General features: G+C 75.0%; 47 protein-coding genes, 2 tRNA genes and 1 pseudogene (1 of these 50 cut by a window edge). 10 read left to right on the top strand and 40 right to left on the bottom strand.

What is annotated here, in order from left to right; all coding sequences use genetic code 11:
• The 17 genes from ACR80Q_RS10510 to ACR80Q_RS10590 form a co-directional block, all read right to left on the bottom strand.
• Positions 1–64: the 5' portion of a DUF2469 domain-containing protein gene (locus ACR80Q_RS10510; protein WP_435377553.1), read on the bottom strand. 260 nt of this gene lie to the left of the window's left edge; 64 of the gene's 324 nt are visible here — the first part of the coding sequence; its start codon is at positions 62–64; the stop codon falls past the left edge of the window.
• A gap of 44 nt (positions 65–108) precedes the next feature.
• Entirely contained in the window at positions 109–537 is a 429-nt protein-coding gene (locus tag ACR80Q_RS10515) for a DUF779 domain-containing protein (protein WP_435377554.1), read from the bottom strand.
• A 128-nt stretch (positions 538–665) separates the two neighbouring features.
• The gene (gene adh / locus ACR80Q_RS10520; RefSeq protein ID WP_435377555.1) at positions 666–2,189 is read right to left on the bottom strand and encodes an aldehyde dehydrogenase; all 1,524 of its coding nucleotides are present in this window, start codon (positions 2,187–2,189) and stop codon (positions 666–668) included.
• 135 nt (positions 2,190–2,324) lie between these two features.
• Positions 2,325–3,572 carry a transcriptional regulator gene (locus tag ACR80Q_RS10525; protein WP_435377556.1) on the bottom strand — a complete coding sequence of 416 codons (1,248 nt, stop codon included), beginning with the start codon at positions 3,570–3,572 and terminating at the stop codon, positions 2,325–2,327.
• Between the two features lie 37 nt (positions 3,573–3,609).
• Entirely contained in the window at positions 3,610–4,479 is an 870-nt protein-coding gene (gene rnhB, locus ACR80Q_RS10530) for a ribonuclease HII (RefSeq protein ID WP_435377557.1), read from the bottom strand.
• Positions 4,476–5,327: a signal peptidase I gene (lepB, locus tag ACR80Q_RS10535; protein WP_435377558.1), complete on the bottom strand. Its 852-nt coding sequence runs from the start codon at positions 5,325–5,327 to the stop codon at positions 4,476–4,478. Before lepB ends, rnhB begins: the two co-directional genes overlap by 4 nt.
• Positions 5,328–5,460: 133 nt before the next feature.
• On the bottom strand, positions 5,461–5,844 hold the full coding sequence (gene rplS, locus ACR80Q_RS10540; protein WP_435377559.1) for a 50S ribosomal protein L19: 384 nt from the start codon (positions 5,842–5,844) through the stop codon (positions 5,461–5,463).
• 197 nt (positions 5,845–6,041) lie between these two features.
• Positions 6,042–6,839, bottom strand: coding sequence for a tRNA (guanosine(37)-N1)-methyltransferase TrmD (trmD, locus tag ACR80Q_RS10545; RefSeq protein WP_435377560.1), 798 nt, complete (start codon positions 6,837–6,839; stop codon positions 6,042–6,044).
• Between the two features lie 5 nt (positions 6,840–6,844).
• Positions 6,845–7,399, bottom strand: coding sequence for a ribosome maturation factor RimM (gene rimM / locus ACR80Q_RS10550; protein ID WP_435377561.1), 555 nt, complete (start codon positions 7,397–7,399; stop codon positions 6,845–6,847).
• 10 nt (positions 7,400–7,409) lie between these two features.
• Complete coding sequence (locus ACR80Q_RS10555; protein ID WP_435377562.1) at positions 7,410–7,649, bottom strand: RNA-binding protein; 240 nt, start codon at positions 7,647–7,649, stop codon at positions 7,410–7,412.
• A gap of 1 nt (position 7,650) precedes the next feature.
• Entirely contained in the window at positions 7,651–8,247 is a 597-nt protein-coding gene (gene rpsP / locus ACR80Q_RS10560) for a 30S ribosomal protein S16 (protein ID WP_435377563.1), read from the bottom strand.
• Between the two features lie 126 nt (positions 8,248–8,373).
• A complete protein-coding gene (locus tag ACR80Q_RS10565) occupies positions 8,374–9,468 on the bottom strand; it encodes an amidohydrolase family protein (protein ID WP_435377564.1) in 1,095 nt (364 codons plus the stop codon).
• A gap of 41 nt (positions 9,469–9,509) precedes the next feature.
• Entirely contained in the window at positions 9,510–11,099 is a 1,590-nt protein-coding gene (gene ffh, locus ACR80Q_RS10570; RefSeq protein WP_435377565.1) for a signal recognition particle protein, read from the bottom strand.
• A 48-nt stretch (positions 11,100–11,147) separates the two neighbouring features.
• On the bottom strand, positions 11,148–13,670 hold the full coding sequence (locus ACR80Q_RS10575; RefSeq protein ID WP_435377566.1) for a [protein-PII] uridylyltransferase: 2,523 nt from the start codon (positions 13,668–13,670) through the stop codon (positions 11,148–11,150).
• Between the two features lie 129 nt (positions 13,671–13,799).
• Complete coding sequence (locus tag ACR80Q_RS10580; RefSeq protein WP_435377567.1) at positions 13,800–14,138, bottom strand: P-II family nitrogen regulator; 339 nt, start codon at positions 14,136–14,138, stop codon at positions 13,800–13,802.
• The gene (locus tag ACR80Q_RS10585; protein ID WP_435377568.1) at positions 14,135–15,469 is read right to left on the bottom strand and encodes an ammonium transporter; all 1,335 of its coding nucleotides are present in this window, start codon (positions 15,467–15,469) and stop codon (positions 14,135–14,137) included. Before ACR80Q_RS10585 ends, ACR80Q_RS10580 begins: the two co-directional genes overlap by 4 nt.
• A gap of 240 nt (positions 15,470–15,709) precedes the next feature.
• Entirely contained in the window at positions 15,710–17,197 is a 1,488-nt protein-coding gene (locus ACR80Q_RS10590) for a helix-turn-helix domain-containing protein (protein WP_435377569.1), read from the bottom strand.
• A 124-nt stretch (positions 17,198–17,321) separates the two neighbouring features.
• Here ACR80Q_RS10590 and aceA point away from each other — a divergent pair, with 124 nt between their 5' ends.
• A complete protein-coding gene (gene aceA / locus ACR80Q_RS10595) occupies positions 17,322–18,704 on the top strand; it encodes an isocitrate lyase (protein WP_435377570.1) in 1,383 nt (460 codons plus the stop codon).
• 26 nt (positions 18,705–18,730) lie between these two features.
• Positions 18,731–20,431, top strand: coding sequence for a malate synthase A (aceB, locus tag ACR80Q_RS10600; RefSeq protein WP_435377571.1), 1,701 nt, complete (start codon positions 18,731–18,733; stop codon positions 20,429–20,431).
• A gap of 75 nt (positions 20,432–20,506) precedes the next feature.
• Here the strand turns inward: aceB and ACR80Q_RS10605 are convergent, their stop codons facing one another.
• Genes ACR80Q_RS10605 through ACR80Q_RS10615 form a run of 3 tightly spaced genes read right to left on the bottom strand, consistent with a single transcriptional unit; the run spans position 20,507 to position 25,967 of the window.
• Positions 20,507–20,896: a hypothetical protein gene (locus ACR80Q_RS10605; protein ID WP_435377572.1), complete on the bottom strand. Its 390-nt coding sequence runs from the start codon at positions 20,894–20,896 to the stop codon at positions 20,507–20,509.
• Between the two features lie 11 nt (positions 20,897–20,907).
• Positions 20,908–22,164: a signal recognition particle-docking protein FtsY gene (gene ftsY, locus ACR80Q_RS10610; RefSeq protein WP_435377573.1), complete on the bottom strand. Its 1,257-nt coding sequence runs from the start codon at positions 22,162–22,164 to the stop codon at positions 20,908–20,910.
• Between the two features lie 20 nt (positions 22,165–22,184).
• Entirely contained in the window at positions 22,185–25,967 is a 3,783-nt protein-coding gene (locus tag ACR80Q_RS10615; RefSeq protein WP_435377574.1) for an SMC hinge domain-related protein, read from the bottom strand.
• 106 nt (positions 25,968–26,073) lie between these two features.
• Between ACR80Q_RS10615 and ACR80Q_RS10620 the strand changes: the two genes are divergently transcribed.
• Positions 26,074–27,579, top strand: coding sequence for a GAF domain-containing sensor histidine kinase (locus tag ACR80Q_RS10620; protein ID WP_435377575.1), 1,506 nt, complete (start codon positions 26,074–26,076; stop codon positions 27,577–27,579).
• A 29-nt stretch (positions 27,580–27,608) separates the two neighbouring features.
• Here the strand turns inward: ACR80Q_RS10620 and ACR80Q_RS10625 are convergent, their stop codons facing one another.
• The 9 genes from ACR80Q_RS10625 to ACR80Q_RS10665 all read right to left on the bottom strand — a co-directional run bounded on the left by ACR80Q_RS10625 (position 27,609) and on the right by ACR80Q_RS10665 (position 36,130).
• On the bottom strand, positions 27,609–28,238 hold the full coding sequence (locus tag ACR80Q_RS10625; RefSeq protein WP_435377576.1) for a response regulator: 630 nt from the start codon (positions 28,236–28,238) through the stop codon (positions 27,609–27,611).
• Between the two features lie 34 nt (positions 28,239–28,272).
• Positions 28,273–29,232 carry a bifunctional DNA-formamidopyrimidine glycosylase/DNA-(apurinic or apyrimidinic site) lyase gene (gene mutM / locus ACR80Q_RS10630; RefSeq protein ID WP_435377577.1) on the bottom strand — a complete coding sequence of 320 codons (960 nt, stop codon included), beginning with the start codon at positions 29,230–29,232 and terminating at the stop codon, positions 28,273–28,275.
• Positions 29,232–29,969 (bottom strand): ribonuclease III, encoded by a 738-nt coding sequence (gene rnc, locus ACR80Q_RS10635; RefSeq protein WP_435377578.1) that lies wholly within the window; start codon positions 29,967–29,969, stop codon positions 29,232–29,234. Before rnc ends, mutM begins: the two co-directional genes overlap by 1 nt.
• Positions 29,970–29,982: 13 nt before the next feature.
• Positions 29,983–30,180: a 50S ribosomal protein L32 gene (rpmF, locus tag ACR80Q_RS10640; RefSeq protein WP_435377579.1), complete on the bottom strand. Its 198-nt coding sequence runs from the start codon at positions 30,178–30,180 to the stop codon at positions 29,983–29,985.
• Between the two features lies 1 nt (position 30,181).
• A complete protein-coding gene (locus ACR80Q_RS10645; RefSeq protein ID WP_435377612.1) occupies positions 30,182–30,706 on the bottom strand; it encodes a YceD family protein in 525 nt (174 codons plus the stop codon).
• Between the two features lie 237 nt (positions 30,707–30,943).
• Positions 30,944–31,465: a pantetheine-phosphate adenylyltransferase gene (gene coaD / locus ACR80Q_RS10650; protein WP_435377580.1), complete on the bottom strand. Its 522-nt coding sequence runs from the start codon at positions 31,463–31,465 to the stop codon at positions 30,944–30,946.
• A gap of 10 nt (positions 31,466–31,475) precedes the next feature.
• Positions 31,476–32,069, bottom strand: coding sequence for an RsmD family RNA methyltransferase (locus ACR80Q_RS10655; RefSeq protein ID WP_435377581.1), 594 nt, complete (start codon positions 32,067–32,069; stop codon positions 31,476–31,478).
• Positions 32,070–32,102: 33 nt separating this feature from the next.
• Positions 32,103–34,361, bottom strand: coding sequence for an ATP-dependent DNA helicase RecG (locus tag ACR80Q_RS10660; RefSeq protein WP_435377582.1), 2,259 nt, complete (start codon positions 34,359–34,361; stop codon positions 32,103–32,105).
• Positions 34,358–36,130, bottom strand: a complete 1,773-nt coding sequence (locus tag ACR80Q_RS10665; protein WP_435377583.1) for a DAK2 domain-containing protein — start codon at positions 36,128–36,130, stop codon at positions 34,358–34,360. Before ACR80Q_RS10665 ends, ACR80Q_RS10660 begins: the two co-directional genes overlap by 4 nt.
• A 313-nt stretch (positions 36,131–36,443) precedes the next feature.
• Between ACR80Q_RS10665 and rpmB the strand changes: the two genes are divergently transcribed.
• A complete protein-coding gene (gene rpmB, locus ACR80Q_RS10670) occupies positions 36,444–36,629 on the top strand; it encodes a 50S ribosomal protein L28 (protein WP_435377584.1) in 186 nt (61 codons plus the stop codon).
• 57 nt (positions 36,630–36,686) lie between these two features.
• Here rpmB and thiL read toward each other — a convergent pair whose 3' ends face one another.
• Positions 36,687–37,808, bottom strand: a complete 1,122-nt coding sequence (gene thiL, locus ACR80Q_RS10675; protein WP_435377585.1) for a thiamine-phosphate kinase — start codon at positions 37,806–37,808, stop codon at positions 36,687–36,689.
• A 63-nt stretch (positions 37,809–37,871) separates the two neighbouring features.
• Between thiL and ACR80Q_RS10680 the strand changes: the two genes are divergently transcribed.
• The gene (locus ACR80Q_RS10680; protein WP_435377586.1) at positions 37,872–38,105 is read left to right on the top strand and encodes an Lrp/AsnC family transcriptional regulator; all 234 of its coding nucleotides are present in this window, start codon (positions 37,872–37,874) and stop codon (positions 38,103–38,105) included.
• Positions 38,084–38,566, top strand: a complete 483-nt coding sequence (locus tag ACR80Q_RS10685) for a DUF3515 family protein (RefSeq protein WP_435377587.1) — start codon at positions 38,084–38,086, stop codon at positions 38,564–38,566. Before ACR80Q_RS10680 ends, ACR80Q_RS10685 begins: the two co-directional genes overlap by 22 nt.
• A gap of 38 nt (positions 38,567–38,604) precedes the next feature.
• On the opposite strand, the gene ACR80Q_RS10690 is transcribed toward ACR80Q_RS10685, so the two are convergent.
• Positions 38,605–38,775 (bottom strand): hypothetical protein, encoded by a 171-nt coding sequence (locus ACR80Q_RS10690; RefSeq protein ID WP_435377588.1) that lies wholly within the window; start codon positions 38,773–38,775, stop codon positions 38,605–38,607.
• A 63-nt stretch (positions 38,776–38,838) separates the two neighbouring features.
• A complete protein-coding gene (locus tag ACR80Q_RS10695) occupies positions 38,839–39,990 on the bottom strand; it encodes a D-alanine--D-alanine ligase family protein (RefSeq protein WP_435377589.1) in 1,152 nt (383 codons plus the stop codon).
• A gap of 37 nt (positions 39,991–40,027) precedes the next feature.
• Here ACR80Q_RS10695 and ACR80Q_RS10700 point away from each other — a divergent pair, with 37 nt between their 5' ends.
• On the top strand, positions 40,028–41,209 hold the full coding sequence (locus ACR80Q_RS10700) for a trans-sulfuration enzyme family protein (RefSeq protein WP_435377590.1): 1,182 nt from the start codon (positions 40,028–40,030) through the stop codon (positions 41,207–41,209).
• 9 nt (positions 41,210–41,218) lie between these two features.
• On the opposite strand, the gene ACR80Q_RS10705 is transcribed toward ACR80Q_RS10700, so the two are convergent.
• Both ACR80Q_RS10705 and ACR80Q_RS10710 read right to left on the bottom strand, forming a co-directional pair.
• Positions 41,219–42,229 (bottom strand): NAD(P)H-dependent glycerol-3-phosphate dehydrogenase, encoded by a 1,011-nt coding sequence (locus tag ACR80Q_RS10705; protein ID WP_435377591.1) that lies wholly within the window; start codon positions 42,227–42,229, stop codon positions 41,219–41,221.
• Positions 42,226–42,999 carry a lysophospholipid acyltransferase family protein gene (locus ACR80Q_RS10710; protein WP_435377592.1) on the bottom strand — a complete coding sequence of 258 codons (774 nt, stop codon included), beginning with the start codon at positions 42,997–42,999 and terminating at the stop codon, positions 42,226–42,228. Before ACR80Q_RS10710 ends, ACR80Q_RS10705 begins: the two co-directional genes overlap by 4 nt.
• Positions 43,000–43,092: 93 nt before the next feature.
• Here ACR80Q_RS10710 and ACR80Q_RS10715 point away from each other — a divergent pair, with 93 nt between their 5' ends.
• The gene (locus ACR80Q_RS10715) at positions 43,093–43,869 is read left to right on the top strand and encodes an NTP transferase domain-containing protein (RefSeq protein WP_435377593.1); all 777 of its coding nucleotides are present in this window, start codon (positions 43,093–43,095) and stop codon (positions 43,867–43,869) included.
• Here the strand turns inward: ACR80Q_RS10715 and murA are convergent.
• From murA to leuC, 4 genes are all read right to left on the bottom strand, one after another.
• Positions 43,812–45,122 (bottom strand): UDP-N-acetylglucosamine 1-carboxyvinyltransferase, encoded by a 1,311-nt coding sequence (gene murA, locus ACR80Q_RS10720; RefSeq protein ID WP_435377594.1) that lies wholly within the window; start codon positions 45,120–45,122, stop codon positions 43,812–43,814. The genes ACR80Q_RS10715 and murA overlap by 58 nt on opposite strands.
• Before the next feature lie 63 nt (positions 45,123–45,185).
• On the bottom strand, positions 45,186–46,964 hold the full coding sequence (locus tag ACR80Q_RS10725) for an HU family DNA-binding protein (protein ID WP_435377595.1): 1,779 nt from the start codon (positions 46,962–46,964) through the stop codon (positions 45,186–45,188).
• A gap of 57 nt (positions 46,965–47,021) precedes the next feature.
• Positions 47,022–47,621, bottom strand: coding sequence for a 3-isopropylmalate dehydratase small subunit (gene leuD, locus ACR80Q_RS10730; RefSeq protein WP_435377596.1), 600 nt, complete (start codon positions 47,619–47,621; stop codon positions 47,022–47,024).
• Positions 47,622–47,634: 13 nt separating this feature from the next.
• On the bottom strand, positions 47,635–49,050 hold the full coding sequence (leuC, locus tag ACR80Q_RS10735) for a 3-isopropylmalate dehydratase large subunit (protein WP_435377597.1): 1,416 nt from the start codon (positions 49,048–49,050) through the stop codon (positions 47,635–47,637).
• A 107-nt stretch (positions 49,051–49,157) separates the two neighbouring features.
• Here leuC and ACR80Q_RS10740 point away from each other — a divergent pair.
• A pseudogene (locus tag ACR80Q_RS10740) lies at positions 49,158–49,871 on the top strand (IclR family transcriptional regulator); the annotation flags it as partial.
• 224 nt (positions 49,872–50,095) lie between these two features.
• Here ACR80Q_RS10740 and ACR80Q_RS10745 read toward each other — a convergent pair.
• Positions 50,096–50,168, bottom strand: a tRNA-Glu gene (locus ACR80Q_RS10745).
• 57 nt (positions 50,169–50,225) lie between these two features.
• Positions 50,226–50,297 (bottom strand) — tRNA-Gln (locus ACR80Q_RS10750).
• Between the two features lie 346 nt (positions 50,298–50,643).
• Here ACR80Q_RS10750 and ACR80Q_RS10755 point away from each other — a divergent pair.
• Positions 50,644–52,734, top strand: coding sequence for a hypothetical protein (locus ACR80Q_RS10755; protein ID WP_435377598.1), 2,091 nt, complete (start codon positions 50,644–50,646; stop codon positions 52,732–52,734).
• The last annotated feature ends 21 nt before the right edge of the window (positions 52,735–52,755 follow it).

Genomic DNA, 52,755 nt, shown 5'->3' on the forward strand with positions numbered 1-52,755 from the left:
GGTACTCGCGGTACAGCTCCAGCTCGAGGTCGGCCTCGTACTTCTCCAGGTCCTCCGCGCTCACCACCCCATCGTGGCACCGACCGGGCCGGACGCCTGCCGGCGCGCTCAGCCCATGCCCTCGACCCAGTGCTCCTCGAGCCAGTCGCTCTCGGAGTCGGTGAACAGCCGCGACCGGATGAGGAACCGGACCCCGCGCGGGGCCTCCAGGCTGAACCCGGCACCTCGCCCGGGCACGACGTCGATGGTCAGGTGGGTGTGCTTCCAGTAGGCGAACTGGGGCCGGGACATCCAGACCTCGACGGGCACCTCGAGACCGATGTCGAGGGCGCCGAGCCGGACGTCGCCGTCACCGGTCAGGAACTCCCCCTGCACGAAGCACATCGGGGAGCTGCCGTCGCAGCAGCCGCCGGACTGGTGCACCATCAGCGGCCCGTTGTCCTCGGTCAGCTCCCGCAGCAGCCCGGCCGCGGCCTCGGTGAGGTCGACGCGACGGACCTCGACGGTGGGGGTATCGGTGCCGGTGGGACTGCTCATGGGACTCCTTCGTCGCCGGTGCTCCACGGTACGGCCGCCCCCGCGGGCCCGCGAGGGACGGCGAGGCTCCCGGCGTCGACGGGGCGGCCGCCGACGCCGGGAGCGTCGTCAGGGGTGGGACGTGCGGATCAGAAGAAGCCCAGCTTGGTCGGCGAGTAGCTGACCAGCAGGTTCTTCGTCTGCTGGTAGTGGTCCAGCATCATCAGGTGGTTCTCGCGCCCGATGCCGGACTGCTTGTACCCGCCGAACGCCGCGTGGGCGGGGTAGTCGTGGTAGCAGTTCGTCCACACCCGGCCGGCCTTGATGTCGCGCCCGGCCCGGTAGGCGGTGTTGATCTCGCGCGACCAGACGCCCGCTCCCAGGCCGTACAGGGTGTCGTTGGCGATCTCGATGGCGTGGTCGTAGTCGCGGAACGACGTGACCGACACGACCGGGCCGAAGATCTCCTCCTGGAACACCCGCATGCTGTTGTTGCCGTCGAAGATCGTGGGCGTCATGTAGTAGCCGTCCGTCAGGTCGCCACCCAGGTCGGCCCGCTCCCCGCCGGTCACGATGCGGGCGCCCTCGGCCTTCCCGATCTCGATGTAGCTGAGGATCTTCTCCAGCTGGTCGTTGCTGGCCTGCGCGCCCATCATCGTGTCGGTGTCCAGGGGGTTGCCCTGCACGATGTGCTTGACCCGCTCCGTCGCGTCGGCGATGAACTTGTCGAAGATCGACGCCTGGATCAGGCCGCGGCTGGGGCAGGTGCAGATCTCGCCCTGGTTGAGGGCGAACATCGTGAAGCCCTCGAGGCACTTGTCGTAGAAGTCGTCGTCGGCGCGGGCGACGTCCTCGAAGAAGACGTTGGGGCTCTTGCCCCCCAGCTCCAGGGTGACCGGGATCAGGTTCTGGCTGGCGTACTGCATGATCAGCCGGCCTGTGGTGGTCTCACCGGTGAAGGCGACCTTGGCCACGCGGCTGCTGCTGGCCAGGGGCTTGCCGGCCTCCACGCCGAAGCCGTTGACGACGTTCAGCACGCCGGCCGGCAGCAGGTCGCCGATGAGGTTCATCAGCAGCATGATCGAGGCGGGGGTCTGCTCGGCCGGCTTGAGCACCACGGCGTTGCCGGCCGCGAGCGCGGGGGCGAGCTTCCAGGTGGCCATGAGGATCGGGAAGTTCCACGGGATGATCTGGGCGACCACGCCCAGCGGCTCCTTGAAGTGGTAGGCGACCGTGTCGTCGTTGATCTGCGACAGCGCGCCCTCCTGCCCGCGCAGCACACCGGCGAAGTAGCGGAAGTGGTCGACGACCAGCGGCATGTCGGCGGCGAGCGTCTCGCGCACGGCCTTGCCGTTGTCCCAGGTCTCGGCGACGGCGAGCATCTCGAGGTTGTCCTCGATGCGCTGGGCGATCTTGTTGAGGACGATGGACCGCTCGGCGGGCGAGGTGCGGCCCCAGGCGGGGGCGGCCTTGTGGGCGGCGTCGAGCGCCAGCTCGACGTCCTCGGCGGTGCTCTGGGCGATCTCGGTGAAGGTCCTGCCGTTCACCGGGCTCGGGTTCTCGAAGTAGCGGCCCTTGACGGGGGCGACCCACTCACCACCGATGAAGTTGTCGTACCTGCTGTCGTAGCTGACGACGCTGCCCTCGGTACCGGGCGCGGAGTAGACGGTCATGCGAGGTCTCCTTCTCGTGCGGACGGCACCCTTGCCGTCCGTCCGCACCGTAGGCACCCCACGTTGCACGGGCGTTGCACCGGCGTCCGCCCGGCCCGTGCACCGACCGGGCGCCCCCCGCCCGCGGACGGGCGGTCAGCCCTCGTCGACCAGCGCGGCCAGGTGCGCCGTGACCTGGGCCCGGCGCGGGGAGCCGTACGGCAGCTCGCGCAGCAGCCGCTGCCACACCTCCAGGTCGTCCCGGCCCTGCGTGGACGCCCAGCGCCACAGCGTGTCGGTCGACCCCGCTCGCAGGACGCTGCCGCGGAGGCTGCCCTGCAGCTCGTGCCGGGCCCGGGTGACCACCGGCGCCTCGGAGGTCGGCAGCACCGGCCCGCCGTAGAGCTCGAGCGCACGCCGGTGGCTGCCGCGGGCCAGGGCCGCGGCGACGTCGTCGGCGTCGCTGCGCACCTCGACCAGCAGCCGGTACGGCCGGGTGCCGATCGCCTCGACGCCCAGCAGCCGACGCAGCACCGCGCGCAGCCGTGACACCTCCGCCCGCACGGTCACCGGCGACAGGCGGCCCTCGCTCAACGACTCCGCCAGGACGTCACCGCCGACCCCGTTGTCGTGCCCGGCCAGGACGAGCAGGATCTCCGCGTGCCGGGGCGTGACGGCGTGGGCCCGCCCGGCGACGTGCACCAGGGGCTGGTCGACGCCGAGGACCTGCAACCACGCCGATCGCACGGGGACCGGCGCCTCCACCGGTGGTCGCGCTCCCAGGTCGGCCTCCACCACGGCCACGGCGGCCCGCACGAGCGCGAGCGCGTAGGGCGAGGCGACCTCGGGACCACCCGACAGGTCGACTGCGCCCACCACGTCGCCGGTGACCGGGTCGTGGACGGGGGCGGCCGAGCAGGACCACTGGTGCACAGGGGTGGCCCAGTGCTCGCCGGAGCTGATCTGCACCGCGGAGCCGACGGCCAGCGCCGTACCCGGGGCGTTCGTGCCGGCGTGCGCCTCGTCCCAGCGGGCCCCCGGGGTGAAGCCCAGCGACTCCATCCGCGTCCGGACGGCCCGGTCGCCGCGCACGTGCAGCAGCCGGCCGGCGGCGTCGGAGACGGCCAGCACGTGCGGGTCGTCGGAGGTGTCCAGCAGCATCCGGTCGAGCAGCGGCACGGCCGCGGTCAGCGGGCTGGCGCGCCGCAGCTCGGCCAGGGTGTCGTCGTCGACGTCGACGTCCAGCGCCGGGTGGTCCGGGTCGACCCCGGCCGCCTCGCAGCGGCGCCACGAGTCGTGCACCAGCGGACGCACCTGGGCGGCTCGGTCGGGGCGGGTCTGCCACTGCTCGTGCGCACGGCGCGTGGCAGCGACATCGGTGTCGCTGGGTGCGGCCTGGTGCACCGGTCCTCCGCTTCGCCGGGGAGGTTGCTGGTCGTCCTCACCAGTCTCGCACGGCGGTGGCCGGGGGCCCCGGCGAGTGCGAGGACTGCCCCTCACCGGGCCCGGGGTCACCCGGTTGCGGGTCGCGTCCGTCGTCGCCGTCGCCGTCGCGCCGCCCCGGCAGGCGCCAGGAGCGACGGTGCCAGCCGCACGGCCCGTGCTCCAGCAGCGCCGACAGGTGCTCCGGCGCGCTGTACCCCTTGTTGTCCTGCCAGCCCCAACGGCGGTCGCGCTCCCCCAGCTCGCTCATCATCCGGTCCCGCTCGACCTTGGCCAGGACCGACGCCGCGGCCACGGCCGCGCACCGGCGGTCGGCCTTGGGCATGAGGTCGACCGGCGGAGCGCTCGCCGCCAGGGTGACCAGCTCGTCGGGTCCGGCAGGCGCCTGCGGCTCGAACGCGTCGAACAGCGTCTCCTCGCGCGGGACGGGGAACGGTCGGTGCAGCCAGTCGTAGGTGCCGTCCAGCAGCACCCGCTCCGGCGACGCCCCCAGCTGGGCCAGCGCCCGCAGACCGGCGACCCGGAGGGCGACGAGGATCCCCCACGCGTCGATCTCGTCGTTGTCCGCGTGCCCGACGGCCCAGGCCGGGGCCCACCGGGCCAGCAGCGGGAACAGCCGCTCCCGCTCCGCGGGGCTCAGCCGCTTGGAGTCGTCCAGCCCCGCGGGCGCGCTGCGGGTGGCGGCGTCGACCACGACCACGCCGACGCTGACCGGGCCGGCCAGCGCACCCCGCCCCACCTCGTCCATGCCGCCCACCCGGACCAGGCCGTGGCTGCGCATCGCGGCCCGTGCGAGCCGGAGCGACGGCCGCCCCGCCGGCTCGGCGCCGGCAGCGGACCGACGGGCCACGGGGACGGCGGGGCTCATGAGACCCCTTCGACCCCGCCGACCTCGTCGAAGATGCCCTCGGGGGTCCGTAGCGGGGCGAACCGGTCGAACGGCCACATGACCAGGACGGCTCGGCCCACCACGTGGTCCAGGGGGACCATGCCCGCGCCCGGCTGGCCGAGCTGGTAGCGGGAGTCCTCCGAGACCGACCGGTGGTCGCCCTGCACCCACATCCGCCCCTCGGGCACCTCGACGCTGAACTCGATGGTGGACGGGACGTCACCGGTGAACAGGTAGGGCTCGTCGACCGGCACGTCGTTGACCAGGAGGCGGCCGTCGGGGTCGCAGCAGGCGACGGTGTCCCCCGGCAGGCCGATGACCCGCTTGATCAGGTGCTCACCGGAGTTGGCCGGCAGCAGGCCGACGAAGGTCAGCGCCCGCACGACGACCGATGGCTCGTCGGTGGCCACCGGCAGCCAGCCCCCCGGGTCGACGAAGACCACGACGTCCCCGCGCTCGAGGGTGCCGGGGCCGGGCTCGAGCTTGCTGACCAGCACGCGGTCCCCGACCAGCAGGGTCGACTCCATCGACTCCGACGGGATGAAGAACGGCTGGACGAGGAACGTCTTGACGAGCACGGCGATGACCAGGGCGATGACGACCGTCACGCCGATCTCGCGCAGGTCCCGCCAAAGCCGGTTCCAGGCCGAGCTTCGTCGACGCCCGGTCGAGGCCGCGACAGCGGTCCGGGCACCGTCCTCGTCGCCCGAGGCGGCCACCCGGTCCCCGTCGGGTGGCGGGGCGGGGACCCCGGCGTCGTCGGCGAGGTCCTGCCGGTCCGGTCCGCCCTGCTCGCCGGGGCTGGAGGGTCGACCCCGGTCCGGCACGCGCTCTCCTCGACTGGTGCGCACCTGGGGACGGCGCGCGAACTCCTGGCGCTCACCGTACCTGCAGCCCGGTGAGGGACCCCCCGGCCCCGGCGCCGATCAGGTCGTGCCCCCGAGGGGGCACGACCCGGTCTCACTTGGCGGTGGTGGCCTTCGCGGCGGCCTTGGGGACGTCGACGCGACGCTCGCGGATGCGGGCCTTCTTGCCGCGCAGGTCGCGCAGGTAGTAGAGCTTGGCGCGACGCACGATGCCGCGGCTGGCGACCTCGATCTTGTCGAGCACCGGGCTGTGCAGCGGGAACGTGCGCTCGACGCCGACACCGAAGCTGATCTTGCGGACCGTGAAGGTCTCGCCGATCCCGCCGCCGTGACGACGGATGACGACGCCCTGGAAGACCTGGACCCGGGAGCGGGTGCCCTCGACGACCTTCACGTGGACCTTGACGTTGTCCCCGGCGCGGAACTCGGGGATGTCGGTGCGCAGGCTTGCTGCGTCCAGGTTGTCCAGGGTGTTCATGCGTGCCTTCCCGGTCGGTGCCACAGGCCACCGGCCTTGCCGGGCGGGGCCCGGCGTCATCGAGGTGCGAGTCTGGGTGTGCGGGCCACCAGGGCCCGTTCGGCCGGTGTCCCCCTGCGGCAGGTGGACCGGCAACCGCTAGAGGATGCCACAGCCGGGGCCGCCGACGTGAATCGTCCGGCGCCCGCCCGACCCGCTCAGGCCGGTGGCACCAGGTGCTCGCCGTCCACCGACCACCCCAGGCCGGCGAGCACGGCCAGGTCGCCGCGGTCCAGACCGGTCGCCGGGGCGGCGCGCAGCAGGTCGGGGCGACGCTGCGCGGTGCGGCGCAGTGACTCGTCGCGGCGCCAGCGGGCGACCTTGGCGTGGTCACCGCTGGTGAGCACCTCGGGCACGGCCCGCTCGCGCCAGACGGCGGGTCGGGTGTACGCGGGCGCCTCGAGGAGGCCGTCGCTGTGGGACTCCTCGACGACGCTGGCGGCGTTGCCCAGCACGCCCGGCAGCAGGCGGCCGACGGCCTCGACCAGCACCAGGGCCGCCGCCTCTCCGCCGGCCAGCACGTAGTCGCCGATGCTGACCGGGGTCACCTCGTGGTGCTCCGCCGCGTCGTCCAGGACCCGTTCGTCGATGCCCTCGTAGCGACCGCAGGCCAGCACGAGCCACGGCTGGGCGGCCAGCTCGTGGGCCATCGCCTGGTCGAACCGACGCCCCGCCGGTGACAGGACCAGCAGGTGGGGTCGGGCCTCGGGAGCCAGCCGCGGTCCCCCCTCGGCGCGGACGTGCTCCAGCGCCTCCGCCCACGGCTGCGGGGTCATCAGCATGCCGGCCCCGCCGCCGAACGGTGAGTCGTCGACCGTGCGGTGCACGTCGTGGGTGAAGTCCCGCAGGTCGTGCACGGCGAGGTCGATGAGGCCACGCTCCACGGCCCGGCCGATCAGCGACAGCCGCAGCGGGGCCAGGTAGTCGGGGAAGACGGTGACGACGTCGACGCGCACGAGGCTCAGTCCTGCTCGGGCGGCAGCCCGGGGAACAACCCGCCGGGCGGGTCCACGACCACGTGGCCCGCGGCGACGTCGACGACGGGCACCAGGGCGGTGACGAACGGCACCAGGACGTCCCCGGCGCCGGTGTCGACCACGAGCAGGTCCTGGGCCGTGCCGCTCTGCAGCGCCGTGACCGTGCCCAACGCGTGGCCGTCCGGGGTCTGCGCGCGCAGCCCCACCAGGTCCTCGACCGGCCAGGCGTCGTCCTCGGGCTCGTCCGCGGCGGCGTCGACGAGCAGCGTGACGTCACGCAGGGCCTCGGCGTCCTCCCGGCTGGTGACGTCCTCGAAGCGCAGCACCCACCGGTCGGTGTGCGTGCGGGCGGCGGCCAGGACCAGGGCGCCCACGTTCGGGTCGGTCAGGAACCAGGCTCCTGGGACGAACCGGCCCCGGGCGTCGTCGGTGCGGACGGCGACGGTCAGCTCGCCCTTGAGACCGTGGGGACGACCGAGGCGGCCGACCACGAGCAGGTTCTGCTCGGGCTCGGCCGCCCCGTGAGGTGCGGTGTCCACGTGCCGGGTGTCAGCGGCCGTCGAGGTCGACGATGTCCACGCGCACCGGACCGGAGTCCGACAGCGCGTTGACGACCGTGCGCAGCGCGGTGGCGGTGCGACCCGCCCGACCGATGACGCGGCCGATGTCGTCGGGGTGGACCCGGACCTGCACGAGCGGTCCGCGACGGTTGTCGCGCTCGACGACGGTCACGTCCTCGGGGTGCTCGACGATCCCGGTCACCAGGTGCTCGACGACATCGGCCAGCACGTCAGGACTCCTCGGCCTTGGGGGCCTCGTCAGCCTTGGGCTCCTCGGCCTTGGGGGCCTCGTCAGCCTTGGGCTCCTCGGCCTTGGGGGCCTCGTCAGCCTTGGGCTCCTCAGCCTTGGGGGCCTCGTCAGCCTTGGGCTCCTCAGCCTTGGGGGCCTCGTCAGCCTTGGGCTCCTCGGCCTTGGGCTCCGCGGCGGGGGCCTCGGCCTTGGCGGCCTTCTTGCGCGGGGTGGTCGCGTCGGCGGCCAGGTCGGACTTGGCGTCGCGCATGGCGGCCTCGTAGGCCAGCTTCTTGTCCGGCTTGGGGTCCTTGACCCGCAGGGTGCCCTCGGTGCCGGGCAGGCCCTTGTGCTTCTGCCAGTCACCGGTGATCTTCAGCAGCGCAGCGACCTGCTCGGTCGGCTGGGCGCCGACGCCGAGCCAGTACAGCGCACGCTCGGAGTCGATCTCGATGAGCGAGGGCTCCTCGGTCGGGTGGTACTTGCCGATCTCCTCGATCGCCCGGCCGTCACGGCGGGTGCGGGAGTCCGCGACGACGACGCGGTAGTACGGGGCGCGGATCTTGCCGAGGCGCTTGAGACGGATCTTGACTGCCACGAGGGGTTGTTCTCCTGAGTCTGTGTGGTCGCTCGACCGGTGGCCGTGGTGGGGACCCGGGCCCGGTCGGGCAGATGGACTCGCGTCGTCTCGGTGAGAGGGGCCGGGACGGGCGGGTACAGCCGTCTAGTGTGCCACGACGACACGGCCGCCGAGGACGACCGCACGCGGTCTGCGCAGGGTGGAAGGGTCCACGACCGGGTCCTCGGCGAGCACGAGCAGGTCGGCGCGGGCGCCCTCGAGGAGACCGTCACGGCCCAGCCACGACCGTGCCGCCCAGCTGGCGGCCCCGACGGCGGTCGCCGCGGGCAGCCCGGCCTCCACGAGGGCGGCCACCTCCTCCGCGACCAGGCCGTGCGGCAGCGTCCCGCCCGCGTCGGTGCCCACGTACAGCGGGACGCCCGCCTCGTGCAGCGACCGGACCGTCTCGTGGCGCCTCGCGTGCAGCGCCCGCATGTGCGCCGACCAGGTGGGGAACTTCGCCTCGCCGGCGGCCGCGAGGTCGGGGAACGTGGCGATGTTGACCAGCGTCGGGACGACCGCCACACCCTGGCGGGCGGCGGCCTCGACCGTCGCCGCGGTGAAGCCCGTGCCGTGCTCGATGCCGTCGATCCCCGCGGCCAGCAGGTCCGGCAGGCTGTCCTCGCTGAAGCAGTGGGCCGTCACCCGCGCCCCCGCGTCGTGGGCGGCGGCGACCGCCTCCACCAGCACGTCGGCCGGCCAGCACGGGGTGAGGTCGCCGACCCCGCGGTCGATCCAGTCCCCCACGAGCTTGACCCAGCCGTCACCGCGGGCGGCCTGGTGGCGGACCTCCTCGACCAGGTCGCCCGGTTCGATCTCCACCGCGTAGTCGCGGATGTAGCGACGGGTGCGTGCGATGTGACGGCCGGCGCGGATGATGCGCGGCAGGTCGTCACGGTCGTCCATCCAGCGGGTGTCCGCCGCCGACCCGGCGTCGCGGACCAGCAGCGTGCCGTGGTCGCGGTCGGTGAGCGCCTGGGCCTCGGCCGTCGCCCGGTCCACCGCGCCGTGGGCGTCCAGCCCGATGTGGCAGTGCGCGTCGACCAGGCCGGGCAGGACCCAGCCGTCCAGGCGCCGGACGTCGCCCCCGGGTGCGGTCGGCCGGTCGAAGGTCACCCGGCCGCCCAGCACCCAGGCCTGCTCGCGCACCTTCTCGGCGTCGACGCGCACGGGCCCGGTCAGGTGCAGCACGTCGCTCATGCTCGGCCGCCGTCGGTCATCGGTGCTCGGCCGTCCGCGTGTCAGCGGCCGCCGAAGGCGTCTCGGAAGCCCTCGGGCAGCGCGCTGGGGTCGACCTGGTCGCCCCGGGCCGGTGCACCGAGACCGAACGACGAGCCCGCGGGGGCCTGGGTGGGCGCGGCGGGCAGGCCCGCGGCCTCGGCGGCGCGCTTGGCCGGGTTGCCGGAGCGGGAGCCCTTGGTGCGCTGCTGCTGCTGCTTGCCCTTGCCCTTCTTGCCGCGCTTGCCCGGGCCGATCCCGCCCATCCCCGGCATGCCGCCGGGCATCCCGGGCAGGCCCGGCATGCCGCCGCCGGACCGCATCTGCTTCATCATCTTCTGCGCCTGGGTGAACCGCTCCACCAGGCCGTTGACGTCGCTGACCTGGGTGCCGGAGCCCTTGGCGATGCGCATCCGCCGCGAGCCGTTGAGCAGCTTGAGGTCCTCGCGCTCGGCGGGGGTCATCGACCGGACGATGGCCTCGACCCGGTCCAGCTCGCGTTCGTCGAACTGCTCCAGCTGCTCCTTCATGTCCCCCATGCCGGGGAGCATCTTGAGCATGTTCTTCAGCGGGCCCATCTTGCGGACGGCCTGCATCTGGTCGAGGAAGTCGGTCAGGGTGAAGTCGTCGCCCCGCTGGAGCTTGTCCGCCATCTTGGCGGTCTGATCGGCGTCGAAGGCCTTCTCGGCCTGCTCGATCAGGGTGAGGACGTCACCCATGTCGAGGATCCGCCCGGCCATCCGGTCGGGGTGGAAGACCTCGAAGTCGGTGAGCTTCTCACCGGTGGACGCGAACAGGATCGGGCTGCCGGTGACCGTGACCACGCTCAGCGCCGCACCGCCGCGGGCGTCGCCGTCGAGCTTGGTCATGACGACGCCGGTGAGCGAGACGCCCTCGTCGAACTGCTTGGCGGTGTCGACCGCGGACTGCCCGATCATCGCGTCCAGGACGAACAGCACCTCGTCGGGCTGGACGGCGTCGCGGATGTCGGAGGCCTGCTGCATCAGGTCGGCGTCGACGCCCAGGCGACCGGCGGTGTCGACGACGACGACGTCGTGGCCGCGGCTGCGGGCGTGCTCGACGCCCCGGCGGGCGACGTCGACGGGGTCGCCGACGCCGTTGCCGGGCTCGGGGGCGAAGACCGCCACCCCGGCCCGTTCCGCGTTGACCTGCAGCTGCGTGACGGCGTTGGGCCGCTGCAGGTCCGCCGCGACCAGGACGGGGCTGTGGCCCTGCTCCTTGAGCCAGTGCCCGAGCTTGCCGGCCAGGGTCGTCTTGCCCGCGCCCTGCAGGCCCGCGAGCATGATCACGGTCGGCGGGTTCTTGGCCAGGCGCAGCCGCCGGGACTCCCCGCCGAGGATCGCCACGAGCTCCTCGTTGACGATCTTGACGACCTGCTGGCCGGGGTTCAGGGCCTTGCTGACCTCATCGCCCAGGGCGCGCTCGCGCACCGACGCGGTGAACGCGCGCACGACGGGCAGCGCCACGTCGGCGTCCAGCAGCGCCAGGCGGATCTGGCGCACGGTCGCGTCGACGTCGGCAGGGCTCAGCCGGCCCTTGCCCCGGAGGGTCTTGAACGTCGAGGTCAGTCGGTCGGAGAGAGAGGCGAACAACGCGGGTTCCTCAGCAGTCGGTGGTGTCCGGCCAGGGTAGCCGTGCCGTCAGGCCTGCCCGCCCGTGCTCGCGGCGAGCTCGGGGTCGGCGGCCTCCACGAGCGCCGCGACGACCACCCCCACCCGCGGTGGGCTCAGGGGCAGACCGGTGCCGGCCTCGACCACGTAGAGCACGTCGACGGCCTGCCCGGCGTGGGTGGCGACGTGGGCGGAGCGGATGTCGACGCCCCGTTCGAGCAGGGCCCGCCCCAGCCCGGCGAGCAGGCCGGGGCGGTCCTGGGATCGGACCTCCAGGACGGTGGCCGACTGGCTGGCGTCGGGCACGACGACCACGGCGGGGCGGTCGTTGGCCGGTCGCCGCAACCGGTGCGAGGCGTCCCGACGGGCCAGCCGCTCCAGCACGGTCGTGTCACCGGCCTCCAGCCGCTGCAGGTCCACCCGCAGGACGGCGGGCGAAGGGACCTCGCCGGACGCCTCGACCCACCAGGTGTCCACGGCCGTGCCCTGCAGGGTCCGCACCAGCGCCGAGCGCACCCCGAGCCGGTGCACGGCCAGGACCCCGGCGATGTCGGCGAACAGGCCGGGCCGGTCCGCCGTCACGACGGTCACCGCCAGCAGCCCCTCGAGCTCGCTGACGTGCACCTGGCAGCCGCCGACCTCGCGGGCCGCGTCCACCAGCGCCGCCTCGGCGTCGGTCAGCGGCGCCGGGCCGGGGGCGCTGTCGCCGCGCAGCAGCGCCCGGGCCCGGGCGACCAGGTCGTCCACCAGCCGGGCGCGCCAGGGGCTCCAGGCCGCGGGTCCCGCGGCCAGCGCGTCGGCCTCGGTGAGGGCCCGGAGCAGGGTCAGCACGTCGCCGCGGCCGCCGACCGCGGCGACCAGGGCCTCGACCGTCGTCGGGTCGTCGGGGTCACGGCGGGTGGCCAGCTCGACCAGGGTCAGGTGCTCCAGCACCAGCCGCTCGACCACGTCGCAGTCCGCGACGGAGAACCCCATGCGCTCGACCACCGCCCGGGCCAGTGGTGCCCCGGCCCGGGAGTGGTCCCTCACGCCGGGCCGCTTGCCCAGGTCGTGCAGCAGGCAGGCGAGCAGCAGCAGGTCGGGTCGGGACACGTCGCGCAGGAACCCGTGGGCCTCCACGCAGGTCTGCACCTGGTGCCGGTCGACCGTCCAGCGGTGGACGGCGTTGCGCTGCGGCCGGTTGCGCACCGGGGCCCACTCCGGCAGCCAACGCGTCACCAGGCCCTGCAGGTCCAGCGACTCCCACACCCCGGGCAGGTGCTCGCCGGAGGCCAGCAGCTCCACGAAGGCCTCCCGCGCCGAGCCCGGCCACGGCTGCGGCAGGTCGGGCGAGGCCTCGCCCAGGTGCTCGGTCGTCACCGGGCTGAGCGGCAGACCCGCCCGCGCGGCCGTCGCCGCCGCGCGCAGGGCCAGCGCCGGGTCGTCGGCCGGGTTGGTCCCGGCCCCCAGGACCAGCTCGCCGTCGTGCTCGACCAGGCCGTGGCCGAGCGCGCGCAGCCGTGGCCGTCGCGGCCCGGGACGCCACCGCCGCTGCGGCAGGGACTGGCGCGCGCGCCGGACGGTGGTGTCCACCGCGTGGGCGATCGACCGACCGGACTGGGCCACCTGCTGCAGCAGGTCGTCGGCGTCGTCGAGGTCGAGCACGGCCGACACGGCGTCCTGTTCCGCCAGCCCCAACCGGTCACCGGGCCGGCCCGTCACCATCTGCAGCGCGTCCCGGGCGTCCAGCAGGAACGTGTGCGCGGCCTCGATGTCGGCGCCGTGGGGCCGGTCGGTGAGCCACGACGCGGCCAGGGCCCGCAGCGTGGTGACGTCCCGCAGGCCGCCGCGGGACTCCTTGAGGTCTGGCTCCAGCAGGTAGGCCACGTCGCCGTGGCGCCCCGCGCGCTCGGCCAGGCCGTCCAGCACCTGCGGCAGCCGTCGCCGGGCCGAGGCGCGCCAGTCCTGGAGCAGGACGGTGCGGGCGTGGGACACCAGCGAGGCGTCCCCGGCGACCAGGGTCAGGTCGAGCAGGCCCACGGCGGCGGCCAGGTCACCGGCGGCCACCTCACGGCACTGCGCGATGGTGCGGACGGAGTGGTCCAGGCGCAGCCCCGCGTCCCACAGCGGGTACCAGAGGGCGTCGGCCAGGTCCCCCAGCCGGTCGACGGGCAGGCGGCGCCCCTCGTGCAGCAGCAGCAGGTCGACGTCGCTGGCGGGGCCCGCGTCACCGCGCGCCAGGCTGCCGACCATGGCCAGGGCCACCCCGGGCGGCCCCTGGACGTCGACCACGCCGGAGTCCTCGTCGCCGTCCCCGGACATGCCGCCCGGGTCCGGGGCCCGCTCGGCGTCGGCGCCGCGCGGCGTCGGCTCGGCCGCCTCCCCGAGACCGGTCCTGACCAGGGCCCGGTGCCACACCTGCTGCAGGCGGGACACGACCAGGTCGCTGTGCGCCCGGCGACGTCGGGGCCCGGGCAGGGTCGACCGCACCGAGGCGGCCAGCAGGTCCTTGCCGAGGTCCCGGGGCAGGTCCCCGGGCTGACCCGGTGCCCCGGTCGTGCGTGTGCCGCTCATCGCTGCTCCTCCCCCTGCTCACGTACCTGCACCCCGGCGTCGGGCCGTGGGTGCGGCCCCGGCACCAGGATGCGCCGGCGCGGGTTGCCACGCGCCGGCGCATCCTGGCTGGTCGGGGACCTCGGGAGGTCAGATCGCGTCGACCCCGCGCTCCCCCGTGCGGACCCGGACGACCTCGTCGACCGGGCTGGCCCACACCTTGCCGTCACCGATGCGACCGGTCTGGCTGGCCTTGACGATGACGTCGACGACGTCGGCGGCGGCGGCGTCGTCCACCAGGACCTCGATCCGGACCTTGGGCACCAGGTCGGAGGTGTACTCCGCGCCCCGGTAGACCTCGGTGTGGCCGCGCTGGCGGCCGTAGCCGGACGCCTCCGACACGGTCATGCCCTGGACCCCGAACGCCTCGAGGGCGTTCTTCACGTCGTCGAGCTTGTGCGGCTTGATGACTGCGGTGATGAGCTTCATGCGGAGACCTCCGACTTGGACGACGAGGACGACTTCGGGCTGAAGCCCCGGGCGCCGATGCCGCTGAACTCGTACGCGGACTCGGCGTGCTCCGTCGCGTCGATGCCCTCGGCCTCGGCCTCCTCCGTGATGCGGAAGCCCATGGTTTTCTGGATCAGGAACCCGATGACGAGCGTCATGACGAAGGAGTAGGCGAGGACGGCGAACGCACCGCCGGCCTGGCGGGGCAGCAGCTCCAGGCCACCGCCGTAGAACAGGCCCGCGGGGTAGCCGTCGTAGGCCGCGGCGACCGACGGGGCGGCGAAGAACACGATGAGCAGGGTGCCGACGAGGCCACCCACCAGGTGCACGCCGACCACGTCGAGCGAGTCGTCGAAGCCCAGCCTGTACTTCAGGCCCACGGCGAAGGCGCAGACCACGCCGGCGATGAGGCCGATGAAGATGGCGCCGACGGGCGTGACCGCACCGCAGGCGGGGGTGATGGCGACGAGGCCCGCCACGACGCCGGAGGCCGCCCCCAGCGAGGTGGACTTGCCGTCGCGCAGCCGCTCGACCACGAGCCAGCCGAGGATCGCGGCACCGGTGGCGACCAGGGTGTTGACCCACACGTAGGCGGCGATGCCGTCGGAGGTGAGGAAGCTGGCGCCGTTGAAGCCGAACCAGCCGAACCACAGCAGACCGGCGCCCAGCATGACCAGGGGCAGGTTGTTGGGCCGCATCGGCTCCTTGCCGAAGCCCTTGCGCTTGCCGAGCACGATCGTCAGCGCGAGCGCCGCGGCGCCGGCGTTGATGTGGACCGCGGTGCCGCCGGCGAGGTCGATGGCCTCGATGCCGTCGGCGATCCAGCCGCCCTCGCCGTCCTGGAACGCGAACACCCAGTGCGCGACCGGGAAGTACACGACGGTGGCCCAGATGCCGGCGAACACCATCCAGGCGGAGAACTTGGCGCGGTCGGCGATCGCGCCGGAGATCAGCGCGACGGTGATGATGGCGAAGACGGCCTGGAACGCGGCGAAGGCGATGTCCGGGTACGTGCCGACGACCATCTCCTCCCCCGCCAGCTGGTCGGCGTCGGGCATGAGGCCCGCGAAGCCGAAGTACTCCGTCGGGTCACCGACGAGGCCTCCCTGGCTGGTGCCGAAGGCCACCGAGTAGCCGTACAGCACCCACAGGACGCTGATGAGCCCGAGCGCGCCGAAGCTCATCATCATCATGTTGAGGACGCCGCGGTGGCGGTTCATGCCGCCGTAGAACATCGCGAGGCCTGGGGTCATGAGCAGCACCAGAGTGGCGCTGGTCAGGATCCAGGCGGTTGTGCCCGTGTCCACCATGTGGTTGTCACCTTCCGAGTCGCGGGACGGCGCAGGGGTCGGTCCCGTGCCGATCAGTGCGCCCAAGGTGGCGTCCGGGTGTTTCGTCGCCCGCCGTGCCCGGTTACAGGCACGTGACGAGCGGGCCCCGGATGTGAAAGGTGCGTGACACGGGAACCGATCACGCATGCCCGTCGCACGTTCGGTCACGGGTACCGGTCGGCGGCGGCCGACCGGTACCGACGCCGTCCCGGGGCCGGCTCAGCCCACGCCGTCGTGCGCCTGGAGGAACTCGTAGACCTCGGTGTCGTCGACACCGGGGAACGTGCCCGGCGGCAGCGTGGCCAGCAGGTGGCTCTGGGCGCGCGCGCTCGGCCAGGCGTAGCCGCCCCAGCGCCGTGACAGCTCCGCGGGCGGGCGACGGCAGCAGGTCGGGTCGGGGCAGCGCGAGGTGGACCGCTCGGTCGTCTCCCGCCCCCGGAACCACTTGACGTGCGCGTACGGCACGCCGACGGCGACCGAGAAGTCGTCGGTGTCGTCGGCCCCGGCCCCGGGCCGCCGGTCGACGTGGGCGGTGCACCAGTACGTCCCGGTCGGGGTGTCGGTGTACTGCCGGTACGGCGCCGAGCCGTCGGTGGCACCGAAGACCACCCGCACCGTCCAGTGCCGGCACACGGTCTGCCCCTCGATGGCCCCGGTGGCGTCGGTGGGGAACCGGACCCCGTCGTTCTCGTAGGCCTTGTGGATGACGCCGCTGCGGTGCACGCGCATGAAGTGCACCGGCAGGCCCAGGTGCCGGGTGGCCAGGTTGGTGAAGCGGTGGGCGGCGGTCTCCTGCGACACGGCGTAGGCGTCGCGCAGGTCCTCCACGTCCAGCTCACGGCGGGCCTTGGCCCCGGCGAGCAGCGGGACGGCGGTCCGTTCGGGGACCATCAGGGCCGCCGCGAAGTAGTTGGACTCGACCCGCTGCCGCAGGAAGTCGGCGTAGCCGTCGGGGTCGCTGTGGCCGAGCACGAAGTGCCCGAGGGTCTGCAGCACCACGGTGCGCGCGTCGTGGCCGAGCCCGTTGGCGTCCAGCGGCACGTACAACCGGGAGTTGCGCAGGTCGGTGACCGAGCGCACCGACCGGGGCAGGTCGTCGACGCGGTGGACGGTGAAGCCGAGGTGGGCGGCGAGCTCGGCGATCACGCGCTGCGACAGCGGTCCCGCGCCGTGGCCGACCGCGCGCAGCAGCCCGTCGGCGGCCTGCTCGATGTCGGGGTAGTAGTTGTCCCGGGCCCGCATCTGCTCCCGCAGCTCCCGGTTGGCGCGCCGGGCCTCCTCGGGCGTCGCCGCCATCTCCGTGGCCCGGCGGACCAGCTCGGAGTGCATGCCGACCAGGGCCTCGAGCACCTCCGTCGAGGTGCGGGGGCCGACCTTGACCTCGGGCAGGTGCAGCGAGGCGTACAGCGGGCTGCGCTGCACCCGCTCCCACGCGATCTCCAGCGCCGCGCGTCGGCTGGGCGGCTCGGCGCCCAGCAGGTCCTGCACCCCCACGCCCAGCGCGTCGGCGAGCGCGCGGAGCAGGTCGAGCTTCGGCTCGCGGCGACCGTTCTCCACCAGCGACAGCTGCGAGCCGGCCCGGCCGACGGCCGCACCGAGCTGCTCCAGCGTCCAGCCCTTCTCCCGGCGCAGGTGGCGGACGCGACGACCGACCGTCAACGCGTCGGAGGTGGACGAAGTGGCGGAGGTCACGTCGATGGCGCTCATCTTGTTGACGATAGCGAAGGAATCGCGATTCTTGCCCAGAAGATGTCGTGGTTCTCGCCCGGACGGGAGCGGAGAGTCCTCTCACCGGGTCCACGGTGGCCCCGGAGCACACGAGGAGATGACCATGACCACCACGTTCCCCACCCCGACCGGAGCCGGCCAGGAGCACGCGGCGGAGGTCGCCGCGGGGACCCCGGTCACCAGCCCGACCCCCACGCGCCCCCTCGACCCCACCCTCCCCAGCGCGACCGAGCTCGCCCACGAGTGGGCCACCGACCCCCGCTGGGCCGGCATCGAGCGGACGTACACCGCCGAGGACGTCGTCCGGCTGCGGGGCCGGGTCACCGAGGAGCACACCCTGGCCCGCCGCGGCGCCGAGCGGCTCTGGCAGCTGCTGGCGGAGCGGACCTACGTGCCCGCCCTGGGCGCCCTGACCGGCAACCAGGCCGTCCAGATGGTCCGCGCCGGCCTCGAGGCGATCTACCTGTCCGGCTGGCAGGTCGCGGCAGACGCCAACCTGTCGGGGCAGACCTACCCCGACCAGTCCCTGTACCCGGCCAACTCCGTCCCCGCCGTGGTCCGGCGGATCAACAACGCCCTGCTGCGCGCCGACCAGATCGGCCACCAGACCGGTGAGACCGACGGTCCCGCGGACTGGCTGGCCCCGATCGTCGCCGACGCCGAGGCCGGTTTCGGCGGCCCCCTCAACGCCTTCGAGCTGATGAAGCAGATGATCGCCTCGGGGGCGGCGGGCGTGCACTGGGAGGACCAGCTCGCCAGCGAGAAGAAGTGCGGCCACCTGGGCGGCAAGGTGCTGGTCCCCACGCAGCAGCACATCCGCACCCTGAACGCGGCCCGCCTCGCCGCGGACGTGTCCGGCACCCGCACCCTGGTCGTGGCCCGCACCGACTCCCTCGCCGCGGACCTGCTGACCAGCGACGTCGACGAGCGCGACCAGCAGTTCTGCACCGGCGAGCGCACCGCGGAGGGCTTCTACCGGGTCCGCAACGGCATGGACCCGGTGGTCTCCCGGGTGCTGGCCTACGCCCCCTACTCGGACCTGATCTGGGTCGAGACGGGCACCCCGGACCTGGAGCAGGCCCGCGTCGTCGCCGAGGCGGTCCACGCCGAGCACCCCGGCAAGATGCTGGCCTACAACTGCTCGCCCAGCTTCAACTGGAAGGCCTACCTGGACGACGAGACCATCGCGAAGTTCCAGCGCGAGCTGGCCGCGATGGGCTACCGGTTCCAGTTCATCACCCTGGCCGGCTTCCACGCCCTCAACCACTCGATGTTCGACCTGGCCCATGGCTACGCCCGGCGCGGCATGAGCGCCTACGTCGAGCTGCAGCAGGCCGAGTTCGACTCCGCCGACCGCGGCTACACCGCGGTCAAGCACCAGGCCGAGGTCGGCACGGGCTACTTCGACGCCGTGGCGACGGCCCTCAACCCCACCGGCTCCACGCTGGCGCTGACGGGGTCCACCGAGTCCGAGCAGTTCCACTGAGCCCGCAGAGCAGACGAGGGACCACCATGACGCTCACCGAGATCTCCCACGACGCCCGCTCCCCCCGGGCCACCCGCGTCGACGTGCTCGGCCCGGTCCGTCCGGGCTTCGAACGCATCCTCACCCCCGAGGCGCTGGAGTTCGTCGGCCGCCTCGACCAGGCGTTCGCCGAGCAGCGCTGCGAGCTGCTGGCGGCCCGGGCCCGTCGCCGGGAGGCGCTGGAGGCGGGCGCCGACCTGGGGTTCCGCACCGACACCCGGTGGATCCGAACCGACCCCAGCTGGAAGGTGGCCCCGCCCGCCCCGGGCCTGGTCGACCGCCGGGTCGAGATCACCGGGCCGACCGACGCCAAGATGACGATCAACGCCCTGAACTCCGGGGCGCGGGTGTGGCTGGCCGACCTCGAGGACGCGACCAGCCCGACCTGGGACAACGTCGTCGGCGGGCAGCTCAGCCTGCTCCAGGCCAGCCTGGGCGAGCTGACCTACGACTCCCCCGACGGGCGCCACTACGAGGTGACGGGCGACGCGGACGGGCGCACCCCGACCGTCGTGGTCCGCCCGCGCGGCTGGCACCTGCCGGAGAAGCACCTGCGCATCGACGGCCGGCCGCTGTCCGGGGCCCTGGTGGACCTGGGGCTGTACCTGTTCCACTGCGGCCGGCTGCAGCTGCAGGCCGGGCGCGGGCCGTACTTCTACCTGCCCAAGCTCGAGAGCCACCTCGAGGCCCGGCTGTGGAACGACGTCTTCGTCACCGCGCAGGCCCTGCTCGGCATGCCTCGCGGCACCATCCGGGCCACGGTGCTCATCGAGACGCTGCCGGCCGCGTTCGAGATGGAGGAGATCCTCTACGAGCTGCGCGAGCACGCCGCAGGGCTGAACGCGGGCCGCTGGGACTACATCTTCTCCGTCATCAAGACCTACGGCACGCGAGGCGGGGACTTCCTGCTGCCGGACCGCGCGGACGTCACCATGACCGCGCCGTTCATGCGGGCCTACACCGAGCTGCTGGTCGCGACCTGCCACAAGCGTGGCGCGCACGCGATCGGCGGGATGGCCGCCGCCGTGCCGGACCGCTCGGACCCCGAGCGCACGGCGGCGGCCGTGGCCAAGGTGCGCGCGGACAAGCAGCGGGAGGCCGCCGACGGGTTCGACGGGTCCTGGGTCGCCCACCCGGGCCTGGTTGACACCTGCCGCGAGGTCTTCGACGGCGTGCTCGGTCACCGGCCCAACCAGGTCCACCGGCACCGTCCCGAGGTGGCCGTCACCGCGGCCGACCTGCTGGACGTCGCATCCACGCCCGGTGAGGTCACGGCCGCGGGGCTGCGCCAGAACGTCTCGGTCGGCCTGCACTACCTGGCCGCCTGGCTGGGCGGGCGGGGAGCCGTGGCGCTGCACGGGCTGATGGAGGACGCGGCCACGGCCGAGATCTCGCGCTCGCAGGTGTGGCAGTGGCTCCACGAGGAGGTCACCCTGGCCGACGGCGGGACGGTGACGCCCGAGCTGGTCACGGCCCTGCTGGCCGAGGAGCTGACCGCGGCCACCGCCGCGGGCGGTGACCCCGACCGGTTCGCCGCCGCCGCCGAGCTGCTCCGGGAGGCGATGCTCGCCGAGCGGATGCCCTCGTTCCTCACCACCCGGGCCTACGCCCGGCACCTGGTCACGCTGGTGGAGCCGGTGGCCGACCCGGCCGCCGACGTGCTGGACCTGACCGGCTGCGCCGCCTGAGACGGCCCCGGCGTCGGGACGTCACCGGGGACGACCTCGGCGCCGGGACCCGGTCGGACCGGGCGGGTCGTCTGCTCAGCGCAGACGGCCCGCCCGGTGCAGCACCCGCAGGATGCGCCAGCCGACCGTGACCACCACCGCCGCGACACCGGTCGCCACCCGGACCAGGGCCCACACGGCCGGGTCGTCCACGACGAGCAGCAGGACGCCGGGCAGGACGAGCCCGCCCAGCCCGGCCAGCACGAACAGGCGGATCATCCACCGCCGCGGCGCCCCGCCGAGCAGCGGCTCGTCATCGCGCCGGGAGCCGAGGACCTCGCCGGGGACCGGCTCGCGGGCCCGACCGTCCTCGCCGGACCGACCGTCCTCGCCGGACCGACCGTCCTCGCCGGACCGACCGCCCTCGCCGGGCGGGTCGTCGTCCCCGCCGCCCCGCTGGCGCGGCAGGCCTCCTCCGCCCGGCACGGGTCCGGCCCCTAGTCCAGCAGGGCGTCCACGAACGCCTCGGCCTCGAACGGGGCCAGGTCGTCGGCGCCCTCGCCCAGCCCGATCAGCTTGACCGGGACACCGAGCTCGCGCTGCACGGCCACGACGATGCCACCCTTGGCCGTGCCGTCCAGCTTGGTCAGGACGATGCCGGTCACCTCGACCGCCTCGGCGAACACGCGGGCCTGGGTGAGGCCGTTCTGGCCCGTGGTGGCATCCAGGACGAGCAGGACCTCGTCGACCGGGCCGTGCCGCTCGAGCACCCGCTTCACCTTGCCCAGCTCGTCCATCAGGTCGCGCTTGTTCTGCAACCGGCCGGCGGTGTCGACCAGCACCACGTCGGCCTGAAGGTCCACCCCGGCCTTGACGGCGTCGAACGCCACGGCGGCGGGGTCGGCGCCCTCGACGTCGGAGCGCACGGTCGGCACCCCGACCCGCTCGCCCCAGGTGGTCAGCTGCTCGGCGGCCGCGGCGCGGAAGGTGTCGGCCGCGCCCAGCACGACGTCCTTGTCCTGCGCCACGAGCACCCGGGCCAGCTTGCCGACCGTGGTGGTCTTGCCGACGCCGTTGACCCCGACGACCAGGACGACCGCGGGCCGGTGGGGCCCGTCGCCGGGCGTCGGCGACACGGCGAGGCTGCGGTCGAAGGTCGGGTCCACGGCCCTGACCAGCTCGCTGCGCAGCAGGGCCCGGACGTCACCGCCGCCCTCGGCCGCCAGCCGGCTGCGCAGCCGCTCGACGAGCTCCAACGAGGGACCGGTGCCCAGGTCGGCCCCGATCAGGGTCTCCTCGATCTCCTCCCAGGTCGCCTCGTCGACGGTGTCCTTGCTGAGCAGGGCCAGCAGCCCCTTGCCGATGGCGTTGTTGGACCGGGCCAGCCGGGCGCGCAGACGACCGAGCCGGCCGAGGACCGGGTCGGGGGTGTCCAGCGACGGGGCGTCGGCCACCGGCACGTCGAGGACGTCGGGGCCGACCGCGTCGGGCAGCGCGATCGTCTGCACGTCACGTCGGGGGGTGTCGACGGGCTCCCCGGCGTCGTCGCCGACCCCGGGGGCGTAGTCCACGCCCGGGCGCGGGCGCTCCTCGGTCGTGGTGGTGCCGCCGGGGCGGCGGCCGCGACGCAGCAGGCCGACGACGAGCCCGATGATGACGGGGACGCCCAGCGCGCCGCCCACGACGAGCCAGGTGGTCTCGTCGGGCGACAGGGCCGACAGCGCGAGCAGGTCCGTGGTGGTGGTCTCAAGCACGGGCCCAGTCTGTCAGCGCCTCAGCCCACCTCGCGCAGCCGCTGGCTGACCACCATCGACACGCCGTCGCCCCGCATGCTGACGCCGTAGAGCGCGTCGGCGGCCTCCATGGTCCGCTTCTGGTGCGTGACGACCAGGAGCTGGCTGGACTGCCGCAGCTCCTCCATCAGCACCAGCAGACGGCCCAGGTTGGCGTCGTCGAGGGCGGCCTCGATCTCGTCCAGGACGTAGAACGGGCTGGGCCGGGCCTTGAACAGGGCCACCAGGAACGCCAGCGCCACCAGGGTCCGCTCGCCGCCCGACAGCAGGCTCATCCGCTTGACGGTCTTGCCGGCCGGGCGGGCCTCGACCTCGATCCCGGTGGTGAGGATGTCATCGGGCTCGGTCAGGACGAGCCGTCCCACGCCCCCGGGGAACAGTCGGGGGATGATCTGCTCGAACTCGCGGGCGGTGTCGGCGTAGGCGGCGCTCACCACCTGCTCGACCCGCTCGTCGACGTCGCGGATGATGCCGAGCAGGTCCTTCTTGCTGCTGGACAGGTCCTGCTGCTGCTGCAGCAGGAACCGGTGCCGCTCCTCCAGCGCCGTGTACTCCTCCATCGCCAGCGGGTTCACGGTCCCCAGCTCGGCCAGGCCCCGCTCCGCCGCCCGCAGCCGACGCTGCTGCCGGGTGCGGTCGAAGGGCTCCGTGGTGGGCTCGGGCGGCTCCTCGCCGTCCGGGAGCGGCCGGTCGTCCAGGACGGGCACCGGCACCGCGGGCCCGTACTGCTCGACCAGGGCGTCGGCGTCCAGGCCGTGCTCGTCGCGGGCCAGCTCGACCAGCTGCTCCAGGCGCAGCCGCTGCTCGGTCCGGGCCAGCTCCTCCGCGTGCGAGGCCTCGACGAGCCGCGAGTGCTCGGCGGTGAGGGCCTGCACGGTCGCCGCGGCGTCACGGGCGGCCCGCTGGACCTCCTCCCGGGCCCGGCGCGCGGCCGACTCCCCGGCCTGGACGCGTTCCAGCACCCGGGCGGCGGCCTCCACCGCGTGCGAGGCGTCGGTCAGCACGTCGCGGGCCTCGGCCGCGGCCCGGACCCGGCGGGCCTGCCGCTCGGCCTGGGCGGCCTGCTCGGCCCGGGCACGCTCGAGCGCCCGCGTCGCGGCCTCGGCCCGTTCGGCGGCGGCCCGGGCGCGTTCCTCCGCCGTGCGCGCTCCCAGCCGGGCCTCGGTCTCGGCCTGACGGGCCCGACGCGCGTGCTCCTGCAGACCGGCGACGTCGCGCGGGCCCGGGCCGGGCCGGTCCTCGTCGGGCCGGTGCTCCTCGGGCCCGCCGGCGCCCGGCTGGTCGTCGTCGGGCCGGTCCTCGGGCTCGGCGCCGCCCGGACCACCGCCGGACCCCTCGTCCGTCGCCACCTCGGCCGCCAGCTCCTCCGCCTCGGCCTGCGCCAGGGCCGCCTCCGCGGTGGCCAGCTCCGCTCCGTAGCCCGCCCGGCGGGCGGCGATCTGCTCGGCCCCGGCGCGGGCCCGGTCGGCCTCGTCGGCCGCGGCACGGACCTGCGCGGACACCGCACCCAGCTGCTCCGCCAGGGCGCTCATCCGGGCGTCGAGGGCCGACCGGTCGGCCTCGGCGACGTCGAGGGCCGCCTTGGCGGCGTCGGCCACCTCGCGGGCGGCCCGGACGGACTCGCGGGCCCGCGCCAGCACCTTCTCGGCCTCGACCAGCTCCCGCTCGGCGTCGTCGAGCACGGCCTGGCGCTCGATCAGGGACGGGGCCGCCCCGGACCCGCCGCGCAGCGCGTCCACCGTCAGCACGTCACCGATCATCGTGACGACGACCAGCGCGTCCGCCGCCCCGCCGGCGGCCTCGAGCAGCGAGCGCCCCTGGGCCAGGTCGGCCACGACGACCGTGCGGGCCAGCCGGTGCCGGGCCCAGACGGCGACCGGCCCGTCCCCGACGACCAGGTCGGCCGCCGGCCGGGCGCCGTCGGGCAGGTGGACGTCGTCCAGCTCACCCAGCCCGGGCAGGGTGCTGTCCTGGGCGTGCGGCGTGGCGCCGGGGACGACCAGGGCCACCCGGCCGCCGTCGACGTCGTGCAGCCGCTCGACCGCGGTGGTGGCGTCGGCCAGCGAGGTCATGGCGACCGCGTCCGCGTCGGGTCCCAGCGCCGCGGCGAGCGCGTGCTCGTGACCCGGTTCGACCCGCAGCAGCGAGGACAGCAGCCCGACCACGCCCTCGCCCCGCTCCAGCACCGCGGCGGTGGCGTCGACCGGGACGGTCGTGGAGGCGAGCGCGTCGCGTCGGGCCAGCAGGGCCGCCCGCTCCCGCTCGGCGACGCGTTCCCCGGACTCGACCTCCCGCAGGGCGTCGGCGGCCACGGAGTGCAGGGCCACGGCCCGCTCGTGCGCGGCCACGGCGCGGGCCACCGGGTCCTGCTCGACGGACGGCGACCCGTCGCCGCCGGACCCGTCGCTGCTGGACCCGTCGCTGCCGGACCCGTCGCCGCCGGACCCGTCGCCCGCGCCCTCGCGGCGCAGCTCCTCGAAGCGGGCCGCGGCGTCCCGGCGGCGTCCCTCGGCCTCCGCCAGGGTCCGGGCGACGCGCTCGGCCTCGGCGTCGGCGGACTCGCAGCGGCCCCGCAGGGTGGACACCGTGCCCCGCAGCCGGGCGATCGCCTCGGAGCGGCGGGCCCGCTCGGCCGCGTTCTCGCGCGCCGCGCGCTCGGCCTGCTCGTGGGCCTTCTCGGCCCGCGCCCGACGCTCGCCCGCCAGCTCCAGCGCCGTGTGGGCGCCGGCCACCTCCTCGCCCAGCGTCCCGGCCTCCGCCGCGGCCCGCCCGGCCGCGGCCGCCAGCTCGTCGAGGTCGAACCCACCCGTGTGACCCGGCTCGGCGAGCAGCCGGGCCCGTTCGTCGGCGACGCGGGCGATGGCCCGCAGCCGGTCGTTCACGGTGCGGGCACGGCCCAGCTGCTCGGCCCAGGCGTAGGCGCGGGGCCGGACCCGGGAGTCCTCCGCGGCGGCCGTCGCGGCCGCCTGCTCGGCGTGCCCCAGCCGGGCGGCGACGTCGGCGAGGCGCTGGGCCGCCGGGCCGGGCCCGTCGTGGCCACCGAGGGCGCCACGGGCCGCGGCCACGTCGTCGGCCAGCAGCCGCAGCCGGGCGTCCCGCGCGTCGGCCGCGATCCGGCGGGCCCGCCGCGCCGTCTCCGCCTGCCGGCCCAGCGGCCTCAGCTGACGCGAGATCTCGGCGGTCAGGTCGGACAGCCGGACGAGGTTGCCGTCCATCGCCGCCAGCTTGCGCAGCGCCTTCTCCTTGCGCTTGCGGTGCTTGAGGACGCCGGCCGCCTCCTCGACGAACGCGCGACGCTCCTCCGGGGTCGCCTGCAGGACGGCGTCGACGCGGCCCTGCCCCACCACCACGTGCAGCTCGCGGCCGATCCCGGCGTCGCCGAGCATCTCCTGCACGTCCAGCAGGCGGCAGGACCGCCCGTTGATGGCGTACTCGCTGCCCCCGGCCCGGAACATCGTCCGGGTCACCGACACCTCGGCGGTGCCCTCCCCGATCGCGCCGTCGGAGTTGTCGAAGGTCAGCACCACCTCCGCCCGGCCCAGCGGCGCCCGGGTGGCCGTCCCGGCGAAGATGACGTCGGCCATGCTGCCGCCGCGCAGCGTCCGGGCCCCCTGCTCACCGAGGACCCACGCGATCGCGTCCACCACGTTGGACTTGCCCGAGCCGTTCGGACCCACCACGCAGGTGATGCCCGGCTCGAGGCGCAGCGTCGTCGCCGACGCGAACGACTTGAAGCCGCGCAGGGTCAGCGAGGACAGGTACACCGGGGCGAGGGTAGTCGGCGCGTCGCGCGCCGGGGCCCTGCCGTGCCGGGGCCCGCGGTGACGAAGGTCCCGGTCCCCTCGACCCGCGCCGTCATAGGGTTCACCCGTGGTCACCGACGAGCTCGTACGTGTGGTCGCGCAGATCGCCGAGGGGCTCGAGCTCCCGGTGGTGCTCGACCGGTTGATCGAGGCCGCCCGGGAGGCCACCGGCGCCCGGTACGCCGCGATCGGGGTGCTGGGTCCGGACGGCCTGCACGAGGAGTTCCGCCACGTCGGGCTCACGCCGGAGCAGATCGCGTCGATGGGTCAGCTGCCCCGGGGCCACGGGGTGCTGGGTCTCATCACCCGCGAGCGCCGACCGGTCGTGGCCGAGGACATCAAGTCCCACCCGGCGTCGGTGGGCTTCCCGGCCGAGCACCCGCCGATGGGCTCGTTCCTGGGCGTCCCGCTCCGGGTCCGCGGGACCGTCTTCGGCAACCTGTACCTGACCGACAAGCCCGGCGGCTTCGACGACGAGGACCGGGCGACGGTGGAGGCCCTGGCCACGGCTGCGTCGGTGGCGGTGGACAACGCGCGGCTGTACCGCAGCGCCCGCAACCGTGAGCAGTGGGCCGAGGCGTCGGGGGCCGTGACCGCCGCCCTCCTCGGCGGGATCGACGAGGAGGAGGCCCTGGAGGTGGTGGTCCGCCACGCCCGCCAGGTCGCCCACGCCGACGCGGCCCTGCTGGCGCTGCCCGGTCGGGACGGGGCCCTGGTCGCCGAGGTGGTGGACGGCGGCGTCGGCGGTCACGAGCTCGTCGGGATGGGGCTGGCGGCCGTCCGCGCGCTCGGCGACACCGTGTCCTGCCCGATGGCCGACGGGGAGGGCGAGGCCGGCGTGCTGGTGCTGGTCCGTGCCGACGGGCACCGGCGCTTCGGACCGGACGACATCGCCGGGGCCGAGAGCTTCGCGGCGCAGTCGTCGCTGTCGCTGCGCCTGGCCTCGGAGCGGCACCGCGGCGAGAACCGCGTCCTGCTCGACGAGCGGGCCCGGATCGGCCGCGACCTGCACGACCTCGCGGTCCAGCAGCTGTTCGCCGTGGGCATCGAGCTCGGCCGGCTCAAGGTGATGCTGCCCGGCGGCGGCGGCATGGTCGGCCACGTCGACCTCGCCCTGGACGGACTGGACGCCGCGGTCGGGCACATCCGGGCCACGCTGCGACCGTTGCGCCCGGCGCCGGCCGCGACCCCCGGGCAGCAGGTCGCCCGCACCGTGGACGAGGCCGCCGTCGTGCTCGGCTTCCGACCCACCTTGCACGACCGCACCGACCCGGTCGACTCCCTGGGCTGGGACCCGTCACTGGTCCACGACCTGGTCGCCGTGCTGGGCGAGGCGCTCGCCAACGTCGCGCGGCACTCCCGGGCCTCGACGGTGTCGGTGGACCTGGACGTCGACGACGGCCGGCTGCGGCTCGTCGTCCGCGACGACGGGGTCGGGGTCCCCGCCGCCCCGGCCCGCACCAGCGGGCTGGAGAACCTGCGCGAACGGGCCCGCCAGCACCACGGCACCTGCACCGTGCTCCCCCGACCGTCCGGCGGGACCCGGGTCGAGTGGTCGGTGCCGCTGTCCTGAGGGGCGGCCACGCCCGGCCGCCCCGGCCGTCAGCTGCGGCGGGCGTGGGAGGCGACCCAGGCCGCGGCCTGGGTGCGGCGCTTGAAGCCCAGCTTCGCCATGACCGCGGTGACGTGGTTCTTGACGGTCTTCTCGCTCACGCCGAGCCGTTCCCCGCTCTCGCGGTTGCTGAGACCGTCCCCGATGCACTCCAGCACCAGCCGCTCCGTGGGGGTCAGCACCGACAGCGGGTCGTCGGTCTGGGCCCGCCGGCGCTCGAGCACCCGCTGGTCCAGCAGCACCCGGCCGGCCGCGACCGACAGCACCGTCTCGGCGATCTGGGCCCCCCGCACGGTCTTGAGCACGAACGCGGAGGCGCCCACCGCCAGCGCCTCGGCGGCGTAGTCGTCGTCGTCGAAGCTGGTCAGCACCACGAACCGGGTGCCCGGGCTCACCTGCACCAGCCCACGCATCAGGTCGATACCGGTGCCGTCCGGCAGGTGCAGGTCGACCAGGGCCACGTCGGGCCGGACCGCCGCCCCGCGCCGGAGCCCCTCGGCCACGCCGGCGGCCTCGGCCACGACCTGCAGCAACGGGTCCGCGTCGCAGACGTCCACGACACCGCGACGGACCACCTCGTGGTCGTCCACGACCATGACGCGGACAGGCGGTGTCGGCATGCGCGACAGGGTAGCGACCGCGCCCGGCGACGACTCAGACCCGGGCGCGGCGTGGCCGGGGCTGGCAGGACGGGCACCGGAACGAGGACCGGTTGGTCCAGGCCTCCCGGACGACCGCGGTACCGCAGCGAGGGCAGGGCCGCCCCTCCTGCCCGTAGGCCGACAACGCGCGGTCGTAGTAGCCGGACTCGCCGTTGACGTCGACGTAGAGCGCGTCGAACGACGTCCCGCCCGAGGCCATCGACGCGGCCATGACGTCGCGGACGTGGCCCAGCAGCTCCAGCGCCCTGGCCCGGGGCAGCGTCTCGGTCGGCCGGGCCCAGTGCAGCCGCGCCCGCCACAGCGCCTCGTCGGCGTAGATGTTCCCGATGCCCGAGGCCAGGGTCTGGTCGAGGAGGGCCCGCTTGAGCCCGGTCCGGCGCGCCCGGAGCCTCACGACCCAGGCCGCCTCGTCGAAGTCCGGGTCGAGCGGGTCCCGACCGATGTGGACGGCCAGCGCCGGGACCGTGTCGCCCGGGACGTCCACGGTGGGCACCAGCTCGTCGACCTCGAGCCGGCCGAACATCCGCATGTCGACGAAGCGGAGGTCGCGCCCGTCCTCGAGGCGCGCCACGACGCGGGTGTGCGGGTGGACCGGCTCCCCCCGGTCGAGGACCCTGACCTGCCCGGACATGCCCAGGTGCACCACCAGGGCGTCCCGGCGGGAGGCGTCGTCCTGCTCCTCACCGCCCCGGGCGTGGCCCGGGAGGTCCTGGGCGCCGCGGTCGGCGTGGGCCCCGCGGTCGGCGTGCTCCAGCGGCAGCCAGAGGAACTTGCCGCGGCGGCGCGGCGTCCGCAGCCGTGCACCGGTCAGCATCCCGGCGAAGCCCGTGGGGCCCTCCGGCTGGTGCCGGAGCAACCGCGGGTGCACGACCCGGACGGACTCCACCTGCGCGCCCACGACCAGGTCGGCCAGCCCGCGACGGACGCTCTCGACCTCGGGCAGCTCGGGCACTAGCCGTCCGTGGTCTGCGGCACGGGGACCGCGCGCAGGGTCCGCACCAGGTCGGCGGCGGCGGCCTGCTCGGCCAGCTTCTTGCTGCGCCCGGTCCCCCGGCCGACGACGGCGTCCTGCCCGTCGGCCGACCCGGGCGCCAGCTCGACGACGGCGGTGAACTCGGGGTCGTGGGGCGGGCCGGAGTGGCTCAGCTGGTAGCTGGGCGGGGTGAGGCCGCGCTCGGCGGCCATCACCTGCAGGACCGTCTTGTGGTCGTGGTCGACGCCCTCACCGGGCGCAGCGGCCAGCAGGTCGGCGGTGATGCGCAGGACCAGGTCCCGGGCCGCGACGGGGCCACGCTCGATGTGGACGGCCCCGATGAGGGCCTCGACGGTGTCCGCCAGCAGCGAGTCCCGGTCCCGCCCGCCGGTCAGTTCCTCGCCGCGGCCCAGCAGCATGGCGTCACCGACGCCGAGCGTCCGCGCGATCGAGGCGAGCGCGGGCTTGCTGACCACCGCGATGCGCATCCGCGACAGCAGCCCCTCGTCGGCCTCGGGGTGGCGGGAGTACAGCTCCTCGGTGACCGCCAGCTGCAGCACCGCGTCGCCCAGGAACTCCAGGCGCTCGTTGGTCGGCACCTGCCCGTTCTCGTAGGCGTACGAGCGGTGCACCAGGGCGTGCTCGAGACCCTCGGGGGACAACGAGACCCCGAGCGCCTCCGCCAGGGCGGCGCGCTCGGGGTGGGTCGGACTCACGCCCGACGTGGGCTCAGGCCTGCTCGTTGTCGTTGCGCAGCGCCTCGGTGTACCGACGCTGGTCGTACGCACCGCAGGTGGGGCACGCCATGTGGGGGCGACGCACCGCGCGGCACTGCGGGCAGGTGGTCAGGGTCAGCGGGGCAGCCTTCCAGTTGGCCCGACGGGACCGGGTGTTGCTGCGGGACATCTTCCGCTTCGGGACGGCCATCTCAGTTCGTCTCTTCCTGTGTGCGGTCGGGGTCGGCGGGGGTCGCCGTCCCGTCGTTCTGGTCGGGCAGCGTGAGGGCCTGGAGGACGGACCAGCGCGGGTCCGACTCCTCGTGGCTGTGGTCCGGGTCGTCGAGCAGCCTGGCCCCGCACCGGGAGCACAGCCCCGGGCAGTCGGGGTCGCAGACGGGCTGGAAGGGCAGCGAGGGCACGACCGCGTCGCGGACGGCGGGCTCGAGGTCGAGCAGGTCACCGTCCAGCAGGGGCAGCTCAGCGTCGTCCTCGCCCTCGGCGGGCGGCTCGTGCAGGAACAGCTCCTGCACGTCGACCCCGACGGCCTCGGTCACCGGGTCCAGGCAGCGCACGCACTCGCCCGTGGCGGTGGCGGACACCGTCCCGGAGACCAGGACGCCCTCCATGACGGCCTCCAGGCGCAGGTCGAGCTCCATCGGCGACTCGGGGGTCACGGCGATGACGCCGTTGCCCAGGTCCACCGGCGCAGGGACGGTCCGCTGGACCCGGAGCATCGTCCCCGGCCGTCGGCCGAGCTCGTGCGCGTCGAGGACCAGCGGCTTGCGCGGGTCGAGCCGCGCCGGCCGCACCGTCGGAGTCACTGCGGAACCTTCCTGGGTGGGCGTACGTGCATCCGTCGACCCGTCGGGCGACGCTCGACCGCTGCCGGGACGAGGTCACCGCAGGGCCAGCCGCCAAAGGTACCGCCAGCAGCGGCACCTCCCAAACCGGGACGGCCGACGGCGCCGTCCTCAGCGCGCCAGCCGGGCCGCCATGGGCGCCAGGACCGCCGGGGGCACGAGGTCGGAGACGTCGCCGCCGTTGCGGGCGACCTCCTTCACCAGCGAGGACGAGACGTGCTCGAAGCGGGGCTCCCCCGGCAGGAACACCGTCTCCAGTCCGCTGAGGTGACGGTTCATCAGGGCCATCGGTCGCTCGTAGGCCAGGTCCGTGCCGCTGCGCAGTCCCTTCACCACCGCCTGCGCCCCGACGTCCCGGCAGTAGTCCACCAGCAGCCCGCCGGCCACCACGTCCACCCGGACGTCCCTGGTGCGGGGGTCCGCCGCGAGCACCTCCCGCAGCAGGTCGGCCCGTTCGTCGGTCTCGAACAACCCTGCCTTCCCGGGGTTGTGCACCACGGCGGCGACCACCTGGTCGAACAGGGCGGCGCTGCGGACGATGACGTCGACGTGGCCCAGGGTCACGGGGTCGTAGCTGCCCGGGCAGACGGCCACCCGGGGGGCGCGCGGGGGCTCGGAGGAGGTGTCGCTCACGGCCGTCACGCTACGCGCGCTCCGCGAACCAGACCCGGGTCTCGCCGTACGTCCGCGGCTCGAGCGGGCTGAGCCCGGCCGGCCAGGTCGGTGCGGGGCTGCGGGAGGAGCGCTCCACGACCACCACGGCGTCATCGGCGCAGCGGGCCTCGACGGCGGCGAGCACCGCGTCCAGCGTCCCCGCCGGGACGTCGTAGGGCGGGTCGAGCAGGACGAGGTCGAACGCGTCGGCCCGGTCCGGCCCCCCGCCCCCGTCGTGCCTGTCCGGCCCCCCGCGCCCACCGGGTCCGTCCAGCCAGCGCTGCACCTTCTCGTGCACCACCTGCAGGGGCAGGTCCAGGGTGGCGGCGTTGTCGGCGGCGGTCCGGGCGGCCGCACGGTCCGCGTCGACCCCGACCGCGGAGACCGCACCCCGGCTCAGCGCCTCCAGCGCCAGCGCGCCCGAGCCGCAGTACAGGTCCAGCACCCGGGCCTCGCGCACCGCACCCCAGGCGTCGAGGCGGCCGAAGACGGCCTCGCGGGTGCGGTCGCTGGTGGGGCGGGTGGTGGTCCCGCGGGGTACGGCCAACCGGCGCCCGCGGGCCGTCCCGGCCACGATCCTCATGCGCCCGTCCCCGTCGTCCGACCCCTCACGCGCTCATCCTCGCGCCAGGTACGCCTCGCGGCCGCCGGCCAGGGCGACCTCGACGGCCTCGGCCAGCTCCGGGTGGGCGGTGAGGTCCGGGTCGTCGGACAGCACGGCCTCGGCCTCGGCACGGGCCGCGGTGATCACGTCCAGGTCGTCCACCACGCGAAGCAGCCGCAGCGAGGACCGGGCCCCGGACTGCGCCGCGCCGAGCACGTCACCCTCGCGCCGGGTCCGCAGGTCGAACCGTGCCAGCTCGAAGCCGTCGACGGTCGAGGCGACGGCGTCGAGGCGCTCCCTCGCCTCCGAGGGGCCTCGCAGCGACGTGACCAGCAGGCACAGCCCGGCGTGCCCACCGCGTCCGATCCGGCCGCGCAGCTGGTGCAGCTGGGACACCCCGAACCGGTCGGCGTCCATCACCACCATCACGGTCGCGTTGGGCACGTCGACCCCCACCTCGACCACGGTGGTCGCGACCAGCACGTCCACCTCGCCCGCCACCACGGCGCGCATCACGGCGTCCTTGTCCTCGGGCGCCATCCGGCCGTGGAGCATCTCGACCCGGCAGCCGGCCAGGGCCGGCTCCAGGCGCAGCTGGTCGAGGACGTCGAGGACCGCGGCCGCCGCCGGGCGCTGGTCCTCCCCCGCGAACTCGTCCTCCATCTCGGCGAGCACCGCGTCCTCGTCGGTGCCGTCGGCGCCGATGCGCCCGCAGACCACGAAGGCCTGCCGGCCCGCGTCGACCTCCTCGCGGACCCGCCGCCAGACCCGCTGCGCCCACGCGGGCCTCTCGGCCAGGGCGACCACGTGGGTCGTGATCGGTCGGCGTCCCGCCGGGAGCTCGTCGAGCACGCAGGTGTCGAGGTCGCCGAACACCGTCATCGCGACGGTCCGCGGGATCGGCGTGGCGGTCATCACCAGGACGTGGACGCCGACACCGCGGGCTCGCAGCGCGTCGCGCTGCTCGACACCGAAGCGGTGCTGCTCGTCGACCACGACCAGACCCAGGTCGTGGAACTCGACCCGGTCCGACAGCAGGGCGTGGGTCCCCACGACGATCCCCGCCTCCCCGCTGAGGATGTCGAGCATCGCCTTGCGGCGCACGGCGGTCGGCGCCGACCCGGTCAGCAGGGTCACCGACGTGCCGTCGGGGTCGCCGTCCAGCGTCCCGCCCCGCCCCAGCGGGCCCAGCACCGCCAGCAGGGAGCGGTGGTGCTGGGCGGCGAGGACCTCGGTGGGGGCGAGCATCACGGCCTGCCCGCCGGCCTCGACCACCGCGAGCATCGCCCGCAGCGCGACCAGGGTCTTGCCCGAGCCGACCTCGCCCTGCAGGAGCCGTTGCATCGGGGTGCCGGAGGCCAGGTCGGCGGACAGCTGCCGGCCGACCTCCTGCTGGCCGGCGGTGAGCGTGAACGGCAGGGCGGCGTCGAAGCGCTCGAGCAGGCCGCCCGGGCGCGGGGCGTACGTGGTGGCCGGCACCGTCCTGATCCGGTTGCGGGTGCGGACCAGACCGGTCTGCAGCACGAACGCCTCGGCGAAGCGCAGCGTCTGCTCCGCCTCGTCGCGGTCGTCCTCGTCGGCGGGTCGGTGCAGCCGACGCAGCGCCTCCAGCCGGGGCAGCAGGTCGTGCCGGGTCCGGACCTGCTCGGGCACCGGGTCGGGGACCTCGTCCGGGGACAGCGTGTCGAGCACCTGCTCCAGGGCCGCGGCGACGTGCCAGGTCTGCGCCCTGGCCGTCGCGGGGTACACGGGCTGGAGCCGTCCCGCCCACTCGTCGACGTAGCCCTCGGCGACGACCCGTTCGAACTCGCCGTCGAGCTCGGTGTGGCCGGGCGAGCCGTGCAGCTGCATGTCGGGCTGCAGCAGCTGCAGCCGGCCGCCCCGGCGGCTGACCTTGCCGGAGAAGAACCCGCCGCGTCCCTTCACCAGCTGCTTCTCGCGGAACTGCTGGTTGAAGAACACCAGGTCCAGGCGGCCGTGGCCGTCGGTGACGACCACCTCGGTGATGAACCCCTTGCGCTGCCGCATCCGTCGGGTGGTGGTGCTGACGACCTGGGCCTGGACGGTGACGTGCTCGCCCTCGCGGAGGCCGTCGAAGGACGTCATGTCGCCGCGGGCGGTCCAGCGGCGCGGGTAGTGCTCGAGCAGGTCCGCGACCGTACGCAGCCCCAGGCTCTCCAGCCGCTCGGCGGTCTTGGGTCCCAGCTCGCGGTCCAGCGGGGTGTCCAGCCGTGACGGCGGCCGGGGGGCAGCCGGACGGTCGGGGCTCATTCGCACCCCAGCAGCAGCAGGTACCGCGGCTGCCCGCCGCCCACCACGTCGACCTGGGGACCGGCGCCACCGGGCTGCAGCCGTCGCTGCAGCCGCTCCAGCAGGTCGTGACCGGCGTCCCGGCCCGGGAGGACCGTGACGAGCTCCGCCTCCGCCCCACCGAGGGCGGCCACCACCTTCTCGGCGACGTCGACGGCGTCGGACCCGACCGCCACCACGTCCCGCCCCAGGGTGCCCACCAGGTCACCGGTCCGGCACGGGCCGACCGGGGTCGTGCAGTCCCGCGCGGCGACCGCCACCGCGCCGTGCCGGCAGCCGTCGACCGCTGCGGCCGCCGAACGCATCGCCGCGAGCGCGTCCCCGCCGCTCGGGGCACCGGGACCGAGCACCGCGAGCGCGGCGAGCACCTGGACCTGCGAGCGCGACCGGGCCACGACCGCCGTCACGCCCTGCTCCTCGGCGGCGAGCACGGCCTGGTGCGCCACGGCGGCGGTCTCCGCGTCGTTGGGCAGCACCAGCACCCGCTCGGCGGCAGCGCCCGCGGCGAGCACCGCGTCCAGCACGTCCCCGGTGCTCGCGCGCTCCCCGGGGGCGCTGGCCACCACCAGAACCCCCGCCTCCCGGCACAGGGCCACCGTCCCCGCCCCACCGGCGCAGGCCACCACGGCGAGCGCCGCCCGCTCACCCCCGGCGTCCGCCCCGGCGGAGCCGTGACGCGCGGCGGCCGCGAAGTGCGTGATCCGGATGGCGTGCGGAGAGCCCGCGGCCATGCCTGCCTCCACCGCCGCCCCGGGGTCGTCGGTGTGCACGTGCACGTGCCACAGCGAGTCGCCCCCGACGACCAGGACGCTGTCGCCCAGGCGCAGCAACGCCTCCCGCAACCGCTCCACCGGCCCGGCGGTCCCCTCCCCGGGCCCGTCCACCCCCAGCAGGTACATGACCTCGTAGGCCGGGCCGCCCGGTCGGAGGTCGGTGCCCGCCACCCCGCGCAGCGTCAGGTCCCCCTCCACGGGGTCGTCGCCGGCCGTGGGGGACGACCGGCGCACCCCGCCGGTCCCGTCGTCCCCGTCGGTCCTGTCGTCCCCGTCGGTCCTGTCGTCCCCGTCGGTCCTGTCGGCGACCTCGCCCGCGAGGACGACGTCGCGCAGCGCACCCAGGGCCAGCACCAGGCCGGCGCCGCCGGCGTCCACCACACCGGCCGCGGCCAGGGCGGGCAGCTGCAGGGGCGTCCGGTCGAGCGCCCGCTCGGCGGCGCCCACCACGGCGTCGAGGAGGGCGGGCAGGCCGGCGCCGGTCGCGACGACCCGCTCGGCCTCCTCCGCGGCGGCCCGCGACACGCTGAGCACGGTGCCCTCGACGGGGTCCGTGACCGCCGCCCAGGCGAGGTCGTCCCCCCGGCACAGCGCCTTCGCCACCACGTCGGCCCCGATGCCCCCGAGCACCCCGTGGCCGGGCGCACCCAGCACGTCCGCCCAGCCCCGGGCGAGCTGGCTGGCGATCACGCCGGAGTTGCCCCGGGCGTTGACCAGCAGGGCCCGGGCCAGGTCGCCGCCGCCGTCACCCAGGGCACCGCTGACCGTGAGGTGCAGGTTGGTGCCGGTGTCGCCGTCGGGGACCGGGAACACGTTGAGCGCGTCCAGCTCCGCCCTGGCCCCCTGCAGCCGGCGGGCCGCCAGGCGCGCCCAGCGGCGCAGCGCGGCGGCGTCGAGCGAGGTGAGGGGACCGCCGCCGGGCGCGCGGACCGCCTGGGTCGATGCGTCCCCGGTCATGCCCGGAGGATACGAGCCCCCCGGGACACCTGCGGCCGGTCGCGCGGCACGTCGTGCGGCCGGTCGTACGGGACGTCGTGCGGCACGTCGTCGGCCGGTCGTGCGGCCCGTCGCGCGGCCCGTCGACCCGTGGGCCCACCCGACCGGTCCGCCCGGGGGCGTCGGAGGTCAGGGGGCACCGGCCGGATCGGGTACCCTGTCGTGGTTGCTCACCGGGAGTCCCGGGGACGCACCTGGCGGGTCCGCACCCGGACACGCCGCCCGAACGGGCCCCGCTCGTGGGCCCAGACATCGACTTCCTAGGAGATACCCCGTGGCTGCCAACTGCGACGTCTGCGGCAAGGGCCCCGGCTTCGGCAACAGCATCTCCCACTCGCACCGCCGCACCAAGCGGCGCTGGAACCCCAACATCCAGCGGGTTCGCGCGATGGTGGGCGCGACGCCGAAGCGGGTCAACGTCTGCACCTCCTGCCTCAAGGCGGGCAAGGTCTCTCGCTGACCTCCCGGTCACGCCTGAGGGCGTGACCCCCGCACCACCCACGGCCGCCGGACCCGATCAGGGTCGGCGGCCGTAGTGCGTCCACCCCCCGGGGTCCCGGCGGGCCACGCCGTCCACCCGGACCAGCGGGCCCTCCTCGCCGGCGGGCGCGACCTCGCCGACCGGGACGAACCCGGCGGGCAGCGTCGCCCCCGCCGGGAAGCAGGCCAGCATGCTGTGCTCCTCCCCGCTGGTGAGGACCCACTCCTGGGCCCGGTCGTCGGGCAGGCCCAGCAACCCGGCGACCAGCAGCAGGTCCTGCCCGGGTGCCAGGTCCGTCGTCCGCAGCCGCAGGTCCACCCCCGACGCGCGCGCCAGTCGCGTCGCGTCCCGGACGAGCCCGTCGCTGACGTCGATCAGGGCCCTCGCCCCGGCGGCGCGGGCACGGGGACCTGCCGTGTGGTCCGGTCGCGGGGCCCGGTGCACGCCGACCACCCGGTCGACGGCGGCGGCCACGTCCGCCGCCAGCCCGTCGACGGCCGCCCGGCCCCGCTGCAGCAGCTCCAGCCCGGCGGCCGACGCCCCCACGGCACCGCCGAGCGCCACGACGTCGCCGGGCCGGGCGCCGTCCCGGCAGGTGGCGGGCCGCGGGCCGCGGAGGACACCGAACGACGTGCCGGTCACCACCAGCGCGCCGCCGTCGGCCACGTCACCGCCGAGGACGGCCACCCCCGCCCGGGAGGCCTCGGCGGCGATGCCGTCCGCGAGGCCGAGGCACCAGCCCACCGGCGTGCCGCCCGGCACGACGAGCGAGACCAGCAGGCCGACGCCGACCGCCCCCATGGCCTCGACGTCCGCGAGCACCTGGACGACGGCCTTGCGGCCGACCTGCTCGGCGCCGGACCAGTCGGTACGGAAGTCGACCCCCTCGACCAACGTGTCGGTGCTGGTGACGAGCGGGCCGTCGACCTCGAGCACGGCGGCGTCGTCGCCGGGCCCCACCAGCACCCGGGCCGGACCACCGTCGAGCGCGGCGGCCGGCCGCAGCCGCGCCACCACCGCCCGGACCAGGGCGTCCTCGCCGACGTCGGCGACCCTCGACCCGGCGGTGCCGGTCGCCCCGGCGTCGTGGTCCAGCTCCGCAGGTCGCAGGTCCTCAGGTCGCAGGTCCGCAGGGGCGGGGTCGTCGCGTGTCGGCACAGTTCTCCTCGTCGGCGACGGCACGGGTCTGCGCGTCGACCGTCGTCGCGGTACGGTCGGCGCGTGGTTCAGGCCTACATCCTCGTGCAGACAGAGGTCGGCAAGGCGGGTGCCGTCTCCGACGCCATCCGCAGCATGACCGAGACCGTGTCGGTGGAGAACGTCACCGGCCCCTACGACGTCGTCGCCAAGGTGCAGGCCGAGACGCTCGACGAGCTGGGCCGGCTGGTGGTCGCCCGCATCCAGGAGCTGTCGGGCATCACGCGCACCCTGACGTGCCCCGTCGTCAACTTCTGACCCGTCGCCGCGCCACCGTCCTGCTGGGCGGTCCGCTCGTCCTCGTGCTGGCCTCCTGCAGCAGCCCGGTGCCGGTGGTGACCGCCGACGACGGCGGCTCCCCCGCCTGCGCCGACGTGCTCAGCCTGCTGCCCGCGACGCTCGCGGGGGCCCCTCGCCGCGACACCTCCGGCGGCCCCGGCACGGCGGCCTGGGGCGACCCGGCCATCCTGCTGCGCTGCGGCGTGGAGCCGGTGGCCGCGACCACGCAGCCGTGCGTGGGCGTCCCGGGGTCCGGCGGCGAGGTCGACTGGGTGGTCCTGGCCACCGACGACACCGGGTCCATCGTGCGGACGTTCGGCCGTGAGCCCGCCGTCGAGCTCGAGGTGCCCGCCGCCTACGGCCCGGCGCCGGTGAGCGTGCTCCCGGACCTGGGCGAGGCGGTGTCGGTCGTGGAGCCCACGGCCGTCTGCGTGGACTGAGCCGGGCCGGACGTCGACCCGGCGGGGACGACCTCGCCTCAGACGTCCTCCCGTGCGTCCGCGACGGACTCCTCCGGACGCGGGGGGACGTCCTCGTCGTCCTCCAGCACCTCCAGCGGGAGGTCGGGGTGCGTCTCGGGCGCGCCCAGGGGCTGCGGGCCGGGCTCGGGGTCGGGCTGCGCGCCCGGGGTGGTGCTGCTGTCGCTCATGGGTGCCTCCTGGGCTCGACGGGGGTGCTGCGGGGCCATCCTCCCCGAACGCGGACGGGGCGCTCAGCGCAGCCCGACCCCGCGGGCGAGCGCGAGCCGGAGCAACCGGTCGACGAGCTCGGGGTACCCCACCCCGGACTCCTCCCACAGCCGCGGGTACATGGACGTCGACGTGAACCCGGGCATCGTGTTCACCTCGTTGACCACGGCGCGCGGACCGTCGGGGCCGGTGTCCTCGACGAACCAGTCGACCCGGGCCAGGCCTTCGCAGCCGAGCACCTCGAAGGCCCGGACGGACTCCGCGCGCAACCCGTCGGACAGCTCGGGCGGCAGCACGGCCGGGGTGTCCAGCCGGACGGAGCCCCCGTCCAGGTACTTCGCGTCGAAGTCGTAGAAGCCGTCGGTCAGCACGACGATCTCGCCGCACACGCTCGCCGTCGCCGGGGCGTCGTCCAGCCCGCCCAGCACGCCGCACTCGACCTCCCGGCCGCTGACCGCGCGCTCCACCAGGACCCTCGGGTCGTGCCGGGCGGCCTCCTCGAGAGCGGCGAGCAGCGCGGCCTCGTCACCCGGGTCCTGCAGCCGGGTGATGCCGAAGCTGGAGCCGGCCCTGGACGGCTTGACGAACACGGGCGACCCGAGCCGACGCACCCGTTCCACCACCCGCGCCGGGTCGTGGCGCCACTCGCGCGGCTGGACGAGCTCCCAGTCCGCGACCGCGAAGCCGGCGTGCTGCAGGAGCACCTTCATCGTGTGCTTGTCCATGCAGGCCGCCGAGGCCAGGACACCGGAACCCACGTAGCGGGTGCCCGCCAGCTCCAGGAGGCCCTGCACGGTGCCGTCCTCCCCGTACGGCCCGTGCAGCAACGGCAGCACCACGTCCACCGCACCCAGGGGGACGGGCGGCTCACCGGGCCGGACGCGGACCAGACCGGGGTCCTCGGTGTCGGTGGCCGGCAGCAGCCGCCCCGGCTCGACCGCCCGCTCCGCCGTCACCTCGGGGAGGTCACGCCCGCGCAGCACCCAGGCCCCCGGGTCGTCGTCGACGCGCAGCCACGCGCCCTCGCGGGTGATGCCGATGGCGACGACGTCGTAGCGGTCGCGGTCGACCGCGGCGAGCACCCCGGAGGCGGTGACGCAGGAGATCCCGTGCTCCTCGGAGCGCCCGCCGAACAGGACGGCGACGCGGGGACGGGCGGTGGGATCGGTGGTCATGGACGGCGAGGCTAGCCGCGAGACCTACCCTGTGGCCGTGGAGCAGACCCCCGACGCGCCGCTGTCCCCCGCAACCCGCCTGGTGCACACCGGCCGGCCCGCCCGCACCCCCGGCGGTCCGCTCAACCCACCGGTCCAGCTGTCGACCACCCTGCACGCCGCCACCGACCCCAGCGGTGGCGCCGACGCGGGGGTCGTCAACTACGCCCGCTCGGGGGTGGAGACCTGGCAGGCCCTCGAGGACGCCCTCGGCGACCTGGAGGGCGGCACCGCCCTGGTGCTCGGCTCCGGCCTGGCCGCCGTCAGCGCGGCCGTGGAGGTCGTCCTGGCCGAGCGGGCCCTGGCCGGCGGCACCGGACCGGCCCGTGTCGTGGCCCCGGTCCACGGCTACGCGGGCACGCTCGGTCTGCTCGCCCACCTGCAGGACACGGGCCGGGTCGAGCTGGTCGCGGTCGACCCCGCCGACACCGCCGCGGTCGTGGCCGCGGTGCCCGGGGCGCACCTGGTGTGGGCCGAGAGCCCGGTCAACCCGACCATGGAGATCACCGACCTGGCGGCGGTCGCCGCGGCGGCCCGGGCGGCCGGGGCCCGGACCGTGGTCGACGGGACGTACGCCACCCCGCTGCTGCAGCAGCCGCTGGCCCTGGGCGTCGACGTCGTCGTCCACTCCGTGACCAAGGCGATCGCCGGTCACTCCGACGTCCTCATGGGTGCCACCGTCACGGCCGACCCGGGCCTCGCCACCGCGCTGCACGCGCACCGCACCCGCACCGGCGCCGTGCCCGGCCCGTTCGAGGCGTGGCTGGCGCTGCGTGGGCTGCGGACCCTGGACGTCCGGATGGAGCGCGCGCAGGCGACCGCCCGGCTGCTCGCCGAGCGGCTGGGTGAGCACCCGGCGGTGTCACGGGTCCGCTACCCCGGTCTGCCCGGCGACCCCGGCCACGAGGTGGCCTCGCGCCAGATGAGCGGGTTCGGGTCCGTCCTGGCCATCGACCTGGCCGGCGCCGAGGAGGCCGAGCTGCTGGCGGCGTCGACCCGGTTGTGGACGCACGCGACGAGCCTCGGCGGGGTGGAGTCCCTGCTCGAACGACGCCGGCGTCACCCGGGCGAGGTCACCAGCGTCCCCGAGGGCCTGGTCCGGCTGTCCGTCGGCATCGAGGCCGCGGAGGACCTGTGGGCCGACCTGGCCCAGGCGCTGGACCGGGTGGCGCGCGGCTGAGGAGGCCGCTCAGCCGCCCTCGGCCCGCCGGGCGCGGGACAGCAGCAGCCGGGCCAGCTCCTCCGGCCGCAGCGCCCCGGTCACCACGGCGGCCACGGCCTCGGTGATGGGGACGTCGACGTCCAGGGACCGCGCCAGCGACAGCAGCGAGCGGCAGGACCCGACCCCCTCGGCCGTCTGCCGCGTCACCTCGACGGCCTGCTCGACGGTGTGCCCCAGACCGAGCTGCTCCCCGAAGGACCGGTTGCGGCTCAACGGCGAGGTGCAGGTGGCGACCAGGTCACCCATCCCGGCGAGCCCGGCGAACGTGTGCGGGTCCGCCCCCAGCGCGGCGCCCAGACGGGCGGTCTCGGCGAGCCCTCGGGTGATGATCGACGCCTTGGAGTTGTCGCCCATGCCGAGACCCACCGCCATGCCCACCGCCAGCGCGATGACGTTCTTCATCGCCCCGGCGATCTCTACCCCCACCACGTCGGTGTTCGTGTACGGACGGAAGTACTCCGTGGAGCAGGCTGCCGCGACCCGGTCCGCGACGGCCTCGGTGGTCGCGGCGACCACGGTCGCCGTGGGCTGGTGCTGGGCGATCTCGAGGGCGAGGTTGGGACCCGACACCACGGCCACCCGGTCGCGGTGGACCCCGGCCACCTCCGCCACGACCTCGCTCATGCGGCGGTTGGTGCCGAGCTCGACGCCCTTGGACAGGCTGACGAGCAGGGCGTCGGCCCGCAACGACGCCGTCAACGGCCCCAGGGTGTCCCGCAGCACCTTGGACGGGAGCGCCAGGACCAGGATGTCGGCGGTGGCGACGGCCCCCAGGGCGTCGGTGCTGGCCCGCAGCCCGGCGGGCAGGTCGACGCCCGGTAGGTAGCCGGGGTTGCGGTGGTGCTCGTCGACCTCCTCGACCACCGCGGCGTCGCGGCCCCACAGGGTCGTCTCGCACCCGGCGTCCGCGGTGACGGCGGCGAACGTCGTCCCCCACGACCCGCTGCCCAGCACGGTGACCCGGGTCGGTGTGCTCATGCGGCCGGCCGGTCGTCGTGACCGGGCTCGTACTTCCCGGTCTCCGGGACCCCCGCCTCCTTGGGGTCGAACAGCTTGGCGGGCGGGGTCTCGCCGCGCTGCTCGGCGACGATGGACACCAGCGCGGTCATGATGCGGTCGGTCGCCTCGCGCAGGACCTCCGAGTCGACCTCGCGGCCGCGCAGGTCGTCCAGGTCGACGGGCGGGCCCGCCCAGACGTGGACCGTCTTGCGCGGGAACGGGTGGATGCGCTTGCTGTAGCGCGGCAGGACCCGGTGGGCCCCCCACTGCCCGATGGGCACGACGGGTGCCCCGGTCTCCAGGGCGATGCGGGCCGCCCCGGTCTTGCCCCGCATCGGCCACATGTCCGGGTCGCGGGTCAGCGTCCCCTCCGGGAACACCGCCACCAGCTGACCCTTCCTGACCGCCTCGACGGCCGAGCGGAACGCGTCCGCCGCGTCGCCCGTGTTGCGGTGCACCGGGATCTGCTCGGCGCTGCGCAGCAGCGCTCCCAGCCCGCGCACCCGGAACAGGCTCGCCTTGGCCAGGAACCGCATCACCCGCCCGTTGCCGTGGATGAAGTGCCCGAAGGTGAGCGGGTCGAGGTTCGACGCGTGCACGGTGACGACGACGACGCCGCCGCTGCGCGGCAGGTTCTCCGTGCCGCGCCAGTCGCGCCGGGTCACCAGTCGCAGCAGCGGCAGGCACACCAGCAACGTCAGGCGGTAGCCCCATCCGAGCCGCTGGCTCGTCTCGGCCCGATCGGCCACAGGAACCTCCATCGGTCGCTGCATCGTGGTCGTCCCGCGCCGTCGGACGACGTCGCCGTCGTGCACCTTAACGCCGGTGACAGGATGGGCACGATGGCCACCGCCCGCTCCCCGGACACGTCCCCCCCTCCGGGCCCCGTGGCCCGGGACGACGTCGCCCGCTGGTCACTGGTGATGCCGGTCAAGGGCGGCGCCCGGGCCAAGTCGCGGCTGGCCCGCGACGACCGGCAGGCCCTGGCGCGGGCCATCGCGCTCGACGCCGTGGCGGCCGCGGTCGCGTGCCCGGCGGTGGCCGAGGTGGTGGTCGTCACCGCGGACGAGGAGGCCGCCCGTGAGCACGCCGCACTCGGTGCCCGGGTCGTCACCGACCCGGGCGCCGGGCTGCTCACGGCGCTGCTGACCGGTGCCGCCGCCTGCGACCCGTCGACGCCGTGCGGGCTGCTGCTGGCCGACCTGCCCGCGCTGCGGCCGGAGGACCTGTCGGGCACGTTGTCGGCGTGCCTCGGGCTGCTCGGGCTGCTCGGCGAGGACGTCGCCCCCGGCCGGGACGGCCTCCCCCGGCGGACGTCGGCGGCGCCGGTCATGGTCACGGTGCCGGACGCGGACGGGGACGGCACGGTGCTGCTCTGCGCGGCCCGTCCCGGCGACCTCCGGCCGCGCTTCGGGTCCGGCTCGGCGACCGCGCACGCCGCCGTCGCGCACGTCCTCGGCGACGTGCCCGAGGGCGTGCGGCGCGACGTCGACACCGACGAGCACCTGCGGTGCGCGGTCGCCCTGGGGGTGGGACCACGCACCGCGCAGGTGCTGGCGGCTCAGCCCCGCTCGACCATGGCCCCGAGCGACGCGAGCTTCTCGCCGAAGCGCTCGTAGCCCCGGTCGATCAGCCCGATGCCGTGGACCTTGGAGGTCCCCTCGGCGGCGAGCGCCGCGATCAGGTGGCTGAACCCACCACGCAGGTCGGGGACGGTGATCTCGGCGCTGTGCAGCTTGGACGGCCCGGACACGACCGCCGAGTGCTGGAAGTTGCGCTGGCCGAACCGGCAGGCGGCGCCACCGAGGCACTCGCGGTAGACCTGGATCGTCGCGCCCATCTCGCGCAGCGCCTCGGTGAAGCCGAAGCGGTTCTCGTACACCGTCTCGTGGACGATGCTGATGCCGCTGGCCTGCGTCAGGGCCACGACGAGCGGCTGCTGCCAGTCGGTCATGAAGCCGGGGTGCACGTCGGTCTCCAGCACGATCGAGCTCAGGTCCCCGCCCGGGTGCCAGAACCGGATGCCGTCGTCGCGGACGTCGAAGCGGCCCCCGACCTTCCGGAAGACGTTGAGGAACGTCATCATCTCCGGCTGCGTCGCGCCCTCGAGGAACACGTCCCCGCGGGTCGCCAGCGCGGCGCACGCCCAGGACGCGGCCTCGATGCGGTCGGTCAGCGCGTGGTGGTCGTAGCCCTCGAGCCGGTCGACGCCCTCGATGCGGATCACCCGGTCGGTGTCCACGCTGATGATGGCGCCCATCTTCTGCAGGACGGCGATGAGGTCGGCGATCTCCGGCTCGATCGCGGCGTTCTTGAGCTCGGTGACGCCCTCGGCCCGGACCGCGGTGAGCAGGACCTGCTCGGTCGCACCCACCGACGGGAACTCCAGCTCGATCTTGGTGCCCTTGAGACCGTTGGGGGCGCTGATCTTGATGCCGCTGGGGAGCTTGTCCACCACGGCGCCGAACCGACGCAGGCTCTCCAGGTGGTAGTTGATGGGCCGGTCACCGATGCGGCAGCCGCCGAGATCCGGGATGAACGCCTCGCCGAGGCGGTGCAGCAGGGGCCCGCAGAGGAGGATCGGGATCCGACTGGTCCCGGCGTGGGCGTCGATGTCGGCGCTGTGGGCGCTCTCGACGTCGCTGGGGTCCATGAGGAGCGTGTCGCCGTCCTGCGTGACCCGGACGCCGTGCAGCTCCAGCAGGCCGGTCACGACGCCGACGTCACGGATCTCGGGGACGTTGCGCAGCCGGCTGGGCGTCTCGCCGAGGAGCGAGGCCACCATGGCCTTGGACACGAAGTTCTTGGCGCCCCTGAGCCGGATCCGGCCGTGCAGCGGGGAGCCACCGTGGACGATGAGGGTGTCGGTCACGCGACCATGGTGGCCCATGCCGGGCCCTCCGCCGTCACGCCCGGCCCGTCGCATCCGTGGTGGTCAGGATCCCGAGGTCGAGCCGGTCGTCTCCTGGGCCGAGAGCGCGGGAGCCGAGGGGGCCGGCGGCGCCGTCGGACCGGACGTGCCGGAGGACCCGGTCGTGGGACCCGAGGTCGGTGCCGCCGCGGGAGCGGCAGGAGCGGAGGTCGCGGGACCGGAGGCTGCCGAACCGGTTGCGGCGGCCGTCGTGCCGGAGGCCGGAGCGGAGGGGGTGCCCGAGCCGCCGGAGGACGCGGCGGCGTCGGCACGGACGGCCGGACGGCGGGCGGGGGTGCGGCCGCTGCGCGAGGAGGTGGTCTTCTTGGCTGCGCCGCCGGCCGTCGACGCCGTCTTCCTCGCGGGGGTGGCGCGCTTCGCGGCGGTGGCCGTGTTCGCGGGGGTCGCCTTCTTCGCGGGGGTCGCCTTCTTCGCGGGGGTGGCGGGCGTGGCGGAGGCGGAGGCGGTCGAGGCCGGTGCCGAGGCGGACGGGGAGGCGCTGGAGGGGGACGCGCTGCCGCTCGTCGACGCCGGGCTGCTGGCAGCGGTGCTGCTGGGGGACGTCGCCTTCTTCGCGGTGGTCGAGCTCGCCGTCGCCCGCTTCGCTGCGGCCGGAGACGCCTTCTTCGCGGTGGTCGGGCTCGCGGTGGTCGAGCTCGCCGTGGTCGAGCTGGCCGTGGCCCGCTTCGCCGCCGCCGGAGTCGCAGACGCCTTCTTCGCGGTGCGCGAGCCCGCCGTGGTCCGCTTCGCCGCCGCCGGAGCCGCAGACGCCTTCTTCGCGGTGCGCGAGCCCGCCGTGGTCCGCTTTGCCGCCGCTGCGGCCGGAGACGCCTTCGTGGCGGTGGTCGAGCTCGCCGTGGTCCGCTTCGAGGCGGCCTTCTTCGCGGTCGACGGGGTGGTGGTCGACGTGCTCGCGGTGGTCTTCTTCGCGGTGGTCTTCTTCGCGGTGGTCTTCTTCGCGGTGGTCTTCGCCGGCCCCACGCTCGCCGACGCCTTCTTCGCCGACGTCTTCTTCGCAGCCGTCTTCGTCGCAGCGGGCTTCGCGGCGGCGGTCTTCTTCGCCGCGGTCTTCGTCGCCGCGGTCTCCTTCGCCGTGGCCTTCTTCGCGGTGGTCTTCGCCGGCCCCCCGCTCGCCGACGCCTTCTTCGCCGCCGTCTTCTTCGCAGCCGTCTTCGTCGCAGCGGGCTTCGCGGCGGCGGTCTTCTTCGCCGCGGTCTTCGTCGCCGCAGTCTCCTTCGCCGTGGCCTTCGTCGCGGTGGCCTTCTTCGCCGTGGACGCGTTGGCGTCGGGCGCGGGGACGACCACCTCCGGCGGGGCGGGGGGCGTCGACGGGCGAGCCTTCTTGCCGTACTTCTTCTCGGCCTTGACCTGCGCCTTCTTGGCCACCTTGCTGACCTGCGCGGCCTTCTTGCCCTCGGCGACCGCGGCGGCGGCGGCCGCGATGGCCTGCTCGCCGAGGCCCTTGGCCTCGTCCACCAGCACCTTGAAGCCCTTGGCCGGCTCGAACTTGGGCACGGTCACCCCGGCGACGTTCGTCTTCTCGTCGCTGGCGGCCCGGTAGGCACGCTCGAAGGTCCCGAGGCCGCTGACCGCGACCTTCTCACCGCGAGCCACCGCGTCGGTGATCGACTCGACGAGCGCGTCGACCGCCTGCTTGGCCTTCTTCCGGTCGCCTATGCGCTCGGCGATCGCGTCGATGAGATCGGACCTGTTCACGGTGCCTCCTGGCGACGTCGGCGTGCTGGGTCTACCCACGCTACGACCCACCGGCCGCCGGGTCCACGCGGCGGGCCGCAGCGGCACGGGCCGCGTCCCACCGCGGCCGGCCCTCCCGCCGGCCCGCCCGGCCCTGCCCGTCCCCTAGTGCCGGACGGGCAGGGTGGTCGGCCGCCAGGCCTCCCGCGAGGTCTCGAACTCGTCGATGGCGGCCGCGTGCTGCAGCGTGATGCCGATGTCGTCGAGGCCCTCCAGCAGCCGGTACCGGGTGTAGTCGTCCACCCCGACCGGGAACACGAACTCCTGGCAGCGACCTTCACGCGCCTGCAGGTCGACGGTCACCTGCGTGCCCGGCTCGGTCTCCAGGATCTTCCACAGCATCTCGACGTCGTCCTGGGCCACCTGTCCTGCGAGCAGCCCCTGCTTGCCGGAGTTGCCGCGGAAGATGTCGGCGAAGCGCGACGACAGCACGACCCGGAAGCCGTAGTCCTTGAGCGCCCACACCGCGTGCTCACGGGAGGAACCGGTGCCGAAGTCGGGTCCGGCCACCAGCACGCTGCCGGCCCGGTACGGCTCCTGGTTGAGCACGAAGGTCGGGTCGTTGCGCCAGGCCGAGAACAGCCCGTCCTCGAACCCCGTGCGCGAGACCCGCTTGAGGTAGACGGCGGGGATGATCTGGTCGGTGTCGACGTTGCTGGCCCGCAGCGGGACACCGACGCCGGTGTGGGTGGTGAACGGTTCCATGTCGGGTCTCCTGTCAGTTCTCGAGGTCGGCGGGGCTGGACAGCGTGCCGCGCACGGCCGTGGCCGCGGCGACGAGCGGGCTCACCAGGTGGGTGCGCCCGCCCTTGCCCTGCCGGCCCTCGAAGTTGCGGTTGGACGTCGACGCGCTGCGCTCGCCGGGGGCGAGCTGGTCGGGGTTCATGCCCAGGCACATCGAGCAGCCCGCGTTGCGCCACTCCGCCCCGAAGTCCTTGAACACCACGTCCAGGCCCTCGGCCTCCGCGTCGAGCCGGACCCGGGCCGACCCGGGCACGACCATGACGCGGACGTCGGGGTGCTTGGCCCGGCCCTGGACGACCTCCGCCGCGGCCCGGAGGTCCTCGATCCGACCGTTGGTGCAGGAGCCGATGAACACGGTGTCGACCGCGATGTCGCGCAGCGGGGTGCCGGGCGTCAGGTCCATGTAGGCCAGGGCCTTCTCGGCGCTCGCCCGTACCCCGGCGTCGGCGATGCTCGCGGGGTCCGGGACCGACGCGGACAGCGGCAGGCCCTGGCCGGGGTTGGTGCCCCAGGTGACGAACGGCTCGATGTCGGCGGCGTCCAGGACGACCTCCGCGTCGAACGTCGCGTCGTCGTCGGTGCGCAGGGTGCGCCAGTACTCGACCGCGGCGTCCCAGTCGGCACCCTCGGGGGCGTGGGGACGACCCTTGAGGTACTCGAACGTCGTGTCGTCGGGCGCGATCATCCCGGCGCGGGCGCCGGCCTCGATCGACATGTTGCAGATCGTCATGCGGGACTCCATCGACAGCTGCCGGATGGCCTCGCCGCGGTACTCCAGGACGTAGCCCTGTCCGCCGCCGGTCCCGATCTTCGCGATGACGGCCAGGATGATGTCCTTGGACGTCGACCCGACGGGCAGCCGGCCGTCGATGGTGATGGCCATCGTGCGGAACGGGCGCAGCGGGAGCGTCTGCGTGGCGAGGACGTGCTCGACCTCGCTGGTGCCGATGCCGAACGCCAGGGCGCCGAACGCGCCGTGGGTGGAGGTGTGGCTGTCGCCGCACACGACGGTCACGCCGGGCATGGTGAGCCCGAGCTGCGGTCCGACGACGTGGACGATGCCCTGCTCGACGTCGCCCAGCGGGTGCAGCCGCACGCCGAACTCCGCGCAGTTGGTCCGCAGCGCGTCCACCTGGGTCCGGCTCACCGGGTCGTCGATCGGGATGTCGCGACCGACCCCGGGCGTGGTCGGCACGTTGTGGTCCTCGGTGGCGATCGTCAGGTCGGGTCGACGGACGCCCCGCCCGGCGAGCCGGAGGCCGTCGAAGGCCTGCGGGCTGGTCACCTCGTGGATCAGGTGCAGGTCGATGTAGAGCAGGTCGGGTTCGTCCCCCGACCCCTTGCGCACGACGTGCGCGTCCCACAGCTTCTCGGCGAGCGTCCTGCTCATCCTGGGTGACCTCCCGCGCGGCCTGGGGCCGCCCTCGTGGTGCCTTCCGCCGAAGCATCTCCGCTGCGGCGCTTGCCATCCACATGTCGAGACGGCAATATCGACTCGTGGACAAGAGTAGCGGAGTCGGCGTCCTGGACAAGGCCGCCATCGTGCTGGGAGCGCTCGAGGGCGGTCCCGTGACCCTGGCCCAGCTGGTCGAGGCGACCGGCCTGGCCCGACCCACGGCGCACCGGCTGGCCGTGGCCCTGGAGCACCACCGCCTGGTCGCCCGCGACGTCAGCGGGCGCTTCGTCCTCGGTCCCCGGATCGCCGAGCTCTCGGCGTCCGCGGGCGAGGACAAGCTGTTCGCCGCCGCGACGCCCGTCCTGCACGCCCTGAGCGACCACACCGGCGAGAGCGCGCAGGTGTACCGCCGCCAGGGCGAGCACCGGGTCTGCGTGACCGCGGTCGAGCGGCCCAGCGGGCTCCGCGACACCGTGCCGGTCGGCGCGACCCTGACCATGCTCGCCGGGTCGGCGGCACAGGTGCTGCTGGCCTGGGAGGAGCCGGACCGGTTGCACAAGGGCCTGATCGGCGCGCGGTTCACCGCGACCTCGTTGTCGCAGGTCCGCCGACGCGGCTGGGCCCAGTCGGTCGGCGAGCGCGAGCCCGGCGTCGCCTCCGTGTCAGCTCCCGTGCGCGACGGGCACGGGCGCGTGGTGGCCGCGGTGTCGGTGTCCGGACCGATCGAGCGGTTCTCTCGGCAGCCCGGCCGGCTCCACGCCCCCGCCGTCATGGCCGCGGCCAACCGGCTCACGGAGGCGCTGCGACGGGCGGGCGGGGACGTCGTGTCCGTCGTGGCCGCCACCCCCACGGTCGGCCCGCTGCCGCCCGCGCCGCCGGCGTACCGCACGGCCCGCACCGTGCGTCCGGGGGCCCGGCAGGAGCACCGCGTCGTGACCCGCCCCGCGGCCGGCTGAGGTCGCCCGCCCCGGCGGCGGCCGGGCAACCGGGCCCGGGTACGACGAAGGCCCGCTCCTGCTGGAGCGGGCCTTCGTCGATGTAGCCCCGACCGGATTCGAACCGGCGCTACCGCCTTGAGAGGGCGGCGTCCTAGGCCGCTAGACGACGGGGCCAGGCTGCCCTTGCGGGCCGGTGAAGACTACCCCAGGATCTGAGGGCGAACTCACCTGCTGGGGTACCAGGACTCGAACCTAGACTAACTGAACCAGAATCAGTTGGGCTGCCAATTACCCCATACCCCATGGGATCGGACCCCGCCTAGGCGTTGTCGCGACCGTGCGATGGTAGCCGACCTCGGAACGGCGTCCAAACCGCGCCCGGACCGCGTGGCGCGTCACGCCGCACGGCCTAGGTTTGGGCCGCCGACATCGCCGCGCACGACCGACGCACCTGGGGGACCTGCTGACCACGCCCGCGCCCGGTGCGCACCCCGGCCCCCGTGACAGCTCGACCGGCCTTCCGGCCAGTGCCCAGACGGGCGCTCCGGCCAGTTCCCAGCCCCGTGCCCAGACCGGCGCCCGGACCGGTGCCGCAGGCGACGGCCTGGTCGACGCCTCGCGTCCGGCCCCGGTCGGGACCGCGGTCGTCGTGGCTCTTCCGCTGGTCGTGGCGCTGGTCGCCGTCCCCGTCATGGCCGCGGCCGGGCTCACCCAGCACCTGGGCTGGTGGAGCCCCTGGACCGCCGGCCCGGCCGCCCTGGTCGGGGTGGCGCTGGCCGTGGCCCTGGTGCCCCGGCTGCCCCTGCCCCGGCTGCCGTGGCGCACGGCGCTGCCGCTGCTCGTGCTGTGCGCGGGGTTCGGGCTGTGGGCCGCGCTCACCCACGGCGAGCACGTCGTCGTCCGCCGTGACCCCGGGGCCTACGCCACCTACGCGCTGGCACTGGCCCGCTTCGGTGGCGTGCCGCTCGACCCCGGCCTGGACGTCTTCGGGCTGGCGGCGGACGACCCCTGGGTGCGGGTCAGCGCGGCCGCGCAGTACGCGGTCCCCGGCACCGGCACCGGCGCGGACGGTGCCGCGACCCTGTCGGTGGTCCCCCAGTTCCTGGTCGGGGTGCCAGCCCTGCTCAGCACGGCCTGGTGGGTCGGCGGCTGGGGCGGGCTGATGGTGCTGCCGGCCGTGGTGGCCGCCCTCGCCCTCCTCGCGTTCTCCGGTCTGGCCGCCCACCTGCTCGGTCACGTCCCCGCGCTGCTCGCCGTCCTGGTCCTGGGCCTGAGCCAGCCGGTCCTGCTCGTCGCGAGGCAGACGTTCTCGGAGCCGTTCTCGTTGCTCTACGTGCTCACGGGGACGACCCTGCTGGTGGTGGCCACGACGACCGCCCGCCGGCCCCGGCTCACCGCCCTCGTGGCCGGGGCGCTGCTGGGGGCCAACCTGTTCGTCCGCATCGACGCGGTCCGCGAGCTGGTGCTGCTGGTGCCGCTGGCCGCGTTCCTGATCGGCCGGCGGCACCCCGCGGGCGTCCCGCTGCTGGTCGGGGCGGCGCTGACCGGGCTGCCGGCGGCCCTCGCGACGACCTGGTGGTCCTCGCCGTACGTCAGCTCCGTCGCCAGCTCGCTCGGGCCGCTCGTCGTGGTCGGCGCCGTGCTCGCGGTGCTGTCGGTCGCGGGGGTGGTGGTCGGCCGCCGGCTGGAGGAGCGCTGGCAGGGCGGTGCGCCGGCCGCGGCGAGGCGTGCGGCCGACCTGCTCCCCGGGCTCGCGGCCGGTCTGGTCGCCGGGGTCGGTCTTGTCCTCGCGAGCCGGCCGCTGTGGCTCGTGGACCGACGGCTGGACCCCTACCTGCCCGGGATGGACGACTTCGTGGCGGCGCTGCAGAGCCAGCAGGGCCTGCCGGTGGACGGTCTGCGGACGTACTCCGAGATGTCGGTGCAGTGGCTGGTCTGGTGGCTCGGCCCCGTGACGGTGGTGCTGGCTTCCGTGGCCGCCGTGGTGCTGGTGCACCGAGGTGTGCGGGCGGCGCTGCGCCCCGGACCGCTGCCGGGCTGGCTGCTGCCGACGGCCGTGGCCGTCGCGGTGACGGTCGTGTCGCTGCACCGGCCGGCGATCACCCCGGACCACCCGTGGGCGGACCGTCGCTACGTCACCGTCACCTACCCGTTCCTGGTGCTCGCGGCCACGGCCGCCATCACCTGGCTGGCACGGGGTCGCCGCGGTCCTGACGGCACCACCGAGGGCCGGCCGGGGGCGCTGCTGCGCCCGGTGGCGGCCGCCGCGCTGGCCGTGATGGTGCTGGTGCCGACCGCGGCCGCCACGCTGCCGCTCGCGACGACCCGGACGGAGATCGGCCAGGTGGACGCCACGGAGGCGGTCTGCACCGCGCTCGAGGAGGCCGGCCCGCGCCCCGCGCTGCTGTCGGTGGGCTTCCGGGGTCGCGTGGAGTGGGCGCCGGTCGTGCGGGCGAGGTGCGGGGTACCCCTGGTCGGCATCGAGACCCCGGCCGCCGGCAGCGAGCAGACGCTCGGGGACGTCCTGGCCCGCGCCGCCGACGCGGCTCGCACCAACGGCTACACGCCGGCGGTCATGGTCGGCGACCAGGCCAGCGCCCAGCTCGTGGCCGACGCCACCGGACGGACCATGCCGCTGGTGGTGGACCTGTCCACCACCGAGCCCGAGCGGCTGCTCGAGGAGCGTCCGCTCACGGTGCGGCCGTTGCCCGTGCAGGCCTGGGTCGCCCCGCTGGCCTGACGGCGTCCGGGCAGGGGGGGA

It is taken from the genome of Aquipuribacter aurantiacus (genome assembly GCF_051216895.1).
In the GTDB taxonomy this organism is placed as follows: domain Bacteria; phylum Actinomycetota; class Actinomycetes; order Actinomycetales; family JBBAYJ01; genus Aquipuribacter.

What these genes read in the sequence shown, in the direction of transcription:
- ACR80Q_RS10690 (WP_435377588.1), bottom strand. Translation starts at nt 38,775, where the DNA reads ATGAGCGACAGCAGCACCACCCCGGGCGCGCAGCCCGACCCCGAGCCC.
- leuC (WP_435377597.1), bottom strand. Translation starts at nt 49,050, where the DNA reads ATGAGCAGGACGCTCGCCGAGAAGCTGTGGGACGCGCACGTCGTGCGC.
- ACR80Q_RS10645 (WP_435377612.1), bottom strand. Translation starts at nt 30,706, where the DNA reads ATGCTCCGGGTCCAGCGGACCGTCCCTGCGCCGGTGGACCTGGGCAAC.
- leuD (WP_435377596.1), bottom strand. Translation starts at nt 47,621, where the DNA reads ATGGAACCGTTCACCACCCACACCGGCGTCGGTGTCCCGCTGCGGGCC.
- ACR80Q_RS10515 (WP_435377554.1), bottom strand. Translation starts at nt 537, where the DNA reads ATGAGCAGTCCCACCGGCACCGATACCCCCACCGTCGAGGTCCGTCGC.
- ACR80Q_RS10580 (WP_435377567.1), bottom strand. Translation starts at nt 14,138, where the DNA reads ATGAAGCTCATCACCGCAGTCATCAAGCCGCACAAGCTCGACGACGTG.
- rplS (WP_435377559.1), bottom strand. Translation starts at nt 5,844, where the DNA reads ATGAACACCCTGGACAACCTGGACGCAGCAAGCCTGCGCACCGACATC.
- ACR80Q_RS10565 (WP_435377564.1), bottom strand. Translation starts at nt 9,468, where the DNA reads ATGAGCGACGTGCTGCACCTGACCGGGCCCGTGCGCGTCGACGCCGAG.
- ACR80Q_RS10585 (WP_435377568.1), bottom strand. Translation starts at nt 15,469, where the DNA reads ATGGTGGACACGGGCACAACCGCCTGGATCCTGACCAGCGCCACTCTG.
- ACR80Q_RS10655 (WP_435377581.1), bottom strand. Translation starts at nt 32,069, where the DNA reads ATGAGGATCGTGGCCGGGACGGCCCGCGGGCGCCGGTTGGCCGTACCC.
- ACR80Q_RS10625 (WP_435377576.1), bottom strand. Translation starts at nt 28,238, where the DNA reads ATGCCGACACCGCCTGTCCGCGTCATGGTCGTGGACGACCACGAGGTG.
- ACR80Q_RS10715 (WP_435377593.1), top strand. Translation starts at nt 43,093, where the DNA reads ATGGCCACCGCCCGCTCCCCGGACACGTCCCCCCCTCCGGGCCCCGTG.
- ACR80Q_RS10590 (WP_435377569.1), bottom strand. Translation starts at nt 17,197, where the DNA reads ATGAGCGCCATCGACGTGACCTCCGCCACTTCGTCCACCTCCGACGCG.
- ACR80Q_RS10695 (WP_435377589.1), bottom strand. Translation starts at nt 39,990, where the DNA reads ATGACCACCGATCCCACCGCCCGTCCCCGCGTCGCCGTCCTGTTCGGC.
- rpmF (WP_435377579.1), bottom strand. Translation starts at nt 30,180, where the DNA reads ATGGCCGTCCCGAAGCGGAAGATGTCCCGCAGCAACACCCGGTCCCGT.
- ACR80Q_RS10660 (WP_435377582.1), bottom strand. Translation starts at nt 34,361, where the DNA reads ATGAGCCCCGACCGTCCGGCTGCCCCCCGGCCGCCGTCACGGCTGGAC.
- aceA (WP_435377570.1), top strand. Translation starts at nt 17,322, where the DNA reads ATGACCACCACGTTCCCCACCCCGACCGGAGCCGGCCAGGAGCACGCG.
- ACR80Q_RS10665 (WP_435377583.1), bottom strand. Translation starts at nt 36,130, where the DNA reads ATGACCGGGGACGCATCGACCCAGGCGGTCCGCGCGCCCGGCGGCGGT.
- ACR80Q_RS10575 (WP_435377566.1), bottom strand. Translation starts at nt 13,670, where the DNA reads ATGAGCGGCACACGCACGACCGGGGCACCGGGTCAGCCCGGGGACCTG.
- ACR80Q_RS10705 (WP_435377591.1), bottom strand. Translation starts at nt 42,229, where the DNA reads ATGAGCACACCGACCCGGGTCACCGTGCTGGGCAGCGGGTCGTGGGGG.
- adh (WP_435377555.1), bottom strand. Translation starts at nt 2,189, where the DNA reads ATGACCGTCTACTCCGCGCCCGGTACCGAGGGCAGCGTCGTCAGCTAC.
- aceB (WP_435377571.1), top strand. Translation starts at nt 18,731, where the DNA reads ATGACGCTCACCGAGATCTCCCACGACGCCCGCTCCCCCCGGGCCACC.
- rnhB (WP_435377557.1), bottom strand. Translation starts at nt 4,479, where the DNA reads ATGAGCCCCGCCGTCCCCGTGGCCCGTCGGTCCGCTGCCGGCGCCGAG.